Raw genomic sequence first — 57,133 nt, 5'->3', positions numbered from 1 at the left:
TGCCAGAGCGCCTGGAAATCGGGATAGAGCAAGGCACGATTCACGCCCTGGTCGCCAAACCCCAGGACCACCGGGGTCAGTACCGCCTCTTCGTTCAACGTTTCTGCCATCTGTGCCGCGTGCTCTGTCGATCCCACATGAATACCGAGGCCAGCGCCGCGACCCCGCGACTGGCTCAGACGCCGGCGGGGCGAGGCGACCGGACGTGCATCCTACCCCTACCCGCGGACCACCAGGCAATCTTCCTGCAGCGGCGGACCGCGCGCCGTCAGGGAGCTAGCTCCGCCGCCGCGTCAGGACGGCAGCTTAGCCAATCCTGCCCGGGTGATTGGAAGAGAGACCGGACATTGGGACAGGGGTCGGTCTCGAAGGAATGTTATGCGGAGCGGATCACAGAAATCCATCCGCTTTGCAACGAAGAGTTACAGTTGGGCGGCAAGGCGGGTGGCCTGGTCGATGGCCCGCTTGGCATCCAGTTCGGCGGCGACATCCGCTCCGCCAACCCGGTGCACCGCGATGCCCACGGCGATCAGTTCGTTTTCCAGCTCGCGCAGGGATTCCTGGCCGGCGCAGAGCACCACGTTGTCGACCGCCAGCACCTGCTCGACGCCATCGGGCAGGCGCAGGTGCAGCCCGGCGTCGTCGATGCGCAGGTATTCCACTCCGCCGATCGCCTTGACGCCGCGCTGCTGCAACCGCGCGCGATGAATCCAGCCGGTGGTCTTGCCCAGGCCCTTGCCCGGCTTGCCCGGCTTGCGCTGCAACAGCCAGACATCGCGCGTGGGCGCCGGCGCAGCCACCGGGGCCAGTCCGCCCCGGGTACCGAAGCTTGGATCTATCCCCCATTCGGCGTAGAAGGCCGCCAGCGGCTCCGCTTCGCGATGGGGATGGGTGAGGAAATCCGCCACATCGAAGCCGATGCCGCCGGCGCCGATCAGGGCGACCCGCTGGCCCACGGCCTTGCGTTCCAGCAGGACGTCCAGATAGCCCAGCACCTTGGGGTGATCGACGCCGGGAATGGGAGGAACACGCGGGGTGACCCCGGTCGCCAGGATCACCGATGCGAAGCCCGCGGCCTGCAGCTCGGCGGCGCTCACGCGCTGGTTGAGGCGCACCTCTACGCCCAGGCGCTCCAGGCGGCGCCCGAAGTACCTCAGGGTCTCGCCGAACTCCTCCTTGCCGGGGATGCGCTTGGCGACGTTGAATTGGCCGCCGATACGGGCGCTGGCCTCGAACAGCACCACGCGATGGCCGCGCTCCGCCAGGGTGCAGGCGGCCGCCAGCCCGGCCGGCCCGGCGCCGACCACGGCGAAGGTCCGCGGCTGGACGGCGGGCAGGATCTGCAGCTCGGTCTCGTGGCAGGCCCGCGGATTGACCAGGCAACTGGTCAGCTTGCCGGCGAAGGTATGGTCCAGGCAGGCCTGGTTGCAGGCGATGCAGGTGTTGATCTCGTCGGCGCGCCCGGCCGCGGCCTTGGCGACGAAGTCGGGATCGGCCAGCAGCGGTCGCGCCATGGACACCAGATCGGCCTGGCCGGCGGCGAGGATGGCTTCGGCCACCTCGGGGGTATTGATGCGGTTGGTGGCGATCAGCGGCACCCCGACCCGCCCCTTGAGCTGCGCGGTGACCGCGGCGAAGGCACCGCGGGGGACCAGGGTGGCGATGGTGGGAATCCGTGCCTCGTGCCAGCCGATGCCGGTGTTGATCAGACTCACCCCGGCCGCTTCCAGCCAGAGTGCCAGCTGCAGGCACTCCTCGGGCGAGCTGCCCTGCTCTACCAGATCCAGCAGCGAAAGGCGGAAGACGATGAGGAAATCCCGCCCGGTGGCCGCGCGAATGCGCTCGACGATGGCCAGGGGCAGATGGCAGCGGCTGGCGAAATCGCCACCCCAGCGGTCCGTCCGGTGGTTGGTGCGGGCCGCGATGAACTGGTTGATGAAATAGCCTTCCGAGCCCATCACCTCGACGCCATCGTAGCCGGCCTGCTGCGCCAGCTGCGCACAGCGGACGAAGGCCTCGATCTGCGTCTCCACCTCGGCCTCCTCAAGTTCACGGGGGGTGAAGGGGTTGATCGGCGCCTGCAACGCCGAGGGCGCCACCAACTTCGGGTTGTAGGCGTAGCGACCGGCATGGAGGATCTGCAGGCAGATGCGGCCGCCCTCGGCATGCACCGCGGCGGTGATGGCGCGGTGCTGCTCGGCCTCCTCGGCCGTGGTCAGCTTGGCGGCGCCCTGGTAGACGGCGCCCTCTGCGTTGGGCGCGATCCCACCGGTGACGATCAGGCCCACGCCGCCGCGGGCCCGTTCGGCGAAGAACACCGCCATGCGCGCGAAGCCCCCCGGCCGCTCTTCTAGGCCGGTGTGCATGGACCCCATCACCACCCGGTTGCGCAAGGTGATCGCACCTACACGCAGGGGTTCGAGCAAATGCGGATAGGCTTTATCAGGGGTGGTATTGCTGGGGGCAAGCTCGATCATGGCGGTCTCCGGTGGCTGGCCTTTCTGGGAAGGCCTGGTGCCACGATAGGAGCAGCCCGCTCGGGTCTCAATCACCAAAAATGACAACCTCTTTACCCAAATGCACAGCCGCTACTTGGCAGTGGCCCTGCGGTCTCCTACCCTGGGCACCTTTATCCCGCCCGGCCGAGGGGGCCGGGACCGCTCTGGAGTGCTGATGCGCAAGCTCGTGTTCCTGGTGCTGATCGCCCTGTTCGCCGTGCTGGCGGGCTGGGTGGCCCAGCGGCCAGCCTTCCATTACCTGTCGGATCTGCGCAGCAGCCTGGCGGTGGACCTGACCACCACTCCCGCCGCGGCCACCACCGGCAACCTGCTGGGCATCGAGCCCGACTTGGTCGCCCTGGACTACGGCAATCCCGAGCGCCTGCGGCTCAAGCTCGATGCCGCCCTGGATAATGCCCGCCGCCTCGGCCTGCTCGGCAGCCAGACCATCGTGGTGCTCCCAGAACACCTGGGTACGCCGCTGGCGCTGATGGGCGAGAAGCCCGAGGTCTATGCCGCCGCCCGTTCCGCGGAGGCCATTCGATGGCTGGTGCTGGGTAATCCCCTGCGCGTCGCCCGGGCCTGGTTCCAGGCCGAGGGTAACCCGCGACTGGGCGACAGCCTGCTGCGCATGAAGGCCTGGGACATGGCCAGCGCCTACCAGCAACTCTGCGCCGGTCTCGCCCGCCGCTACCACGTCACCCTGGTCGCCGGCTCCATCGTCCTGCCCGGCCCGGCGCTGGTCGACGGCGAGTTGACGGTAGGCAGCGGCCCCTTGCGCAATGTCACCCTCGTCTTCGGCCCCGACGGCCAACCCCTAGGTCGACCGCTCATCCGGCCGCTGGCGAACGACGAGCGCGGCGACGACCTGACCCCGCCTTTGCTGCGTCTGCAGACGCCACTCGGCCGCCTGGGTGTGATCCAGGGCAGCGACTCCAGCCGGGCCGGGGTACTGGACGATCCGCAGGTGGACCTGCTGGCGATCCCCGCCCTCGTCTCCGGCGCCAATCCCGCACCCGCGCCCTTCGATCCGCAACGGCTGCGCGCCGCTGGGATCCGGGCGGCACTGGAGGTCCACCTGCGCGGACGGCTGTGGGAATGGCAGGCCAGCGGAGCCAGCCAGGCCTTCACCCCGGACGCGGCCTCGGCCACCGATCCCGCCCGGGCCGGCACCCAGCTGATCAATCTGCGCCTATGAGGGCGCCGGCGCTGCGCCTGGGCGACCTGTCCACCGGCTTCGTGCTGGCACTGGCCGCTGCCGTCGCGACGCGAGGGGCGGATGCCCAGGGCCTGCTCGACCGCTTCGGGCTGACGGCGGCGCGCCTGGCCGAGCCCGGTGGACGGCTGTCGATTCCTCACTACATGCGCCTCGGGCATGCCGCCCTGGAGCTGACCGGCGATGCCGCCCTGGGCCTGGCCATGGGCCAGGCGATGCGCCCGGCCTTTCTCGGCCTGGCGGGCGTCACCGTCGCCCAGGCGGCGGACGTGCGGCACGCCGCCGAGACGCTGCTCAGGCTGGAGCCGCTCTATGGTCGCAACTACCGTGGCCAGTCGCGCTACGTCGCCCAGGGACGCGATGCCTGGCTGCACTTCTATAGCATCAGCCCCTACAACGGCTACAACAGGTTCGTGGTGGACGTGGTGCTCAGCGCCTGGCTGGCGCTCTTGGGCGCCGTGGCCGGGCAACCGCTGCGACCTCGTCGTGTGCTCATCGAATACCCGGCGCCAGCCAACCCGGCCCCTTACGAGACCGTCTTCGGCTGCCCGGTGGAATTCGCCGCCAGCGAGAATGCCCTGCTGCTCGATGCCAGCACCCTCAGCCTGCCCGGCGCCGAGCATTGCCCGGCCACCTGGCGCCAGTTGCTGGCCCTGAGCGATGCCGAGCACGCCCGCCTGACCCGTACCCGCGGACTCACCGAGCGGGTGGTCGAGGTCATGGGGCCGCTGTTGCGCCACGGCGAGCCGACCCTGGAGCAGATCGCCGCCCGGCTGCGCCTGCCGCCCTGGACGCTCAGGCGCAAGCTGGCGGAAGAAGGCACCCAGTACCGGGCGCTGCTCAACCTGACCCGCCGCGACCTGGCCCTGGCCTATATCCGCGACACCGAGGCCAGCTTCGGCGAGATCGCCTACCTGCTGGGCTTCGCCTCGCCCGCCGCCTTCCAGCGCGCCTTCAAGCGCTGGACCGAGCAGACCCCGGGCGATTGGCGGCGCCTGCAGCGGCAGACGATCGCCGGCTAAAGGGAGCGTCGGCGCCGATCCCGGGTCCTAACTGGCTGATCCCTCGTCATGACCGATACCTGCCCATGCCGAAACTCCTGTTTTGCCTGCTGCTGCTCTTCGCCCTGCCCCTGCGCGCCGCGGAAACCGCCAATGGCGCGCCCGCCGGCCTCGACCCCCAACAGGCTCGCCAGGTCGCGGCCCTGCTCCAGGATCCGCAACGCCGCCAGGAACTGATCCTGACGCTTGAGGCCATCGCCAACCAGACGCCGAGCGCGAAGGCCGCGGCCCCGGCCACCGCGACCACCGCTGCGCCGGCAGCGACCCCGGCACCGGCCGCTACCGAGGAAAAGACGCTGGTGCCGCTGGAGGCCAACGGTCTCATCGCCCAGACGCTCAACCGCGTCGGGCGCTGGGCCGACAACCTGGGCGGCGAGCTGGTCCAGGTCCAGCGGGCGGTCACCAGCCTGCCGGACTGGTCCCGTGCCAGTTTCACCTCGGCCGAGGGTCGTCACGCCCTGCTGGAGGCCTTCCTCACCCTGGCCGTGCTGTTCACCGCCGGCCTGCTGGTCGAATGGCTGGTACACCGCCTGCTCGGGCGTCCGCGGCAGACGCTGCAGCGGCATGCCGATCACGCCGACAGCCTGGCGCGGCGCGAGGCGCAGCGGACGGCGGCGCGACAGTCCTCGGTGCCCTCCGAGGTCGTCGACGACAGTGCCGCCGCCACGCGCCCGGCGGAGCCCGCGGTGGCCCTGGTCCAGACCCAGCGCGACGGCGTCGATCGCCTGGAAGAGGTGCCCATCGCCCCATCCGACAGCGCCGCGCCCCCACCGAGCGAACCGGCGCCCGCGGCGACCACGCCCGCGCCGGCATCTGCCGAGCGCAGCAGACCGAGCGCCGAGGAGCACTGGACCACCCTGAGACACCTGCCCTTCGCCCTGGGACTGCTACTCCTGGAGCTGCTACCGCTGCTGGCCTTCTGGGCCACCGCGGCGCTGACCATCCACTACCTGGTGGGATCGAATGCCAACCAGCGCGAGCTGGTCGGCGGCTTCCTCGGCGCCTACCTCACCACCCGCCTCGCGCTGATCGTGATCCGCCTGCTGATCGATCCCGCGGCCCATGGTATCCGCCTGCTCAAGGTCAAGGCGTCGCTCGCCAATACCCTGCTGCGCTGGCTGCACGCCTTCGTCGCCCTGATCACCTTCGGCCTGGCACTGGCCCAGGCCGCGGACATCCTCGGCGCCAACGAAGCCGGCCGCGAGGCCATCGTCAAGCTGGTCTCGCTGCTCGCCCACCTGCTGGTGGTCGGCCTGATCTTCCATGTGCGGCGACCGGTCGCCGCACGCATCGCCGGCCGCCAGGACGGCAGTGGTGCCCTGGCCGTGCTGCGCGCCTGGCTGGGTCAGGTGTGGGCGGTGTTCGCCGCGGTCTTCGTCATGGGCGGCTGGACCATGTGGGCGCTGGACATCGAGAACGGCCTGCCGCGGCTGATGAACTTCGTCGCCCTCTCCGCCGGCATCGTCATCCTCGGGCGACTCGCCGCGGTGTTCCTGCTCGGCCTGCTGGGTCGGCTGTTCCAGCCGGTAGCCCGCGAGGGCGCCCCGGCCCCCGACCTGCACCTGCAGCGCTACTACCCCCTGGCACGCTGGCTGGTGGGGGTGATCGTCACCCTGGTTACCGCGCTGGCGCTGTTCCAGTCCTGGGGCTGGGACGTGCTCGACTGGTTCGCCACCGGCAGCATCGGGCGCAGCCTGCTGTCCGCCTTCCTCACCATCCTGGTCGCCGCAATCATCGCCGTCGCCATCTGGGAAGGTGCCAACGTCGCAGTGAACGGCCGCCTGACCCGCTGGACCGAACGCGGCGACACCGTCCGCGCCGCCCGCCTGCGCACCCTGTTGCCAATGCTGCGCACCGGGCTGTTCATCCTCGTCGCCCTGATCGTCGGCCTCACCGCCCTGAGCGAGCTGGGCATCAACACCACGCCACTGCTGGCCAGTGCCAGCATCATCGGCGTAGCCCTGGGTTTCGGTTCGCAGAAGCTGGTGCAGGACTTCATCACCGGCATCTTCCTGCTGCTGGAGAACGCCATGCAGGTGGGGGACTGGGTCACCGTGGCCGGGGTCTCCGGCACCGTGGAATACCTGTCGATCCGCACCGTCCGGCTGCGCGCCGGCGACGGCTCCCTGCACATCGTGCCCTTCAGCTCGGTATCGGCGGTCAACAACATCAACCGCGGGATCGGCAACGCCGCCCTGCGCATCAGCGTGGGCTTCGGCGAAGACATCGAACGCGCCATCGCCGAACTCAAGGACATCGGGGCCGGCATGCGGGCCGACGAGGCCTTCAAGGACCTCATCCTCGCCGACCTGGAGATCTGGGGAGTGGATGCGGTGGACGGCTCCATGGTCACCCTGGCCGGCCAGATGAGGTGCATCGACAAGGGCCGCTGGGGCGTCCAGCGCGAACTCAATCGCCGCATCCTCGAGCGCTTCCGCGAACGCGGCATCGAGATCGCCAATCCGCGCGCCAGCCTCTTGGTGCCGAGCGAGACCGGTGTGGTACCGTCCGCGCCCATCCAGCCACGCCCCGCGGAGTAATCGCCGTGCAGTATCGCCAAGATGCCTTCAATGGCCTGATCATCGACGCCGCCTCGCTGCCCTCCTCGCGCGACGCCTTCGCGCCCGCCCTGGCGGAGCTGCTCGACCAGGCTCGCCGTGAGGGCCGCAACCTGATCTGGCTGACCCTGCCCCTGGCCCTCGGCGAGCTGGTCGGCGTCGCCACTGCCGCCGGCTTCGTCTTCCACAACTGCCTCGAACAGGAATTGACCCTGGTCTGGCGCGGCACGCCCACGGCCTTCGCGCCCTTCGTCCCGACCCACAGCCTGGGCGTGGGCGGTCTGGTGCTCAACGAACGGGGCGAACTGCTGGCGATCCGCGAGCGCGGCAGCCAGGGCTACAAGCTGCCGGGCGGCCACGTCGAGCTGGGCGAGGACCTGGCGCCCGCGGTGATTCGTGAGGTCTGGGAGGAAACCGGCGTCCGCAGCGCCTTTCGCGCCATCGTCGGCATGGTGACCACCCACCCCTATCGCTTCGGCAAGTCCAATCTCTATGTGGTCTGCCGGCTCGATCCGTTGAGTGCGGAGATCGCCATCCAGGACCCCGAGGAGATCGAGGACGCCCGCTGGCTGGCACTGCCCGACTATCTGGCGGACGACGGCAACAGTGCCTTCAATCGCGAACTGGTGCGCAGCCTGGCCCGGAGCGAAGGCCTGGTCCCCAGCACCCTCAACAGCGAGCGTTATCCCAAGGCCGAGGTCTTTCTCGCTTAGAGCCCGTTCAAAGGCTGCTGCGCGTCGGCCAAATGGCGTTGGAAATGGTCCAGGTCGCCAGCCCGCCTGGGCGGCTCCGTCGCCATGCTCCTTTGCGCTCTCTAAACCCGAGCGCCGATCCGATCCGCTTCCTCAGCCATTTTCGCGGAGCCGCCTGGGCCTGGCTTGTCGCTGGCTTGCGCCTGGTCGAACAGGCTTTCAGGCGTCGAAGGACTGATCCATGCTCTCGGCCGGGTGGGCGTCCCGGGGCCGACCGACCGGCCGAGCGGGGATGCCCACCACCGTGGTGTGGGGGGCGACGGGATGCAGCACCACACTGTTGGCGCCGATCTTGGCGCCCTCGCCGATCTCCAGGTTGCCGAGGATCTTCACCCCGGCGCCGATCATCACGCCGCGGCGCACCTTGGGATGGCGATCGCCCTGCTCCTTGCCGGTACCCCCGAGGGTCACCTGCTGCAGGATGGACACCTCGTCTTCCACCACCGCCGTCTCACCGATGACGATACCGGTGCCATGGTCGAGCATGATGCCGCGACCCAGTCGCGCGGCGGGATGGATGTCGATGGCCAGCAGCCGGTTGCAGCGTGCCTGCAGGTGCAGCGCCAGCAGGCGTTCGTCGTTGCGCCAGAGGGCATGCCCCAGGCGATGGGCTTGCAAGGCGAGGAAGCCCTTGGAGAAGAGGAAGATCTCCAGCAGGCTGGCATAGGCGGGATCGCGCGCCAGCACCGCCTCCAGGTCCGCGCAGGCGGCCATCACCAGGGCCGGCAACTCGGCATGCAGCGCCGCGAAGCGCCAGGCCAGTTGCTCGGCCTGGTGCGGGTCTTCCGCCAGCGCATCGGCGCAGCGTCTGGCCAGGGCGCTGGCCAGGTCGTTCGGCTGCAGCAGCGCCCGCGCCAGACCGGCGGCCAGCGCCGGTGCCTCCCGCTGCCCGGCTTCGGCCTGGGCGCGCAGGAGTTGCCAGAGTTCGGGTGCGGAGCGAGCGGCCATGGCTAACAGGTTTCCTGAACGAGAGGGTCGTGCAGCTTAACGGGCGCAGCGGGCAACGTCTTGTACATCAGGGTGGTGCTGTCACGCCGGGTGGGCTGCAGGGCATCCAGGGCATAACCGGGAATCCGCCCCGCCACCGCGTAGCCCAGGGACAGATAGAGCGGCTCGGCATGGTCGTCGCTGCGGGTGTCGAGGGTCAGGAGTTCTCGCCCAAGGGCTCGCGCGGCGTCTTCCAGCGCCTGCATCAGGGCGCGAGCGAGGCCCAGGCGACGCTGCGCGGGATGCACCAGCAGCTTGGCCACTTCCGCTCGATGGGGCTGGTTGGCCGGGGTGTCGAGGACCAGTTGCACGCTGCCGACCACCCGCCCGGCCACCCTGGCCACGAACAGTAGCCGCGCACCCCGGGCCACGCCCGCTGCCACGCTGTCCGTCCAGAAGCGGCGACTGGCCGCTTCGGTCAGCGGCAGGATGAAGCCGATGCTGGCTCCCTGGCCCACGCAGGCGCCAAGCAACTCCTGGAAATCGTCCAGGTGCGCGATGAGACCTGCGGCGTCGAGCCGTTCGATACAAGGGGTGGAGACCATGGCCAGTCCTCAGATCATGAACAGGAGATAACGAGCGCCCGCAGGGCCGCTCAGGAAACGACTGCTGCCCCAGAGTCGATAGCGCAGGCAATCACCGGCGACCAGCTGGTAAGCCTGTTCCTCGACCCAAAGCTGGAGCGCTCCTTCGAGCAGCACCAGGTGATGCTCGAGGCCGGGTCGGGGCGAAGCCTCGTAGCGGAGGTCGACGCCCGGGCCCAATTCGCTCTCGATCACCTCTCCCGCCAGCGCCCGCGACGGCGGCGAAACCGAGCGCCGGGAAAACGCCTGGGCAGGATCACGCCAGACCTGCTGCACCGTGCGCTCCAGTTGCGCCGGAAAGCTGCTCTCGACGCTGTGCAGCAAGCGGGTGAGGGTCAGGCCATAGGCCGAACAGAGTTGACCCAGCACGGCGGTGGTCGGGCTGACCTCGGCATTCTCCAGGCGCGACAGGGTGGCGCGACTGACGCCGCTGCGCGTCGCCAACTGCTCCAGGGACCACGCCTGTTCCAGCCGTAGCGCCTTGAGCCTGAGGGCCAACTGGGTATCGAGCATGGTAGCCTCCCAAAAATGATATTTTCTCCCACATTTGAGAATTCGAGGCAAGCCTAGAATAGACTCGGGCGTCAAGAACCTGGCCTAGCTCCTGAGAAGAGAGACGCATGGGTATCGAAAAGAATGATGGCCGGACGTGGTCTTTCACTATTAACTTTATGTTTAATGGCTATCACCACAAACCTTATTGAAACAACCATTAACCTACGCCTCCGTTGAGCCAGCAAACAACTATTATCTTAAGCAGCAATATTCGGGCAAAGACCCTGAATAATGCATGGATAATTATCTCTCCTGGCGGCTCCTGTCCGACCGGTTCAACCACGGGTCCGACCACCGATTATTTTGGTAGATTCAGGCGAACGCCAAGGTGCAATTAGCGTCTGAATCCTTATCCCAGAAACCCACGCCAGGCGCGGGTTAAGCAAAATATTTCAAAAGATTTCAGATTTTTTGGTTTTGTTTCTTAGACAATCTTATATTTATTGCTCGAATTCCTTTACAGACCCTGTACAACCTTTCTTCCGACCGCTCTGGCGCCCACCTCACTTCCGCGCGAAGTTATATCGAAGTTTGACCTCGTCCAATTAAACTTCCCTCCATCGCATGCCCAGAACTGGTTTTATCAAGCCTGACTCTTACTTGTTGAATGGCTTAGCCTTTAGGGGGCGCAGCGCGTTCAACCCTTTAGTGAAGAGAGTGGAGAGGTCTTATGGCTAACAAGAGCAGCAATCCCGGTAACTTCGCCAACAACCGCGAGCGGGCGGCAGAAGCGGGACGCAAGGGCGGCCGCGCCAGCGGTGGGAATTTCGCCAACAATCCAACCCGCGCCTCCGAAGCCGGCCGCAAGGGTGGCCAGAACAGTCATGGTACGCGCCGATCCGAAGCGGCGAACGACGCTGCGACGACCTGAAGCGCACTGCTCTCTCCAAGCAGCCTTCCGAGCTAAGCGATCCTCGGCAGGCTGCCCCTCCCTCGCCAGCCGCACCGTTCAGCCAACCTTCGGCGCCGTTCCGCTCTCCCCAGTGAGTCGTGACTCACACAAATGCATGACCGTGCTACTTTTATTGGACAGCCAGAGTGGCCCCCGGGGCTCACTCCCCCGCCCTCGTCCGCCTGCGCCGGTGCCCATGCTCGATAACATCCGCATCCAGAACAAACTCTTCGCCGGCTTCGCCGCCATCATCGCCCTGGTCGTCGTGCTGCTCTGGCTGACCTACGGCGCCTTGCAGAGCCTGGTCGATGCCAATCGCTGGGACAGGCACACCGCCGAGGTGCTGCTGTCGGTGAGCGAATTGGACAACGATGTCCTCGAGACCCGCGCCAAGCTGCGCAACTACTGGCTCTTCAACACCCCGGCCAACCTCCAGGCGGTCCATCAGGCCTGGCCTGATCTCGAGGCATCGCTGAGGGTGCCCTTGCAGCTGACCGCCGATAACGCGGTCCAGCAGCAGCGTTTCGCCCGCCTGCAGGCGAGCCTGGCGGAATGGCGGCAGAACGCCTTCGACCCCCTGCTCAAGCTGCGCGAGACGACCTCGCTGAGCCCGGCGCAGTTGGCCAACGAGCCGCTGCTGAGCACGATGTCCGCCCAGGTCGACGGGCTGCGCCAGCAGATCCAGGCGATTGGCGACGAAGAGCGCCAGCTGGCCGCGCAACGGGCAGGGCATACCGACGTCGTCCGCAGCCAGCTGACCTGGACACTGCTGGCCGGTGGTACCCTCTGCGTGCTGCTCGCGGCCCTGATCGCCTGGGTGCTGTCCCGTACCCTGCTGCGTTCCATCAATGGCCTGACCGACACCGTCGCGCGGATTTCCGCTGGCGAGGCGGGCGCGCGGGTGCAGGTGCGCGGCCGTGACGAACTGGGCCAGGTCGGCGTGGCCTTCAATCAGATGGCCCAGCAGATCCAGGACGACCACGCCCGCGAACAGGCGCTGATGCAGCGCCTGCGCGACGACGTCGACGACCTGCTCGGGGTGGTCAACAAGGCCGCCGCCGGCGATCTCACCGGACGCACGGCGGTCGGCGGCGATGACGCCATCGGCCAACTGGCCCGCGGCCTGAGCAAGATGATCGAGGACCTGCGCGGCATGATCACCAAGGTCCAGCGCGCCGGGATACAGGTCACCTCCTCCACCACGGAAATCGCCGCCTCTTCCCGGCAGCAGGAAGCCACCAGCATCGAGCAGGCGCAGACCAGCGTCGAGGTCCTGAGCACCACCCGGGAAATCGCGGCCAACGCCAATGCCCTGCTCAAGACCATGGAAGAAGCCGTGCAGGTGGCGGACGAGACCACCCACGGCGCGGTGCAGGCGCGCACCAGCCTGGCGAGCATGGACGGCACCATGCAGCGCATGGTGGCAGCCACCGACTCCATCAACGCCAAGCTCGCCGCCCTGTCGGAGAAGTCCAGCCACATCAACAAGGTGCTGACCACCATCACCAAGGTGGCGGACCAGACCAATCTGCTGTCGCTCAATGCCGCCATCGAGGCGGAAAAGGCCGGCGAAGCCGGTCGCGGCTTCTCGGTGGTGGCCACCGAGATCCGCCGGCTGTCCGACCAGACCACCGCCGCCACCGACGACATCGAGCAGATGCTCAAGGACATGAACTCCGCGGTGTCCGCCAGCGTGATGGGCATGGACAAGTTCTCCGAGGAGATCCGCCGCAGCGTGCAGGAGGTGGGCAGCGTCAGCGACCAGCTGGCCGGGGTGATCGAAGACGTGCAGAAGCTCCCGGCGCGTTTCGACATCGTCCTGGAGGGCATGCAATCCCAGGCCGTGGGCGCCGTCCAGATCGCCGAGACCATCACCCAGCTCAACGACAGTACCCAGCAGACCACCGAGGCGCTGAAGGCCACCAGCGAGGCGGTCCAGTACCTGCAACAGGCGGCCCAGGACCTGCAAAGCAGCGTCGCTACCTTCGCGGTCAATCGTTGACGATGCAGATCCTGGTCTTTCACCTGGCCGGTCAGGCCGCGGCCCTGCCGACGGCAGCGATCCGCCAGGTGCTGCCCTATCTCGAACTCACCCGCTTTCCGGCGGCGCCTCCCGGGGTGGCCGGGCTGATGAACCTGCATGGGGTGGCCATCCCGGTGATCGATGTCACCGCCATGAGCGGTGGACCGGGCGCCCAGGCGCGGCAGGACACCCGCATCCTGCTGCTGGACTATCCCTTGCCCGGCGGCGCGAGCCGCGCGCTCGGGCTGGTGGTGGAAGGCGTCGCCGAAGTGCGCCGGGTGAGCGCCAGTACGCCGCGTCCGGCCGGTGTCCGCTTGCCCGGCTATCCCTGGCTCGGGGCGGTGCTGGAGTCGCCCGAAGGCCTCTGGCTCTGGCTGGAACCCCGCGACCTGCTCTCTCCCACGCTGGCCGCCGTGCTGTTCCAGGAGGCCGCGTGAAGCTCGATCCGCGCCTGGGCCCGCTGGTGCGCTCGCGTACCGGACTGGCCATCGCCGACGACATGCTCGGCCGGGCCATTCGCCAACGGCTGCGCGAACGCCAGGAAAGCGATGCCGAGGCCTACATGGCACGCATCCTCGACGACGAGGAGGAATTCGCCGACCTGCTGGACCTGCTGGTCATTCCCGAAACCTGGTTCTTTCGCGATCCCCAGGCGATCGCCCATGCGGCCCGCTTCGCCCAGGAACGCCACGCGCGGACCGGTTTTCCGGTGCGCCTGCTGAGCCTGCCCTGCTCCACCGGCGAGGAGCCCTACACCCTGGCCATGGCGCTGTTCGATACCGGGTTGCCAGCCCAGGCCTTCCAGGTCACTGCGGTCGACATCAATCCCCCTTCCCTGGAGCGCGCGCGACGCGGCCTCTATGGGCGCAATTCCTTCCGCGCCCGCGACCTGGGCTTTCGCGAGCGCTACTTCGCCGCTGACGGCGACCGGCATCGCCTGGCCGAATCGGTGCGCAACCAGGTGCGCTTTCGCCAGGGCAATATCCTGCAGCTCGGCAGCCTGCGCGACGGTGCCCCCTTCGACGTGGTGCTCTGCCGCAACCTGCTGATCTACTTCGATGACCAGACCCAGGGCCGGGCCCTGAGCCACCTGGCCGCGCTGATGCACGACGACGGCCTGCTCTGCGTCGGCAGCTCGGAGATGGTGAGCGCCATGCGCCACGGTTTCGCCAGCCTGGGTATCGCCCAGGCCTCGGCGCTGATCAAGCGCCAGGCCGGCTCGGCCGACATCGCCCGTACGCCGGCTCCGCCGCGGCGCAAGACCGCCGCGCGCCCGCCCGCCACCGTCACGCCGTTGCCGACCCGGTTGCGCGCCCGCACGCCGCCAACGCCCGTCCCTGTCACGCCAGCCACGCCCGACCGCCCACCCCTGGCGGAAGCCCAGCGCCTGGCCGATGCCGGGCGCGGCGCCGAGGCCGAGGCGCTGCTGCGCCTGCTGCTCGAACAGGACCGTAGCCAGGCGGGCGCCCACTTCCTGCTCGCCCTGATCCTGCCCGACGATCGCGCCGCCGAGGCCGAGCGGGCGCTGCGCCAGGCGCTCTACCTGGAGCCGGGGCACTACCCGGCGCTCTGTCGCCTGGCGCTGATCTGCGAAAGAGCCGGGCGACTCGACGAAGCCGGCCGCCTGCGTGAACGCGCCGCGCGCATCCAGACCCGCGGCGGTGCCGACGCATGAGCCTGACCCGCGACCTCGACGGCCTGGAGCGGGCCGCCTGGGCAGAACGCTACGCCCAACCCCTGGACGACCTCCAGGCCCGCTCGGCCAGTGCCCTGGTCTTTCGCCTGGGCGCCGAATGGCTGGGCCTGCCAGGCAGTTGCCTGGTCACGGCCAGCGAACCCACCACCGCCCACCGGGTACCCCATCGCCGTTCGCCGCTGCTGCGCGGCATCGTGCCGGTCCGCGGCCAGCTTCACCCCTGCATCGCCCTCGACCTGCTGCTGGCGGTGGCGCCGGCCAGCCAGACCCGCGGCTTTCCACGCCAGCTGCTGTTGCGCATCGGCCGTCGCGACTGGGCGGTGCAGGTCGACGAGGTGCTGGGCCTGCAACGCTACGCCCCGGGCGAAGTACAGCCCCCGCCGGCGACCCTGGGCGGCGCGCTGCTCAGCTACCTGGGCGGCGTCTACCAGGAAGGCCCGCACCAGGTCGGCCTGCTCGATCTGGCGCGGCTGGAGCGCGCCCTGGAAGAGGCCCTGCGATGAGCCAGCCACCGCGCGATGTGCGCGAGATGTCCCTCTATGATCTCTTCGCCAGCGAGGTGCAGAGCCATCTGCAGGCCCTCGACGCCGGCCTGCTGCGACTGGAGCGCGATCCCGCCGATGTCGGGGTGATCGAGCCCATGATGCGAGCGGCCCACTCCATCAAGGGGGCCGCACGGATCGTCGATCTGGACGGCCTGGTGGAACTGGCGCATGCCATGGAGGACTGTCTGGTCGCGGTACAGGCCGGCCGCCGGCAGCTCGGCGCCCAGGATCTCGACCGGCTGTTCCGCTGCGTCGACTTCCTCGGCGAGGTCAGTCGCCTGGACGAGGCCGCCGGCCAGCGCTGGCAAGCCGAGCAGCGCGATGCCCAGCGCGCCCTGGCCCAGGCGCTGAGCCTGGGCGAAGCCGCCCAGCCAGCGACCGCGCCGACCGCACCCTCGCCCACTATCCCGGCGGCACCTCCCGCCGTGGAGGAGCCTCCCGCCGACGCCGAGCGCAGCCGCGATCCCCTGCGCGTCGACAGCGGCCGCTTCAACCAGATCCTCGCCCTGACCAGCGAGGCGCGAGTCATGGGCCTGGGGCTGCACGGGCTGGTCCAAGGCTTCCAGGGCTATCGCGCGGAGCTACAGGGGCTGTTCGGCCAGACGCCCGCCGCCAGTAGCGAGTTGCGCCAGCGCCAGGAGAGCCTGCTCGACCGCTACCAGCAACGGCTGCAAGCCCTGGAAGCCTACGAACGCCGGCTGCTCGGGGTGTGCCAGGGCCTGCTGGACGAGGTGCTCGGCGTACGCATGCGGCCGCTGCGCGATGCCGTCCAGGGCTTTCCCCGCCTGGTGCGTGATCTGGCGCGGGGTCTGGACAAGGACGCCATCCTGCAGGTGGAGGGTGCCGATACCCTGATCGACCGCGAGGTGCTCGCCCGCCTGGAAAGCCCGCTCAACCACCTGTTGCGCAATGCTGTGGACCACGGCCTGGAAACCCCCGCCGAACGCCGGGCGCTGGGCAAGCCCGAGTCAGGCCAGATCCGCCTCGAAGCCCGCCACGTCGCCGGGCGTCTGCAGGTGAGCCTGCATGACGATGGCCGGGGATTGGACCTAGAGCGGATTCGCACCGCGGTCATCGCCCGTCGTCTGAGTCCCGCGCCGGTCGCCGCCAACCTCAGTCCTGAAGAATTGCTGGAATTCCTGCTGCTGCCCGGCTTCAGCCTCAAGGAAGCGGTGACCGAGCTGTCCGGTCGCGGCGTGGGCCTCGACGTAGTGGCCGATGCCATCCGCGCCCTGGATGGCGAAGTCCGTCTGGAAACCCGGCCCGGCGAGGGCTTCAGTACTCACCTGCTGGTTCCGGTCAGCCGCTCCATCGTGCGCGCCCTGATCGTCGACATCGCCGATGAGGCCTATGCCCTGCCGGTCACCCGCATCGAACGGGTGCTGCGCCTCGAGGCGAGCGAGGTCCATTCCCTCGAAGGCAAGGCCTTCTTCGTCCTCGGCGAGGATCGCCTGGGCCTGGTCGCCGCCCATCAACTGCTGGAACTGGAGGGCGCTCCGCCCAGCGGCGACCTGGCCGTGCTGGTGATCGGCGGCGGGGAGCGCCGCTATGGCCTGGTGGTGGACCGGTTGCGCGGGGAACAGGGCCTGGCGCTCAAGCCGCTGGACGAGATCTTCGGCAAGCTGCGCTCGGTCACCGCCGGCGCCCTGCTCGACGATGGCAGTCCGGTCCTGCTGCTGGACGTCGCCGACCTGCTCACCGGCATCGAGCGCCTGCTCGGCGAGGGGCGCCTGCGCCAGGTGCAAAGCGGCCAGGTGGCCGATACCCGCCGGGCCAAGCGCATCCTGGTGGTGGACGACTCCCTTACCGTGCGCGAGATGGAGCGCAAGCTGCTGGAAGGCCAGGGCTACCAGGTGGACGTCGCGGTGGATGGCATGGACGGCTGGAACGCCGTGCGCGCCGGCGAGTTCGACATGCTGCTGTCGGACATCGACATGCCGCGCATGAACGGCATCGAGCTGGTGGAACTGGTCCGCCGCGATCCCCGGCTGCATGCCCTGCCGGTGATGATCGTTTCCTACAAGGACCGCCCGGAAGATCGGCTCAAGGGCATGCAGGCCGGCGCCGACTATTATCTGACCAAGGGCAGCTTCCACGACGACGCCCTCATCACCGCCGTGCAGGACCTCATTGGAGCGCCATGAGAATCGCCATCGTCAACGACCTGCTGCTGGCCACCGAGGCCCTGCGCCGCCTGCTGGCCAGCGACGGACAGCATAGCGTCGCCTGGATCGCCCACGACGGCGAGGAAGCGGTGGCCCGCTGCGCCGAGGACCGCCCCGACCTGATCCTCATGGACCTGCAGATGCCCCGCCTGGACGGCATCGAGGCGACCCGGCGCATCATGGCGCAGTCACCCTGCGCCATCCTCATGGTGACCGCCACCCCCGACGACTGTGACGGCGTGTTCCGCGCCATGGGGGCCGGCGCCCTGGACGTCACCGCGACCCCGGCACTGAGCGGGGGCGCCGACGGCGGCGCCCTGCTGCGCAAGATCGCGCGCATCGAGCCGTTGGTCCGCCTGCCCGAACGCGCCGCCCGCGCGCCCTTGCCCACGCCGACGATGCCCACCGACGACACCCGCGCGACCAAGGAAGCCCTGGTGGCCATCGGCGCGTCTACCGGTGGCCCGGCGGCGCTGGTGAGTCTCTTCGACGGCTGGACACCGACCCCCCAGGCCAGCGTGGTGCTGGTCCAGCACATCGACCGGCGCTTCGCCCCCAGTTTCATCGGCTGGCTGGGCACCCAGATCGCCTGGCCGGTCACGGCGGCCCTGGCCGGTGCCCAGCCGGCGCCTGGCCAGGTCAGCGTCGCCCTGGGCGACGATCACCTGCAGCTCGACGGACGCGGGCGCTTCGCCTATACCGCCGATCCGGTCGATTACCCCTATCGTCCCTCGGTGGATGTTTTCTTCTCCAGCCTCGCCGGTAATCCGCAACGGGCAGGCAATGCACTTGGCATCCTGCTCACCGGCATGGGCCGCGACGGCGCCAATGGCCTGCTCGCCCTGCGCCAGAGTGGCTGCCCGACCCTGGCCCAGGACGAGGCCAGTTGTGCGGTATATGGCATGCCCGCCGCTGCGGTTAGAATGGGCGCCGCGGAACGCGTACTCAGCCCCGCGCAGATCGGTGCCTGGCTCCAGAGGCGCTTCGGCAATGGCGCGCGGAGCTCGACATGACAGGTCGCCAACAGGAGCGTTGGACGATGCAGCGGCAGGGATCCGCCAATTTGAGACGCGGGACGCCCGACTCCCGCCGGCACAAGGACTCGCAGTAATGGCCACGAACGAGGGCAGCGCCCTGGACAGCCTGACCGCACCCAAGGTGCGCCTGCTGCTGGTGGACGATCAGCTGATCATCATCGAAGCCTTGCGGCGGATGATCGCGGACCAGCCCGACATCGAGCTGCATTACTGCCTGGATGCCCACCAGGCGGTCACCATGGCCCAGCAACTCAAGCCGACCGTGGTGTTGCAGGACCTGATCATGCCCGAGATCGACGGCCTGGAGACGGTGCGCCGCTTCCGGGCAGAGCCGACCCTGCGCGACGTCCCCATCGTGGTGCTCTCCTCCAAGGAAGACCCCCAGGTCAAGGCGCAGAGCTTCGCCACCGGCGCCAACGACTACCTGGTCAAGCTCCCCGACAAGCTGGAGCTGCTGGCGCGGGTGCGCTATCACTCCGAGGCCTATGTCCTGCGTGCCCAGCGCGACGAGGCCTTCCGCTTCCTGCGCGAAAGCCAGCGACAGCTCGCCGAGGCCAACATCCAGCTGCAGAAGCTGGTGGCCATCGACAGCCTGACCGGCATCAACAACCGCCGGCATTTCGACCAGACCTACGAAGGCGAATGGCTGCGGGCCCGGCGCAATCGCCAGCCCCTGGCGTTGCTGCTGTGCGACGTCGACCACTTCAAGCGCTACAACGACACCTATGGCCACCTCAGTGGCGATCTCTGCCTGAAGAAGGTCGCCGCGGTCCTGACCGAGCAACTCAAGCGCCCGGCGGACTTGGTGGCCCGCTATGGCGGCGAGGAGTTCGCCATGGTGTTGCCGGAAACCGATGCCGAGGGCGCACTCAAGGTCGCCGAAGCCTGCCGCGCCGGCGTCGAGCGACTGCAGGTGGCCCATTCCGGCAGTGACCTGGGCTTCGTCACCATTTCCATCGGCGTCGGCAGCATCCAGCCGCAGAGCAACGACGACCATGAGGCCTTCATCGAATCCACCGACCAGGCGCTGTATCGCGCCAAGGCCGAGGGCCGCAACCGGGTCCACCTGCTGGTGGGCGGCATCAAGGGCGCCTGAGCCAGCGGCCGGCGCGGCTAGAAGCTGCGGCTGACCAGCCGGTTACGACCTTCTGCCTTGGCCTGGTAGAGCAACTGATCAGCGGCCTTGAGCAGGCCTTCCGCGGTCTGCTCGGGCGTCGGCTGGCAGCAGGCCAGGCCCATGCTCATGGTGAGCCAGAGGCGATCCTCCGCCAGGGGGTGGGCGATGCGTAGCTCGGCGATGCCCTGCCGGCAGCGCTCCAGCACCGCTTCCGCCGCGACCCGCGAGGCCCCCGGCAGCAGCAGCACGAACTCCTCGCCGCCATAACGTGCCAGACAGTCCCGCTCGCGGATGCGCTGTTCCAGCACCTGGGCCACCCGCGCCAGGGCCTGGTCGCCCGCGCCGTGGCCATGGGTATCGTTGTACTGCTTGAAATAGTCGATATCCAGCATGGCGATAGCGAGGGGGCCGCGCCGGGTCACCGCCAGCTGCCACTCGATGGCCAGTTGCTCGTCAAAACGCCGGCGATTGCCCACTGCGGTCAGCGGATCCATGTGCGCCAATTCTTCGAGGAGGCGCCGCTGCCGGGCCAGTTGCAGGTGCAACCGCACCCGTGCCAGCACCGCGAGCGGATTGAAGGGCTTCTGGATGAAGTCGCTGGCGCCCAGCTCGAAGCATTCGACCTCGCGGTGCAGGTCGTTGGCCGCGGTGATGAAGATCACCGGAATGGCACTGGTTTCGGCGCGACGCTTGAACAACTGGATCAGCTGCAGGCCGTCGATGCCGGGCATCACCACGTCCAGCAGGATGAGATCGGGGTGCTCGCGGGCGGCCTTGGTCAACGCCTGCACGCCGCTCTTGGCCAGCATGATGCGTGCCTCGTCGCGCAACAGATCGGCGAGCACCCGCAGGTTGCTCTTCTGATCATCGACGATGAGGATCAACGGCAGGTCGGGACGGCGCCCCTCCATCGGCAACTATCCCGACCGCGTTCCAGCCTGCCGTACCCGCCGCAACAAATCGGCGGTGGCATCGGCGGCATGCTCGAACTCGACGTCGTTCACCCACTCCCTGATCCGCACCACGTCGGCGCTGTGGGGGGTGCTGACGCAGGCACGCAGCAGGGTGTCGAGCACCTCCTCGGCGGCGAAATCCGACGTCTGCAGCAGTGCGACCAGGCGTTCGAGCAGGGCCTCCAGTTCTTCCACCGAGGTCTCCTCGCCACCAGCCCCGTCGGCCAGGATCTCATCGAGGGTCGCCAGGCAGCGTTCCGCCTCGGCGTGCAACCGCCGGACCTCATCGCCGATGGGCTGCGCCAGACGGATGCGGGTGGTCAATCGCTGGGCGGCCTCCTGCAGGCCGATGGCGCCGACGTAGGCCGCGGTGGCCTGCAGGCCATGGGCGCATTCGAACAGCGCGGTGACATCGTCGGCGGCGCGCCAGGCGGTGATCCGCCCTGGCAACTCGGCCTGCTGCACACGGAAATCCCGCATCAGTTGCTCATAGAGCTCGGCGCTGCCGCGCAGCAGGCGCAGCGCCGCCTCGGGCTCCAGCACGGCGCTGGCGCGCGCCCGCGCCAGCACCCCAATGTCCCTGACCTCCGGGACCTCCTCCACCGCCTTGCGCTCGGCGCGCTGCAGTTGCTCGATATTGGCCCAGGCCGCGATGATGCGGAACAGCTCGGCAGGATCGAGCGGCTTCACCAGATGGTCGTTCATGCCGGCATCCAGGCAACGCTCGCGATCGCCCGGCAGACCGTTGGCGGTCATGGCGATCACCGGCAGCTGGGCCAGCTCCGGCCGGGTACGCAATTCGCGAGTGGCCGTCAGGCCGTCCAGGCGTGGCATGTGCACGTCCATCAGCACCAGGTCGTAGCGCTCGCGTTCGAGCTGATCCAGGGCCGCCCGGCCGTCCTCGGCCACGTCGATGAGCACGCCGCTGCCCTGCAGGAAGCCGATGACCACCTGCCGGTTGATGGCATTGTCGTCCACCAGCAGCAGGCGAATGCCCTGCAGGTCCACCACACTCTGACCCACGGTCGGCGTTACCTCGGGCGCCAGGCCGAGGCCGGCCAGCAGCCGCTGCAACGCGGGACCGGTGACCGGCTTCTCCAGGAGTTCCAGCGCGCCGAGATCCTCGCCCAGGCTGCGGACTTCTTCCGCTTCGTAGGGCGAGGCCAGCAGCGTCAGCGCCAGTTCGGGCTCGCGCTCGCGCAGACTGCGCGCCAACGCCAGGCCATCCTCGGCACCCAGGCGCCAGTCGACGATGGCCAGTTCGAAGGCCTCCGTGGCCGTGGCCATGGCCGCCAGCGCCTGCCCGGTGGATTCCGCCTCCACCACCTGCATGCCCAGTTCGCGCAGGCGCTGGCCCAGGGTCCGCCGGGCCAGGCCATGGTCGTCCACCAGCAGCACCTGCCGCGGCGTCTGGCTGGGCGGCCGTTCCGCCTCGCCCACCACCGGCAACGTCAGCCGCAGGGTGAAGCAGGAGCCGCGGCCCGCCTCGCTGTGCACGTCCAGGGTGCCGCCCATGAGTTCGGTGAGCTGGCGCGAGATCGCCAGCCCCAGCCCGGTGCCGCCATAGCGACGGCTGATCGAGCCGTCCGCCTGGGTGAAGGGCTGGAAGAGTTGCGCCTGCTGCGCCTCGGTCAGGCCGATGCCGGTGTCTTCGACCGCCAGGCTGAACTGCGCCAGGCCACCCTCGCAGACCGCCCCGACGCGGATCAGCACATGGCCCCGCTCGGTGAACTTGACGGCGTTGCTCAGCAGATTGACCAGCACCTGCTGCAGGCGCAGCGGATCGCCTTCCAGGGCCAGGGGGATATCCGGTCCGCAATCCAGCACCAGTTCGACCCCCTTCTCATGGGCCTTGAGGGCGCAGAGGTTGAGGGTGCGTTCGAGGACCTTGGCCAGGTTGAAGCCGAGGCGTTCGAGCTGGGTCCCGCCGGCTTCGTTGCGCGAATAGTCGAGGACGTCGTTGATCACGCCCAGCAAGGTCTCGCCGGAATCGAGGATCTTGCCGACATGGCCGCGCTGTTCGCCGGACAGCCGGGTGCCCAGGGTCAGGCGGCTGAGGCCGATCACGGCATTGAGCGGCGTGCGGATCTCGTGGCTCATGGTCGCCAGGAACAGCGACTTGGCCGCTGCCGCTTCCTCGGCGCGAATGCGCGCCTGGTCCAGCTCGCGGGTGCGTTCACCGACGCGCTGCTCCAGGGTTTCGTAGATCTGCGCGTGCTCCAGGGAAATGGCCGCCTGGGTGGCCAGGATGTTCAGCACCTGCAGCCGCCCCGGGGTGAAGGCCTGGGCCAGCAGGTTGTTCTCCAGATAGAGGATGCCGATCAGGCGCCCCTGCCGTAGCACCGGCAGGCAGCACACGGAGCGCGGACGCCGTGCCCGGATGTAGGCATCGCGGACGAAGCGGCCGGCGCGGGCGGCGTCGTCGAGAATCACCGCTTCACGGTGGCGGATGACATGGGCTACCAGGGTCAGGGGCACCAGGCCTTCGCCGGCCTCCTGCTCGTTCATGGCCAGCGGCAGGCCCTGCAATACCTGGGGCTCGACCGCGCCGCTGGAGACCGAGGCCTGCACCAGCCAGCGACCGCCTTCCGGCAGCAGCAACAGGCCATGCTGGGCACCGCCCTCCTCCAGGATGATGCGCATCATCCGCACCAGCAGCTGATCCAGCGCCAGTTCGTTGGAAATGGTCTGCAGCGACTTGAGCACCGACAGCCAATCCAGCCGCATCATCTCGCTGGTGGACTGGCCCTGGGTGCGCTGCACCGTCAGGGCGCTGGTCTCGGCCACGCGCAGCCAGTGCGGGAATTCGTTTTCCAGGGCCTGGGCCTTGGCCGTCGCGCCCCAGTGCAGGTAGCTGCGCTGGGCGTCCTGCAGATAGGTACGGGCGATCCGCGGGCGCTCCTGCTCCAGCCAGAATCGGCCATAGAGTTCTTCCGCCAGGGCCGCGCCCTGGCGGAAGCCATGCTGCCGCGCCGACCCCAGGGCCTGCTCGTAGAGATCCATGGCGGCCGCGACGCGACCCTCGCGGCGGGCCAGTTCGGCATCCACCAGGTCGCGCTTGTGGGCGAAGTTCTCCGGGCACTGCGCGGCCCAGCCGGCCAGGCGCTCGCGGGCGGTCTGCACCTTGGCCAGCGGCTCGCCGGTCAGTTCGCCCTCGGCGAGTAGGATCAGCGCCTGGTAGAAGGCATGTTCGGCGATGCTGAACCAGCCGAAGGTCGCGGCCAGCGACGCTTCCATGGCCTCGGCGTGTTGCCGGGCCTGGGGCAGCCGGCGGAACAGCAGGGCCGCCTGCATCTTGTTGAAGTCGTAGTAGTTCAGACAGAGGACATGGCCGCTGTCCCGCATCTGCCGCACCAGGGCCGCTTCGTCCTGGCCCTCCTCGTCCCAGGTCTCCTGGCTCGGCGTGAGGCCCTGCAACAGGCGCAGCGACTGGCGCAGGATGGTGAAGATCTCCAGGGTGTTGGGATCGCCGATGCCCAGCAGGATGCGCTCGATCTCGCCGGTCTCGGCGAGGATGTCGTCCAGCGACGCCCCGGCGTGCTGCAGGTGCTTGAGGATGTGAAAGGCGCTGTAGGCGGTGAAGATGATCTCGCCAGTGCGCTGGCCTGCCGCCAGGGCCTCGCGCAGCAGGGTGACGTTGTCGGCGATGGGGCTCGACCAGGGGCTGTTGGTCACCGCGAACATGGTGTAGACCTTGCACTTGAGCGGCAGATTGCCGGTGCGGTCGACCAGGTCGACGGCCAGGCGCCCGACCTGGTAGCCCAGTTCGTAGCGGCCGTGGAAGGCCGAGAGCAGCGAGCCATAGTTGGCGTAGCCGAAGGGCGAGAGATCGCCGTTGCCGTACTGGATCGACAGTTTGACGATGCGCATCACCGCCAGCAGGCTCATGGGCAGGTCGACGTTGATCGCCGGGCCCCAGAGCAGGCCGAGCAGGCGGATCAGCAGTTGCGCGCGCGGATCCTCCATGCGCGGCAGGTCGAGCAGCGCCGCCGGAGTCCGCCCGGCGAGCCAGGCCTCGACCTCCAGGCTATCGGCGCCGATCGCCTGGTTGATGTCTTCCGGCGCCTCCGGCCAGGGCTCGCCCAGCACCTGGATGCCGGCCTTGGCCACCGCGAGCGCCTCGGTGAAGCGGCCGAGGCCGCTGTAGAGGTCGATCTGCAGGGCGCGGACGCCAGCTTCCTCGAAGGTGGTACGGGCCCGCGGCAGCAGCAGCTCGCAGATCCGCAGGGCCTCGCTGGCATCGCCACAGAGATGGGCCACTTCGGCCCACTCTCGGTACAGCTGGAACAGCAGCACGTGGCGCCCGTCCCAGGCCGCCTCGTCGATCAGGCCCACGGCGGTGCGCAGAAAGTCCAGCGCCGCCGGATAGGCATTGGCCTGGCGTGCCTTGCGCGCGGCCTCCAGGTTGAGCTCCAGCAGCTGCAGGCGTTCGGCGGGCGTCTCGAGCAGATTCAGCGCCAGATTGAGATGATTCACCGCCTCCAGCCGTGCACCGCTGCCTTCGGCCAGATACAGCTGGCCGGCCCGCAGGTGGACCCGCTCGCGTTCGGCCGGTGCCAGCAGCGAATGGGCGGCGTGGCGCACCTGGTCGTGCAGGAAGCGGTAGCGGGTGGGCGTGGCCTCGCCCGCCTGCTCGCCCTCCGGCTCGGTGAGCAGGCCTTCCTGGACCAGCGCCTGGCAGCGCCGCCGCACGTCGGCGGGTGAGTCCGCCATCAGCTCGGCGAGGCGGTCGCTGGAGAAGCGGGTGCCCAGGCAGGCCGCCCATTGCAGCAGCTGCGAGGTCGGTGCCGGCAGGTCCTGCAGCTTGTCGACCATGAAGTCGACGACGTTGTCATAGACGTCCAGCGCCTGGATGCGCGCCAGCTCCCAGTGCCACTGGCCGCTCTCGCCGTCGAACTCCAGCAGGCCTTCCTGCTGCAGGCTGCGCAGCAGCTGTTCGATGAAGAAGGGGTTGCCGAGGGTCTTGTCCAGGCACAGCCCGGCCAGGGCCGCCTGGTCGGCGGCGGGCGCCGGCAGCAGTTCGGCGATCAGCCGCTCGATCTCGGCCCGCGACAGCGGCCCCAACGCCAGGGTGCGCACCAGCGCGGCGCCGAGCAAGCGATCCAGGCCGCTGCCGGCCAGCTGTTCTTCGCGGTGCGTCGCCACCAGCAGCACGGGGGCCTGTTCGACACGACCCAGCAGACGCTCGATCAAGCGCAGCGAAGCGGCGTCGGCCCACTGCAGGTCGTCCAGCCAGAGCAGCAGCGGCCGGCTGTCCGCGGCGAAGGCAAGCAACAGCGCGATCATGGCTTCGTCGAAGCGCTGCTCGGCCTGTAGCGGCGGCAACTCGGCCACCGGCGGCTGCGGCCCGAGCCAGCTGGCGAGTTCCGGCGAGACGTCGGTCAGGACCCCGGCGTTGCCGTCCAGCGCGCCGATCACCCGTTCGACGAAGGCCTCGCCCAGGGTCTGGCCGACCTCGACCAGCTCGCGCATCGCCTGGCGCAGCGCGCCATAGGGTACGCCGCTGCCGAGGGTCTCGAACTTGCCGTGGGCCATGATCACCCGCTCGCCCTGCCGGCGGACGAAGGCCTGGACCAGCGCCGACTTGCCCACCCCAGAGCTGCCCCGGACGAAGACGGCCTCGATCCGGCCGAGGGTGGCCCGGGCCAGCGCCTCTTCGAGCAGGCGCAAGGCACTGCCCCGGCCCTGCAGGGTACGCACCGGCATCAGGCGTGCCGGGGGGTCCTGCTCGCCCAGGACGAAGGGCGTCGAATCCCCGGCCTGGTAGGCCGCCTGGCAGCGCTGGAGATCGCGCAGGATGCCGAAGCAGCCCTGGTAGCGCTCTTCGGCGGCCTTGGCCATGAGTTTGTCCACCAGCGCCGCCAGCATCGACGGTACGGCCGGCACGCGCTCGACCAGGGACGGCGGGCGCATCGCCAGATGCGCGTGCATCAGCTCGAGCGGATCCTGGGCGCTGAAGGGCGGCTCGCCACAGAGCATCTCGTAGAAGGTCACGCCCAGGGCATAGAAGTCGCTGCGATAATCCTGGTGGCGACCCGTGCGACCGCTCTGCTCGGGCGCCAGGTAGGTGAGCGAGCCTTCGAGGCGCGCCTCGCCGCCATTGATGTCACCGAAGACGGTGGCGATCCCCAGGTCGGTGAGTCGCAGGCTGCCGGTGGTGCAGTTGCAGACGATGTTGCGCGGATTGAGATCGTTGTGGGCGATGCGCAACCGGTGCAGCCGTGCCAGGGCGCGCACGATGGCCGGGGCCCAGTCGAAGAAGGCGTCCAGTGCCAGGGGACCGGCGGCGAGCAATTCGCCCAGGTCGGTGCCGCCGATATCCTCCAGTACCAGCACCTGCCGCCCCTGGTGCTCGACCAGGTCCAGCGCGGCGCTCACCGCCCCGCTGGCACTGGCGCGGCGGGTCAGTTCGAATTCCTGGCGCAGGCCGGCCAGGGCCTGGGGCGTGGGATAGTCGGCGGCCAGCAGCTTGAGGATCACCGGCTGGCCATCCGCCAGGCGCGTTCCGCGATAGATCAAGGCATGGCGGCTTTCGCTCACCTGCGTCTTGCTGCTGTAGCCAGGAATCCTCAACACCGCGCTCGCCTCGATCCTCGGCTGACCGGGCACGCCGGACCAGCACCTCAACTATTTAGGTTGCCTTGCTAAAGTCTCAAGGGAACTTTTCGATAAAGTGATATTACCTTAGCCATCACTTGGCATTCGTCCACTCGCGCAAGAATTTGCACACTTCGGAGCTTTAGGCATGGAAGCTGTACCTCCTGTCCGCAAGATCGCCATCCTGGGCGGCGGCGTGTCCGCCATCACCGCCGCCTTTCGTCTGACCAGCTAGCCTGCCTGGCGGGAGCGCTACCAGATCACCCTCTACCAGCAGGGCTGGCGCCTGGGCGGCAAGGGCGCCAGCGGCCGCAATGCCGCCGACCACCAGCGCATCGAGGAACATGGCATCCACGTCTGGTTCGGCTTCTACTACAACGCCTTCCATAGCCTGCGACAGTGCTACGAAGAGCTGGGCCGCCCCGCAGGCGCACCGCTGGCGACCCTCGACGAAGCCTTCTTCCCCCATTCCCATACCGCCTTCGCCGACGACTTCCAGGGCCAGTGGACCACCTGGCCCATCGATACCCTGGCGCTGCCCGGCAAGCCCGGCGAAGGCTGGAATCCCAAACCCTTCATGACCGCCCTCGGCGATCTGCTGGAATGGCTGCTGCGCCTGGGTGAAGTGGACGCCAACCCGCCCGCGACCGCACCCGATGGACTGTTCGCCCGGCTGCGCGCGCACTGCCGCGAAGAACTGCAGGAACTGGCCCTCGACCAGGCGGAGCACCATCTGCGACAAGCCCGCGGCGCCCTGCCCGATGGCGTCGATCATCCCGTGCTGTTGTGGCTGCTGCGCGAGGCTCGCGAGCTGCTGGCCAAGGTGCTGCAGGGCCGCAGCCAGAGCAGCCTTGCCGCCCATCGGCTCTGGTTGCTGATGGACTTCGGTCTCACAGTGCTGATCGGCCTGCTCGCCGACGAGGTCTACGCCAAGGGCTTCGAAGCCCTCAACGCGGAAACCTTCCTGGCCTGGCTGACGCGCCATGGCGCCAGCGCCGCGACCCTCGACGGCGCGGTGGTCAAGTCCCTGCACGGCGGGATCTTCGCCTACCGCGACGGCGACCTGGCCCAACCGGACGTCGAAGCCGGCACGGTGCTGCGCGCCGCCCTGCTGGCCCTGACCACGGCCAAGGGCTCCTTCATCTGGCGCATGCAGGCTGGCATGGGCGACGTGGTCTTCGCGCCCTACTACGAGGTACTCGCCCGCCGCGGCGTGGATTTCCGCTTCTTCCACCAGGTCACCGGCATCGAAGCCGCCGACGACGGCCAGGGCCCGCGGGTGACGCGCCTGCAGATCCAGCGCCAGGTGCCGCTCAAGGGAGCGTCCTACCAACCGCTGGTGGACGTCGGGGGCCTGCCCTGCTGGCCATCGGCGCCGCTGTACGAGCAGATCAACGACCAGATCGCCAGGGACCTGCAGGACGGCGACATCAACCTGGAGTCCAGCTGGAGCGGCTGGCAGGGCGTGGAGCAGCTGGAGCTGCAGGTCGACCGTGACTTCGACGAGGTGGTCCTGGGGATCTCCGTGGCCGGCCTGGCCGCGCTCTCCCCCAGTCTGTGCGCCCTGGACCCGGCGTTCGCCCGCATGACCCAGGCGGTTGCCACCGTGGCCACCCAGGCGGTGCAGCTCTGGCAGGACCGTGACGTCTGGCAACTGGGCTGGACCGGCTCACCCCCGGGCGGCCAGGCACCGGAGCTGCTGGGCTTCGCCGCCCAGGCCATGGATTCCTGGGCCGACGTCAGCTACCTGGTGGACCGCGAGGACTGGTCCAGCGGGACGCCGCCGCGGGACATCAGCTACTTCTGTGGCGTGCTCGATGCACCCGCCGCGCCCCCCGTCGGCCACCGGGACAACTATCCCCAGGTACAGGCGGCGCGGGTGAGGACCGACTTCCTCGCCTTCATGAACGGCACGCTGCGCTACTATTGGCCGGAAGCGCTGGACGACCAGGGCTATCGCTGGGACTACCTGGCGGCGCCCGCCGAGGTCCAGGGTCCGGCGCGTTTCGACCACCAGTACTGGCGCGCCAACGTCGATCCCAGCGAGCGCTACGTGCAGAGCGTGGCCGGCAGCAGCCGTCATCGCCTGCCCACCGACGGCACGCTCTGTCGCAACCTCTATCTCACCGGCGACTGGATCAACAATGGGTTCAACATGGGCTGCGTGGAGTCGGCGACCCTATCCGGCCTGCAGACCGCTCGCGCCATCCTCGGCCACGACGAGGTCCTGCCCGGCGAGGACGCGTTCCAGTGAGGCCACCGCCTGGGCCGCTGCGCGTTCGGCGCGGCGCTCCCCGGCGGGCGGATAGGCCGGCTCGTCGCCGGCCAGATACTCCAGCAGCTCGGGCGCCTGGTTCCAGGCGGCGGCCTCGGCATACAGCCTGGGCAATTCGAGCCGGATCCAGCCGTCCATGAGCCGCACGCCCAATTCTTCGATACCCAGCCCATGACCTTCGATCACCGCGCGATCCGCTTCGCCGAGCGGATAGTGGGGCGGATAGAAGTCGGCCAGGCTGACCAGCAGCTTGACCGAGAAGCCGCGCGGATCGGCCAGCAGCGCGCCGAGCTCGGCGAACAGCGTCGCCTCTTCCACCAGCGCCTGGGCGAACATCAGCCGGTATAGGGTGATGTTGAGAAACAGCTGGCCTACCGCATTCTCGTCGCGGGCGTCCTGCTCGTGCCGGGCGAAACCGGCCAGGATGGAGGCGTTGTGCGCCCGGTACCAGTGGCGCGGTGAGGGGTCGGCAATGAAGGTCAGCCAGCAGCGCGTCGGATAGGGCGCCTGCTCACCCGACAGGCCGTGGCGCGCCAGGCACCCGGCCAATTCGGCCAGATAGATGAAGTGCAGGTTGACGTTGCGCCACCAGGGGCTGCCGCGCTGCGGATCCAGCACCCCGGCGCGGATCTCCCAGTCGAGGAAGGCCAGCTCCGAATCGCCGTAGCTGAGGCCGTCGTTGTCGGTATCCCCGAAGCGCTGGTAGAAGGCCTCGCGCACCGCGCGCCGCTGCGCGGGATAGGCTTCGATCCGGGCGCAGAGCGCCTGGGTATCGGCGACCGCCTCTTCGTAGGTGTACATGACTTCCCTGCCCTTGCTATCGCTGAAACGCGCCATCATGGCGCAATGGCATCATCCACTTCCACGCGCAACGGGCTGAGCGTGGCAGATGGCAGGTCGAGCGGCCGCCCCTCATGGCGCCACTCGCCCTTGAGCGGGTCGCCACTACGGGCGATGACCACCACCGGGCGCACCCGACGCTGGTCCGACAGCCGGTGCTGGGGCAGCATGGCGTCGCTGTCGTCCAGCCGTACGCGCTGCGGCAGGTCGGCGACGCTCAGGCGGCGTACCGCCAGCGGCGGACCGGCGTGATCCGCTGCCAGTGCCAGGACGAAGACGCTGTCCGCGGGCCGTACGCGCTGGGCCACGGCCGGCGCCAGGCTGACCTCCACTTCCAGCCCCGGTCCGACCACCGCCTGGCCGGCTGCCCGCGCGGCCGCCGTGGCCCGCGCCACGCCCTCGGCGAGTGCCTGGCGCAGCGGATCCGCGGGTGGCAGGACCGCCACCAGCCGTTGCCAATAGCCGGCTGCCGCCGCATAGCGCCCCTGCTCGTAGGCAGCCATGCCGACCAGGCCCAGGGTGGTCGGCTCGCCAGGGTTGGCGGCGAGCGCCTCGTCGGCCAGGGCCTGGGTCCCGGCATCCAGCCGGCGGCCCGCGGCGAAGAAGCGCGCCTGGGCCAGCTGGCCCAGCACCTCCGGTCGCCGCCCGTCGCGCTGGATCACCTGCTCGAAGGCCGCCACCGCGTCCTGGTAGCGCCCCAGCCCGGCATAGGCGCGGGCCAGCAGGTACCAGTTGTCGGTCGCCTGGGGCTGCAGGCGCACCGCCGCTTGCAGATCGGCCAGCAGCGCCTGGGGTGAGGACGGCGGCGCGGCGAGACGCTGACTAAGCTGCAACGCCGGCCCGGCGCCGAGGGCCAGGTAGAGCCCCAGCGCCAGCAGGGGCGCGGCCAGTGCGACCCCGATCCCCAGCCGGAGGCCCCGCCGCGAGGGCAGCTCGGCACCAGGCTGGCTGTCGGCAAGCAGGCTGCGCGCCGCTTCGGCCTCGGCCAACGCCAGGGCGGACGCGTCCAGCTCGCCCCGCTCGGCACGTCCGCGAGCATCGGCCAGGCGCTCCCGATAGCCCGCGCGATTGAGTACCGCGCGCTGATCAGCCGCGGTCCGTCCTCCACGCAGCAAGGGCACCAGCAGGATCAGCGCCGCCAGGATCAGCAGCAGCCCGGCCAGCCCCCAGAACGTCAGCATCAGGGCTCCTCCTCCGCCTGCAGCGCGGCCAGCCGCGCCCGTTCGGCTTCGCTCAGGCCCTGTTCCGGGCGGCGCCGACGGGTCAGGGCCACCAGCACCCCGGCGCCGCCCAGCAGGCCCACGCCCGGCAGCAGCCAGAGCAACAGGGTGCGCGCCTCAAAGGGCGGGCGATAGCGAATGAACTCGCCATAGCGCTGCTCCAGGTAGGCGATGATCTGTTCATCGCTTTGCCCGGCTGCCAGTTGCCGCTGGATCTCCCGGCGCAGATCGCCGGCGATGGGCGCATTGGAGTCGGCCAGGTCCTGGTTCTGGCATTTGGGACAGCGCAGCTCGCGGGTCAGGGCCTGGAAGCGGGCCCGCTCGGCGTCGTCGCGAAAGCCTTGGATGTCGATGGCCGCACCGGCCAGAGCCGACCACATCAACAGGGCGATGGCGAGCCACCGGGCCTTCATGGCGCGATCCCCAGGGCACGGTAGCGCGGCCCGAGCTCGTCATCCCAGACGCGCTGGTCGACCACGCCCACGTGGCGGTAGCGCACCACGCCCTGGGCATCGATCAGGAAGGTCTCCGGCGCCCCGTAGACGCCGAGATCCAAGCCCAGCCGGCCTTCCTCATCGCGGATATCGAGCTGGTAGGGATCGTGGAATTCCGCCAGCCAGCGGCGGGCGCTGGCGTTGTCGTCCTTGTAGTTGATCCCATGGATCAACACACCCTGCGCCTTGAGCCGATTCAGCACCGGATGCTCTTCGCGGCAGGCCACGCACCAGGTGCCCCAGACATTGACCAGCGCCGGCCGGCCGAGCAGGTCCTGGCGGGTGATCCGTCGCTCGTCCACGACGCCCGGCAGGGAAAAGGTGGGAAAGGGTTGCCCCACCAGCGCGGAGGGCAACACCTGGGGATCGCGATGGAGGCCGCGATAGAGCACGCCGGCCAGCAGGAGGAAGGCCAGCAACGGCAGGCAGAGCAACAGGCGACGGCGCATCTAGAGCGACTCCGTGGATGAGGAGAGCGACGCCCGCCGGCGTTGGCGATACCGCGGATCGGCCAGCGCCAGCAGCCCGCCCAGGGCGGTGAGCAGGCCGCCGAGCCAGATCAGCCGGACGAACGGCTTGATCTGCACCCGCACCGCCCAGGCCCCCGCGTCCAGGGGTTCGCCCAGGGCGACATAGAGATCGCGGGTCAGGCCGGCGTCGATGGCGGCCTCGGTCATCACCGCGCCACCGGCCAGATAGCGGCGCTTTTCCGGCGTCAGCAAGGCGACCACCCGGCCCGCACGCTCCACCTGCAGCAGGGCGCGCTCGGCGGTGAAGTTCGGCCCCTCGTAGTGCTGGGTGCCGGCGAAACCGAAGCGATAGCCAGCGAGTTCGACCTGTTCGCCCGGGGCCAGGCGCAGGTCGCGCTGCACGTCCAGTTGGCTGGCCAGCACCACGCCCAGGGCCAGTACCGCCAGGCCCAGATGCGCCAGCTGCATGCCCCAGTAGCTGCGCGGCTGGCCACGCAGACCACGGCGCCAGCCCAGCGCCGCGACCTTGCCCAGCACATCGCGCAAGGCGGTCAGCACGACCCAGGCCGCCAGTGCCAGCACCGCCAGGATCGTCGCCTTGGGCTGGTCCAGCCAGAACGCGGCGAGTCCGGCCAGGGCCGCGCAGGCCAGCAGGAGCGGCGCCAGCAGCCGAGCCAGCCAGCGACCCGGGCTGGTCTTCCACCGCACCAGCACCCCGACCCCAAGCGCCAGCATCAGCAGCGCCATCAGCGGCACGAACAGCAGGTCGAAATACGGCGGGCCGACCGACAGCTTGGCGCCGGTGAGGCTATCGATGATCAGGGGATAGAGGGTACCGAGCAGCACCGTGGCGGCGGCGGTCACCAGGATCAGGTTGTTGATCAGCAGCAGTGCCTCGCGCGAGGCCAGGCCAAAGGACGCCGCTCCACCCAGGGCCGGCGCGCGCCAGGCGAACAGCGCCAGGGAGCCCCCCACCACCAGCAGCAGGAAGGCCAGGATGAACACCCCGCGGGTCGGATCGCTGGCGAAGGCATGCACCGAGGTCAGCACGCCCGAGCGCACCAGGAAGGTACCCAGCAGGCTGAGGGAGAAGGCGGCGATGGCCAGCAGCACCGTCCAGCCCTTGAACAGGCCGCGCTTCTCGGTCACCGCCAGGGAGTGCAGCAGCGCCGTGCCTACTAGCCAAGGCATGAAGGAGGCGTTCTCCACCGGGTCCCAGAACCACCAGCCGCCCCAGCCCAGTTCGTAATAGGCCCACCAGGAGCCCAGCACGATGCCGCAGCCGAGAAAGGCCCAGGCCAGCAGCGTCCAGGGCCGCGCCCAGCGCGCCCAGGCGGCGTCCAGGCGCCCTTCCAGCAGCGCCGCCAGGGCGAAGGCGAAGGCCACCGAGAAGCCGACATAGCCCATGTAGAGCATGGGCGGATGGAGGATCAACCCCGGATCCTGCAGCAAGGGATTGAGATCGTTGCCTTCGCGCGGGAATTGCGGCAGCAGGCGGGCGAAGGGATTGGAGGTGGCGACCAGGAAGGTGAGGAAACCCAGGGCCACCAGCCCGAGGATGCCCAGCACCCGGGCGAGCAGCGCCTGGGGCAGTTGGCGGGAACGGACCGCCACCGCCAGGCTCCAGGCGGAGAGCGTCAAGGCCCAGAGCAGCAGCGAACCCTCGTGGGCGCCCCAGGTGGCGCTGACCTTGTAGTACCAGGGCAGGCGGCTGTTGGAATTGGCCGCCACGTAGGCCACCGAGAAGTCGTCCTGCAGGAAGGCCCAGACCAGGGCCGCGAAGGCCAGCACCAGGAACAGGAACTGGCCCAGGGCGGCCGGTCGCGCCACGCGCATCCAATCGGCCTGGCCGCGCCAGGCACCGAGCAAGGGCACCGTGCCCTGGACCAGGGCCATAACCAGCGCCAGCAGCAGGCAGAGCTGCCCCAGTTCGGCAATCATGGCGCCGGCCTCGCGCCGTCCAGGGGCCGCCCCGCCTGGCGCAGCGCCTGGCTCACCTCGGGCGGCATGTATTTCTCGTCATGCTTGGCGAGGATCTGGTCGGCCACCAGCCGGCCCTGGCCGTCCAGGCGGCCCAGCGCCACCACCCCCTGCCCCTCGCGGAACAGGTCCGGCAGGATGCCGGCGTAGCTGACCCGCACCTCCCGCTGGAAGTCGGTGATGACGAAGCTCACGGCGAGCGAATCCGCGGCGCGTACCAGGCTGCCCCTTTCCACCATGCCTCCGGCCCGGATGCGGGTATCCCGCGGCGCCTCCCCCTGGGCGATCTGGCTCGGGGTGTAGAAGAGGTTGATGTTCTGCTGCAAGGCGCTGAGGGCCAGCGCGGCGGCCCCGCCAACCCCGAGCAGCAGCAGCAGTATCCACAGCAACCGACGGCGCCGGACCGGATTCATGGCCGGCGCTCCCGCCGCCAGCGCTGGCGCAGCTCGCGCTCCAGGCGGCGCCGTGCCAGCCGGCCGTGCAGCAGCAGGCCGACCAGGATCGCCAGGGTCAGGCCGAAGGCCGGCCAGACATAGAGCCCGTAGCGCCCCATGCTCAGGGCCTGGGTCCAGTCCATCCCGCTCATGGCCGCTCCTCGCCCAATTCCGCCCGCACCCAGCGGCTGCGCCACTCGCGGCGCAGCAGTTCCAGGCGCATCCGCTGCAGCAACAGCGCGGCGAAGAACAGATAGAAGCCCAGCACCATGACCAGCAGCGGCAGCCACATGGCCGGCGGCATCGGCGGCCGTGCCACCAGGCTGAAGGTGGCCGGCTGGTGCAGGGTGCTCCACCACTCCACGGAATACTTGATGATCGGCAGGTTCACCGACCCGACCAGTGCCAGCAGGGCGCAGGCACGGCCCGCGCTGGCCGGCTGGACGATGGCCTGGCCCAGGGCGATGACGCCCAGATAAAGGAACAGCAGGACCAGCATCGAGGTGAGCCGCGCATCCCAGATCCACCAGGTGCCCCAGGTGGGTATGCCCCACAGCGAGCCGGTCACCAGGGCGATCACCGTCATCCAGGCACCGAGCGGTGCGGCCGCGCGCAGGGCCACGTCGGCCAGCTTGAGCCGCCAGACCAGGCCGATGGCGCCCGCGACCGCCAGCAGCAGATAGCAGGACTGCGCCAGGAAGGCGGCCGGCACATGCACATAGAGGATGCGGAAGCTGTCGCCCTGCTGGTAGTCCGGCGGCGCCAGGAACAGCCCCCAGGCCAGGCCGACGGCGAGCAGCAGCCCGCCCAGCGCCAGGCAAGGGCGCTGCAGGCGCCCGGCCAGGCGATAGAAGATGGCGGGCGAGCCCAGGCGATGCAGCCAGGTCCAGTTCATGTCGTTCTCGTCATTGGGCGGCCCCGATGCGCAGGCCGGCGGCTACCGCCAGGGGCGCCAGGGTCAGGGCCAGCAACGCCAGGCAGCCGAGCCAGAGCAGCAGCCCCGCCACCGGCAAGCCCTGGCTGGCCGCGTCCACGGCGCGGGTACCGAGGATGAGGATGGGGATCTGCAACGGCAGGTTGAGCAGCGCCAGCAGCAGGCCGCCGCGGGCGAGTCCTACGGTGAGGGCGGCGCCTATGGCCCCGAGCAGGGTCAGCGCCAGGCTGCCCAGCACCAGCGCCACCAGCATGGCCGGCAATGCCGCGGCGGGCAGCCCGAGCATGAGCGCCAGCACGGGCGTCAGGGCCACCAGCGCCAGGCCGGCGAAGCACCAGTGCACCAGCAGCTTGAGCAGTACCAGCAGCGCCAGCGGCTGGGGCGCCAGCAGCCAGTGCTCGAGGGAGCCATCCTGCCAGTCGCTGCGGAACAGCCCCTCCTGGCCCAGCAGCAGGGCCAGCAGCAGCGCGATCCACAGCAGGCCCGGGGCCAAGGTCGCCAGCTGGCGACTGTCCGCGCCCAGGGCCAGGGGAAACAGGGTGACCACCAGGGCGTGGAAGGCCAGCGGCGTCAGCCACTGCGCCGGCCGCCGGCAGGCCAGCCGCCATTCGCGGCCCAGGATGGCCAGGCAGGCCGCGCTCATCGGCCGCCATCCAGTTGCAGCCAGCGATGCCGCTCGGGTGCACGCTCCAACTCGCGATGGCTGGTCAGCACCACGGCGCCGCCTTGGGCGCAATGCGCCTGCAGCCGCTGCTCCAGATGCTGGCAGCTCACCGCATCGAGGGCAGTGAAGGGTTCATCCAACAGCCAGAGCCGCGGCGCGTCCGCCAGATAGAGGCGCGCCAGCGCGACCCGGCGGCGCTGCCCGGCGGAAAGCTGGGCGCAGCGTTCTTCCGCCCACTCGGCCAGGCCGACCGCGGCCAGGGCCTCGGCACAGGCCGCGGCCGTCGCCGGCCGCCCCAGGCTGGCCAGGGTATGGAGGTTCTCCCGGGCGGTCAGCCCATCGCTGATGCCCGGGGTGTGCCCGAGCCAGAGCAGCTCGCTCGCCGCCGGCCGGCGAACCTCACCGGCGTCGGCTGGCAGCAGTCCCGCCAGGATCCGCAGTAGGCTGGTCTTGCCGCTGCCGTTGAACCCGCCGATCTGCAGCAGCTCACCCGCCTGCACGCTCAGGCCCAGACCATCGAACAGCAGGCGGCCGCCCCGTTCGCAACGGAGCGCGACGGCGTCGAGCAGGGGCTGTTTCAAGACATGAGGTTCCACGGGCACTAAAGTCGATCCGGCAATGGCCGTTAACCCGGCACACGCCTCTAGAGGCGCGTCATTATACACAGGCGACTCTCCCGGACCTGCTCGATGACCTCCATCTCCGCGATCCAACCCAGCCCCGGCGTCACGCCCACCCTCCCCGTGCGGGCGGCGGCGGCGGCCGCGGATGCCGGCGCGCAGATCCTGCAGGCCCTGCAGTCCCTCGACGACCTCATTCCACCCGGCACCACGGCCACCGCCGAGGTGCTCGCCACCCGGACGGCCGGCCAGAGCTTCCAGTTCCTGCTGCAACTGCAGCTCGCCCAGGGCGGCAGCGTGCTGCTCACCACCCAGAGCCCGACCAATAGTCTGCCGGTGGGCAGCCAGCTGCTGGTGAGTACCCTGGGCTCCACCCAGTTGGCCGTGCTGTTGCAGAGCCTGGACGGCGAGGCGGCGCCCCCGCCGTTGCAGCAACTGGACCTGCGCCAGCTGCCGGTAGGCACCACCCTGCAACTGCGGGTGGTGAGCAACCAGCTGCAGCAGGGCGGGACCGCCCCCACCTACGCGGTGATCGCCAAGGCCCTGACCTCGAGCCTCGAAGGCCGGCAACTGCAGCTGGAGTCGCTGCGCCCGGTGCCGGTGGGCAGCCTGCTCACCGTGGTGATCAAGGACAGCCAGGAGGTCACGGTGCTGCCCATGGCGCAGCGCCTCGACCAGCTCGATATCGACCGCCAGCTGCAAGGCCAGGGGCAGCGGCAGCTGTCGATGAACGCCCTGCTGCAATGGCTGCAGGAGGCCCTGCCCGAACAGGAACTACCACCTGCGGTGAGCACCGCGCTCAAGGCGCTGCTGGGCAACCTGGCGGATAGCGAGGCGCTCACTACCCCGGAGGGCTGGACCCGCGCCCTCGCCCGCAGCGGACTGCAACTGGAGCAGCAACTGCTGGAGCGCAACGCACCCGACCTCCAGGAAGACTTCAAGGCCAATCTGCTGCGCCTGGTCGATCGCCTGCTGGCCAGCCTCCCGGACGATGCGCTACGCAATCCCCAGGTGGCGGCCCAAGCCGCCCAGCAGAACCTGCCCGATGCCCTGCGGCGCGCCCTGGGCGGCGCCGCCAACCCTGGTCGCCAGCCCACCGCCCTGGATTTCCCGCTGGGAGAACGCGACGGGCGCGGCCTCAGCGCGACCAATGCCGAACTCGACGAATTGCTGCAGCTGGCCACCGGGGTCATCGCCCGGCTGCAGACCCATCAGCTCGCCAGCCTGGCCCAGACCCAGGTCTTGCCGGATGGCTACTACCTCTCGACCTGGCAGACCGAGATCCCCTGGCGCGATGGCGAGCGGCTGGGCGCCGTGCAGGTTCGCTTCCAGGAAGAGCGTCCGCCGCCGGATCCCCAGGGCGAAGCCCGCGACAGCCTGTGGAAGGTGGAACTGGCCTTCGACCTGGCGCCGCTCGGCCCGTTGCAGGTGCGTGCCAAGCTAGCCAGCGGCCGCCTCTCCAGCGAATTCTGGGCGGAAAAAGGCGCCACCGCGCTGCTGATCGACACCGAGCTGCCCCATCTGCGCGAGCGCCTGCTGGCCGCCGGCTTCGTGGTCGGCGACCTCAGCAGCCGCCAGGGCCGCCCCGCGCGCCACCCCCGAACTTCCCTCGAACAACGCTGGATCGACGACACCGCATGAGCACGCCCGCCCCTCGCCAGGCCATCGCCCTGTCCTATGACGGCAGCAGCGCCCCCATCCTCTCCGCCAAGGGCGATGCCGAACTGGCCGAACTCATCCTGGCCACGGCGCGCGAGCACGAGGTACCCATCTACGAGAACGCCGACCTGGTGCGTATCCTGGCGCGCCTGGAGCTGGGCTCGGAGATTCCCGAGGCGCTCTATCGCACCCTGGCGGAAATCATCGCCTTCGCCTGGCACCTGAAGGGCAAATGCCCGGCGCACCTGGCCGACCAGCCGGATCATTCGCCGGGTTGGGAAAGGATGCCGTAGGCGACCGTTCCTAATCTAATCGCGGCCATGGGCCGCTCCTACGGGTACATGGCGCCCTGTAGGAGCGGCCACATCGGCGGACCGCCATGGCCGCGATAAAACCGCAAAACCTGCCTTACCCCCGCTGCAACGAATGCCCGACGGCGCCCTTCTCTTCCACCTTGGCGGCGTCCCAGAGGGCATCCAGCTCTTCCAGGCTGGCGTCCTGGGGCGTTCGTCCCTGAGCGCTCAAGGCTTCCTCGATATAGCGGAAGCGCCGCTCGAACTTGGCGTTGGCCTGGCGCAGGGCATCTTCGGCATCGACGTGCAGGTGGCGCGCCAGGTTGACCATCACGAACAGCAGATCACCCACCTCTTCCGCTACCTGGGCGGCCTGGCCGTTGGCCATGGCCTCGCGCACCTCGTCCAGTTCCTCCTGGATCTTGGCCACCACCGGCGTGGCATCGGCCCAGTCGAAACCGACCGTGGCGGCACGCTTCTGCAGCTTGGCCGCACGACTCAGCGCCGGCAGCGCGGCCGGTACGTCATCCAGCAACGACAGCTGCTCGGGCGCCGCCGACTTTTCCGCGCGCTCCTCGGCCTTGATCTCTTCCCAGCGCCGCTTGATGGTCGCCTCGTCGAGCCGCGGCAGGTCCAGCGGCCCGTGCAGATCGCCATCGGGAAAGACATGGGGATGGCGCCGCACCAGCTTGCGGGTGATGGCGTCCACTACCTGGGCGAAATCGAAGCGCCCCTCCTCGCGGCCCAGCTGGCTGTAGTACACCACCTGGAACAGCAGATCGCCCAGTTCGTCGCGCAGCTGCGGAAAATCCCGCTTGGCGATGGCGTCGGCCACCTCGTAGGCCTCTTCGAGGGTGTGCGGCACAATGCTGGCGTAGTCCTGGCGCAGGTCCCAGGGGCAGCCGTGCTGGGGATCGCGCAGCCGGGCCATGAGGTGCAGCAGGTCGTCAAGCTGGTACATGGATGAATCCTGTCACGGAAAAAGGCACGAGGCGCCAGAGGCGCCTCGTGGAGGTCGTCGTCACGCCACTCAGGCAGCGCGGTTACGCCGGGCTTCGATGATGTTGGGCAGCTGGGAGATGCGCCCGAGCAGCCGCCCCAGGGCGTCCAGACCGGGGATCTCGATGGTCAGCAGCATGTTGGCGGTGTTTTCCTCGCGATTGGAGCGGGTATTCACCGCCAGCACGTTGATCCGCTCGTTGAGCAGGATCTGCGAGACGTCGCGCAGCAGGCCGGACCGGTCGAAGGCCTTGATGAGGATGTCGACCGGATAGGTCTGCACCGGCACCGGACCCCAGCTCACCTGGATGGTCCGCTCCGGCTCGCGGCTGGCCAGCTGCAGGGCGTTGGCGCAATCCTGCCGGTGGATGGTCACGCCGCGACCGAGGGTGATGTAGCCGACGATGGCGTCGCCCGGCACCGGCTGGCAGCAACCGGCGATCTGGGTGAGCAGGTTGCCGACCCCCTGGATCTGCACATCGCCACGCTTGCCCGGCTTGTTGGTCGGCTTACGCGGGATGAGGTCGAGGGTATCGCTGCCCTTGTCCGGCTCCACCAGCTGCTGGGCGGCGTGCATCACGTGGGCCAGGCGCAGGTCGCCCGCCCCCAGGGCCGCGAGCATGTCCTCGGCGCCCTTGTAGTTGACCTTCTCGGCGAGCTTGTCGAAATCCACCGGCGGCAACGCCAGGCGCGACAGCTCGCGCTCGACCATGGCCTTGCCGGCGGCGACGTTCTGGTCGCGGGCCTGGAACTTGAACCAGTGGACGATCTTGGCCCGCGCCCGCGAGGTGTTGACGTAGCCGAGGTTCGGATTGAGCCAGTCGCGGCTGGGCGAGCCCTGCTTGCCGGTGATGATCTCCACCTGCTCGCCGGTCTGCAGCTGGTAGTTCAAGGGCACGATACGGCCGTTGATCTTGGCGCCGCGGCAGTTGTGGCCGATCTCGGTGTGCACCCGGTAGGCGAAGTCCAGCGGGGTCGCGCCCTTCGGCAGGTCGATGGCGTGGCCGTCGGGGGTGAAGACGTAGACCCGATCCGGCTCGATGTCGACCCGCAACTGATCGGCGAGACCGCCGATGTCGCCCAGCTCCTCGTGCCACTCCAGCACCTGGCGCAGCCAGGAAATCTTCTCTTCGTAGTGATTGGACGCCGACTTGACGTCGGTGCCCTTGTAGCGCCAGTGGGCGCAGACGCCCAGCTCGGCCTCCTCGTGCATGGCGTGGGTGCGGATCTGTACCTCCAGCACCTTGCCCTCCGGGCCGATCACCGCCGTGTGCAGGGACCGGTAGCCATTCTCCTTGGGATTGGCGATATAATCGTCGAACTCGCGGGGAATGTGCCGCCAGAGGGTATGCACGATACCCAGCGCGGTGTAGCAGTCGCGTACTTCGGGTACCAGCACCCGCACCGCCCGCACATCGTAGATCTGGCTGAATTCCAGTCCCTTGCGCTGCATCTTCCGCCAGATGGAATAGATGTGCTTGGCCCGGCCGCTGAGATCGGACTTGATGCCGGTGGCGGTGAGCTCGTCGCGCAGCTGGCGCATGACGTCGGCGATGTACTGCTCGCGATCCAGCCGGCGCTCGTGCAGCAGCGTGGCGATCTGCTTGTACTGCTGTGGCTCCAGGTAGCGGAAGGACAGGTCCTCCAGCTCCCACTTGATATGACCGATACCGAGGCGATGTGCCAAGGGCGCATAGATGTCGGCGACCTCGCGGGCCACCCGGTTGCGCCGCTCCTCGGTGGCGTTCTTCACCGCACGGATGGCGCAGGTGCGCTCGGCCAGCTTGATCAGGGCGACGCGCACGTCGTCGACCATGGCCACCAGCATGCGGCGCAGGTTGTCGACCTGGGTCTGGCTACCCAGCACCATGGACTTGCGCGGATTGAGGCTTTCGCTGATCGCCGCCATGCGCAGCACGCCTTCGATCAGCTTGGCCACCACCGGCCCGAAATGCTCGGCCGCGGACTCCAGGGTCGCCTTGCCCTCGCGCACCGCCCGGTAGACGATGGCGGCGATCAGGCTGTCCTGGTCCAGCTTGAGGTCGGCGAGGATCTCCGCCATCTCGAGGCCGGTGTGGAAGCTGGAGGTGCCTTCCGCCCAGGTGTGCTCGATCTGCCCGGAATTCTCTTCCGCCGTGCGGGCGAAGCCGCAGGCGTCCAGTAAGGCCTCGCGATCGAGATTGGGATCCACGCTCTGGATATGATCCAGCCAGGCGTGGAGGTTGATGCTGCCATCGACGTTGACTGGCTGATGCGCTCTGACCTGTACCATCTACCCCTTCCTCACGGCGCAGCGTTCTCGCCGGATTGGCTCGCACTGGCTGGCGAGCCGTCGTTACCCGGGCATCCCGCCCGCTTCGAACAACACCATGGCTTCCACATGGGCGGTCTGCGGGAACATGTCGAGAATGCCCGCGCGTGTCATGCGATAGCCCTGTCGCACCAGCTCACCCGCATCCCGTGCCAGGGTGGCGGGGTTGCAGGAGACATATACCAGTCGCCCCACCCCGAGCCCCTTGAGCTGCCGGACCACCTCCAGCGCGCCATCGCGCGGCGGATCCAGCAACGCCAGCGAATGGGCGCCCAGCTCGGTGGGCAGCGGGTTCGACAGGTCCACCTGTAGAAAGTGCGCGTTGCCGATGCCGTTGTCACGTGCATTTTGTATTGCCCGTGATGTCATCGCCGCTACCCCTTCGATGCCGGTGACCGTCCGTGCCTGACGCGCCAGCGGCAGGGCGAAGTTGCCCAGGCCGGAGAACAGGTCGAGGACGTGATCCTCGGCGGTCGCCGCCAGCCAGTCCAGCGCCTGGGCGACCATGGCCTCGTTGATGGGCGCGTTGACCTGGACGAAATCACCCGGCCGGTAGGCGAGCGTTAGCCCCCAGGGTGCCAGTCGATAGCCCAGTGTCGTGTCCGCGTGGTCCGGCTCGGGCTCGCCCTTGCCCTGCCACCAGAGCTGGACCTGGGCGGCCGCGCAGAAGGCGCGCAGCCGGTCCTGGTCCGCCGGTAGCAAGGCCTGGGTATGACGTACCAGCAGCGCCGTCGTCGTGCCCTGGAAGAGTTCGACGTGGCCGATGGCCTGGGGCCGCTCCAGGCCGCCCAGCAGATCCGGCAGCGCGCGCAGCAACAGCTGCAGCTCGGGCACCAGCACCAGGCACTCATCCGGGGTGACGATGTCCTGGCTGGACTCGGCGCGAAAGCCCACTTCCAGGCGGGCCTGGCGGTCGTCCCAGCGCACCGCGATGCGGGCACGCCGGCGATAACCGAATTCGGGGCCGACCAGCGGTGCGGCCCAGGCCAGCGGCTGGACGCCCGCCAGGCGCTGGAACTGTTCCGCCAGAGCCTGCTGCTTCAGGGTCAGCTGGTCGCCGTGGGGCAGGTGCTGCAGGGTGCATCCCCCGCAGCGATCGGCCACCGTGCAGGGCGGTGTACGCCGCAGCGGACTGGCCTCCAGCACCTTCAGGGTACGGGCCTCCACCACCTGGCTGCGGGCACCGAGGACCCGCGCCTCGACCCGCTCGCCGGGCAGCGCGCCGGCGACGAACCAGGTTCGCCCGCCCTCGTAGCCGATGCCGCGGCCATCGTTGGCCAGCCGCTCGATGCCCAGCACCTGGCGCTTGCCGGTCGGTACCGCGGCGGCACGGGCGCCCCCGGCGGGTTGGAAGCGCAGCCCGCCGCCGCCTCGCTTAGCGCGCGTCATAGACGCCGGTCGACAGGTAGCGATCGCCACGGTCGCAGATGATGGCGACGATGACCGCATCCTCGACTTCCCGAGCGATGCGCAGGGCGCCGGCCACCGAGCCGCCGGAAGAGACGCCACAGAAGATGCCTTCTTCGCGCGCCAGGCGGCGCATGGTGTCCTCGGCTTCCTGCTGGGACATGTCGATGATGCGATCCACGCGGCTGGCCTCGTAGATCTTCGGCAGGTAGGCCTCCGGCCAACGGCGGATGCCGGGGATGGCCGCGCCCTCCTCCGGCTGCAGACCAACGATCTGCACCTTGGGATTCTGCTCCTTGAGGTAGCGCGAGGTGCCCATGATGGTCCCGGTGGTACCCATGGAGCTGACGAAATGGGTGATGCTGCCGTGGGTCTGGCGCCAGATTTCCGGCCCGGTACCCAGGTAGTGGGCCACGGGATTGTCGCCATTGCCGAACTGGTCGAGCACCTTGCCGCGGCCTTCGGCCTGCATCCGGGTCGCCAGGTCGCGCGCGCCTTCCATGCCCTCTTCCTTGCTGACCAGGATGAGTTCGGCGCCATAGGCGGTCATGGCCGCCTTACGTTCGGCGCTGGAGTTGTCGGGCATGATCAGGATCATGCGGTAGCCCATGATGGCGGCGGCCATGGCCAGGGCGATCCCGGTGTTGCCGGAGGTGGCCTCGATGAGGGTATCCCCGGGCTGGATGTCGCCCCGGGCCTCGGCCTGGCGGATCATCGACAGCGCCGGCCGGTCCTTCACCGAGCCCGCCGGGTTGTTGCCTTCCAGCTTGAGCAGCACGGTACTGCGGGTGTCGCCGGCCAGGCGCTGCAGGCGCACCAGCGGCGTGTTACCGATGCAATCGGCGATGGTGGGATAGTGCAGACTCATGGATCAGCTCGTTCCGCCAGGGGTGAAAGCCTTCCATGATACCCCCAAACCCGCGCTGACCCTACCCGTCCGGCGCCGCCCTAGGGTCGAGCCGGGGGGACGCCGTCGCTGGCGACCTCCAGGGCGGTGGGCAGACTCAGCGACAGGATGGCTTCCGGGCCCAGGTTGGGGCGCACCTGGGGGGTCACCTGCATACCTGGCAGACTGGCCAGGCGCTCGGCCAGGCGGGCGGGAGCATCGGCCGCCACCTTGCGGGTCAGGTCCTCGCTGCCGGAGAACAGCCAGAGCTGCACCGGACGCGCACCGCCGACCCCCTGGAACTCCTGGGCCCGCTTGAGAATATGGCCCTGCTGCCAGCCATAGGCCACGTCGCTCGCCACATAGCGCTGGAAGGCCTGGGGCTGGCGGTAGAGAGTGTCGAGCACGAACAGCCCACCGTAGCCATGCCCCCAGAGGGTCTGGCGATTGGGATCGACCGGTACGCTCTGGGTCAGCAGCGGCTTGATGCGCTGCTCGATCAGGTCGAGGAAGGCCCGCGAGCCACCGGCCGGCCAGTCCTTGCGCACGTCGTCTCGGCTGCGGCCGCCATTGGGCGCCGGGGTGTAGTCGTAGGTGCGCTCCTGCATGGCGTCGGCCGCATCGGCATAACCGATGGCCACCAGCACCGGCGGACTCTTCAGTTTATGCGGGGACAGCCAGACATCCTGGAGTTGCGCCAGGGCCGCATCGCCGTCGAGCAGGAACAGCGCGGGATAGCCCATCATCGGCGCCGGTTGCTTGGGAATGCCGATATAGACCCGATAGCGTCGCTTGCCGTCCGCCGAGTCGAGCAGGTGCGTCTCGAAGCTGTAATACATCGACCCCCGCTCCACCAGGGTGGTCTTCTTCGGCTCCTGGGCCTGGGTCGGCGCCATCCAGCCAGTGCCCAGCAACAGGGCCCCGGCCAGCATCAGACTGCAACTCTTCTTCAAAGGATCTCCTCGAACGAACCGCACCGGAGCGACCGGCAGTCCCTACCAGACCACCTTCCGGGACGATGGTTGTGCACCCCGGACTAGCGCCGTGGCATCGTTCGCGAATTTTCGCGGATCGGCGAAACAGGGGGTGCGACCCCTTTCGCAAAGACTCTCTTTACATTTGGTAAAGGAGTTAGACTCGCCAATTTCCCTGGGGGACGAGTAGTGCTGGACGAATTGGGACTCAAGGGGCGCATCCTGCTGTTAAGCGTCCTCCCGACCTGCTGCATGGCGGCCCTGCTGGGGGTCTACTTCAGCTGGGTTCAGCTGTCGGACATGCGCAGCCAGTTGATCGAGCACGGCCAGCTGGTGGCCCAGCAGATGGCCCCGCTGATCGCCCCGGCCATGCGTACCGGCGACAACGAACAGCTCAACCGCATCGCCCAGCGCGCCCTGGACCAGGCCGACGTGCGCGCCATCAGCTTCCTCGACGCCGACGGTAACGTCCTCGCCCATGCCGGTCCCTCGATGACCATGGAGCTCAGCGGCGGCGACTTCCAGACCATCAGCATGAGATCCGGGCTGGATATCACCCACTTCAATCTGCCGGTGCAGACCCACGACCTGCGCCTGACCCGCAGCGACGGCAGCCCGGCGACGCCCCAGACCCTGGGCTGGATCCAGCTGGAACTCTCGCACCACGCCACCCTGCTGCGTGGCTACCGCAACCTGGTCGCCGGGCTGCTGCTGATCCTGCTCGGCCTGGCCTTCACCGCCTTCGTCGCGGTGCGCATGGGCCGGCGCATCAACCGGCCGCTGCAGGTGATCGCCCAGGGCGTCGGCCAATTGCAGGAAGGCCGCCTGGAAACGCGACTGCCCACCCAGCTCGGCAGCCCCGAATTCGACGAACTAGCGACCGGCATCAATCGCATGGCCGAAGCCATGGAAAACGCCCAGTTCGAGATGCAGAACAACATCGACCAGGCCACCGAAGACGTGCGCCAGAATCTGGAAACCATCGAGATCCAGAACATCGAACTCGACCTGGCCCGCAAGGCGGCCCTGGAAGCCAGCCGCATCAAGTCGGAATTCCTGGCCAACATGAGCCACGAGATCCGCACTCCGCTCAACGGCATCATCGGCTTCACCAACCTGATGCAGAAGAGCGAGCTGACCCCGCGCCAGCAGGATTACCTGAGCACCATCCAGAATTCCGCGGAGAGCCTGCTGGGCATCATCAACGAGATCCTCGACTTCTCGAAGATCGAAGCCGGCAAGCTGGTGCTCGAGAACCTGCCGTTCAACCTGCGCGACATGATCCAGGACACCCTGACCATCCTGGCGCCCTCGGCCCACGAGAAGCACCTGGAGCTGGTCTGCCTGGTGTATCGCGACACCCCGACCCATCTGGTCGGCGATCCCCAGCGGCTGCGCCAGGTCCTCACCAACCTGGTGAGCAACGCCATCAAGTTCACGCACTCGGGCACCATCGCCGTGCGCGCCATGGTCGAGGAAGAGACCGACGACCATGCCCAGCTGCGCATCAGCGTCCAGGACACCGGCGTCGGCCTGACCGAAGAAGACCGGCAGATGCTGTTCCAGGCCTTTTCCCAGGCCGACAACTCCCTGACTCGCCAGGCCGGCGGTACCGGCCTCGGCCTGGTGATCTCCAAGCGCCTGATCGAACAGATGGGCGGCGAGATCGGCCTGGAGAGCATTCCGGGCGAGGGCTCGGAATTCTGGATCACCCTCAACTTGCCCAAGGCCCACGGCAGCGTGGAGAACCACAAGCGTATCGCCCTGGCCGGCCGTCGCGTCGGCCTGATGGAGCCGCACCCCCTCACCCGCCAGGCCATGCAGCACCAACTCGAGGAATGCGGCCTGAGCGTCGAGCTGTTCGAGACCCTCGAACAGCTCAGCGAGGCCGTCGCCCATCCCGCCTCCGGCAAGTTGCCGGTGAGCCTGGCGGTGCTGGGCGTGAGTGCCCGCAGCATCCCGCCGGACCTGCTCACCGAACGCATCTGGGAGCTGGGCCGCCAGGACTGCAATACCCTGGTCTATTGCCCGACCACCGACCAGGCGGTCTTCCATGCCTCGCTGCCCGACGTCCATTGCCAGCTGCACGCCAAGCCGGCCTGCAGCCGCAAGCTGGAACAGGCGGTGGCCGAGCTGCTCAACCAGCGACCGCAACGCAACGAAAGCGGCGGCCTGGGCATCACCGACCGCCCGCCCCGGCTGCTCTGCGTGGACGACAACCCGGCCAACCTGCTGCTGGTGGAGACCCTGCTGACCGACCTGGGCGCCCAGGTCACCGCCGTGGACAGTGGCTATGCCGCCGTGGAGGCGGTCCAGCAGGAACGCTTCGACCTGGTGTTCATGGACGTGCAGATGCCCGGCATGGACGGTCGCCAGGCGACCGAGGCGATCCGCGACTGGGAAACCAGCGAAGGCGGCACGCCGGTGCCCATCGTCGCCCTCACCGCCCACGCCATGGCCAACGAGAAACGTGCCCTGCTGCAGAGCGGTATGGACGATTACCTGACCAAGCCCATCAGCGACCGGCAACTGGCGCAGGTCATCCTCAAGTGGACCGGGCTGCGCCTGCTGCACAGCTCGGCGCCCGAGGTCGCCAGCCTCAACAGCGGCGGCCAGGACATTTCCACCCTGCCGGTGATGGACCAGGACGAGGGACTGCGCCTCGCGGCCAACAAGCCGGACCTGGCCAAGGACCTGCTGAGCATGCTGCTCGCCTCTCTGGCCGCGGACCGCCAGGCCATCCGCCAGGCCCGCGAGGACGGCGACCGCATCGCGCTCATCGAACGGGTCCACCGCCTGCACGGCGCCACCCGCTATTGCGGCGTGCCCCAGCTGCGCGCCGCCTGCCAGCACAGCGAGACCCTGCTCAAGCAGGGCGCGCCCACCTCCAGCCCCGCGCTGGACGAACTGGACGCGGCCATCGTCAACCTGTCCACCCAGGCCAAGAGCCCGCTCTGAGCGGGCACTAGTCCTCGAACAGCCTGAGCTGCAGCGCCGCTTCGCGCAGGTCGGTCAGGCGCACGCCTACGCCGAGCAAGCGCACCGGCCGGTTGCCGCGGCGATAGGCCTGCTCCAGCAGGCGTCGATAGCTGTCGAGGTCACGCCCGGCGCCCTGCTGCTCCAGGGTCGTCTGGGTGAAGTCGTGGAACTTGACCTTGATGAAGGGCCGCTCCGGGCGATAGCGATCGGCCAGGCGGGTCAGCCGCTCCTCGAGCTTGGCCAGCAACTCGGGCAACTCCTTCACGCAGGCCGCCGCGTCGGGCAGGTCGCGATCATAGGTGCGCTCGACACTGGCCGACTGCCGCTGGCTGTCCACCTTGACCTGACGCTCGTCGATCCCCTGGGCCAGCGACCAGAGCCGCTCGCCGAAGCTGCCGAATTCGCGTAGCAGGTCGAAACGCGACCAGGCCTGCAGATCACTGCAGCGCACGATCCCGCGCCGCTTGAGCTTGTCCGCGGTGACCTTACCCACCCCGTGCAGCTTGGCCACCGGCAGCTCGGCGACGAAATCGGCGACCTCGTGAGGGGCGATGACGAAGAGGCCATTGGGCTTCTTCCAGTCGCTGGCGATCTTGGCGAGGAATTTGTTCGGCGCTACCCCGGCGGACACGGTGATATTCAGCTCCTCCCAGACCCGGCGGCGGATATCCCGGGCGATCAGGGTGGCGCTGCCGTTGAACAGCTCGCAGCGGGTAACGTCCAGGTAGGCCTCGTCCAGGGACAGCGGCTCGATCAGCTCGGTGTAGTCCTGGAAGATCCCGTGGATCTGCCGCGACACTTCCTTATAGACATCGAAGCGTGGCTTGACGAACACCAGGTCGGGGCAAAGCTTCTGCGCCTGGTGCGACGACATCGCGGAGCGCACGCCGAAGGCCCGTGCCTCGTAGTTGCAGGTGGCGACCACCCCGCGCCGGTCGGGAGTGCCCCCTACCGCCAGCGGCTTGCCACCCAGGCGCGGGTCATCGCGCATCTCGATGGACGCATAGAAGCAGTCGCAGTCGACATGGATGATCTTGCGCTGCGGCTGGGGCGGCAGCTGGGCGGGAGAGGTATCCGGAGCCATGGAAGAGGATGCCGGGCCGGGCATTGTGGCTGATTATCCGTACAGTAAGCCAAGCTCACCCGGATTTGTCCACGGCGGGCGACGAATCGAACGCTAGCCGACGTCCTGCAACAGTCGTTGCCGATAGACGACCTCTTCGCGCAACTCATCGACCACGGCCTTGAGGTCGTGGGCGTGATGCAGCTGGTCATAATAGAGGTCGCGCTCCGCGATCACCCCGTCCGCCGTGGTGACCATCAACCGCGCGAAATGCTCGCTGCGCTCGAGGAACTCGATGCGGCCCAGGCCCTGGAGGTGATGAAGCAAGGTTTCCAGCAGGAGATTCATGGCGACCCCTCGGACTTTCCTGGTCAAACGGCTCAGTCGCGCTGCCCATCGTCGAAAGGAGCACTCTCGTCGCCGGCGATGACGCTCAGATCCTCTGGTTGGCCGGATCGAACATGGCGGGAGGTGTTATCCAGCAGCTCCTGCGCGGCAGCGCGGAGCGTCTTCATGTCGTCGACGAGCAATTCGACTTTCTGCACGACCTTAAGTGCCATCTCGGTGGCACCGTTGGCGCTGCTACCGGTCAACGCCAGCGAAAGATTGCACAACTGGGCGACGAGCGCCGCTACATCCTGTTCCATCACGCGCATGATGCGCTGATCCAGACCGTTCGAATCCTGGTGCATGGGAGTTCTCCGTAACGCACCAAGGATAGCACATGGCCATTATTCGCTCAGCAGCGAAGCGGCGTTTTGCTATCACCTTCTCATTTGGCTGCAAGCGGCTCCCGTCGGGTCCGGGGACTCTTTTCCTGGACCTTGGGTCGACAGATGACGTACATCCAGGAGACTACTCATGAAACGCCCTCTACTCGTGTCCACCGCCCTCATCGCCAGCCTCCTGCTCGGCGGCTGCTTTGATCGCGACCAGTCGGATCAGCAGAATCGCTCCAGCGGGGAAAAGGCCTCGGTGCAGATGCAGAAAAGCGACGGGGACAAATGACCTCGCCCCGGCCTCGCCAAATAAGCCTTTGAAGAATATTAAATTTTTTCTTGACGAATTTTTTCTTGGCCCTATACTGAGCCCCATCGGACGCGGGATGGAGCAGTCTGGTAGCTCGTCGGGCTCATAACCCGAAGGTCGTTGGTTCAAATCCAGCTCCCGCAACCAAATTCGAAAAAACCACTCTCTTGAGTGGTTTTTTTTTGCTTGGAATTTGGCCCCGGGCTGGTCCCAAGCGGTGCGAACTCTGTAGCTATAACGGCTACAAAGATTGGTATAGAGCTTTTTTATCTGTACAAGGCTTGGCAAACCGCGCGCGACCAGTAATCTGACGCGCGTTTCCTGTTCAGAGGAGTTTGCATGACTGCACCTGATCCAGCCAAAGAGGTCTCCTCGAAGCCGGTGTCCCCCGCGGAGCATCCCGTTACCCCCCCTCCGGCGCTGCCCTGGCGCCTGCTGGAGCGGCTGACGGCCTATCGGCAACCCATCGAGCTGGGCGTGACCCTGGTGCTGTTCGCTGCCGCCCTGGTGGTCTGCTGGCACCTGCTGAGCAGCATCGACGGTGAAGCCCTCCACGATGCCCTGCACGACATCCCGCATTCCTCCCTGATCGGCGCGCTCCTGGCAGCCGCGGCTGGCTTCGCCATCTTGCTCGGCTACGAGTGGTCGGCGATGCGCTTCGCCGACGTCAAGCTGCCGACACGGGCCTGGACCCTCGGCGGCTTCACCGCCTTCGCCATCGGCAACGCGGTGGGCCTGTCCATGCTGTCCGGTGGCTCGGTTCGTTATCGCCTCTATGCGCGCCAGGGCCTCAGCGCGCTGGAAGTGGCGCAGATGACGGTGTTCTCCAGCCTGGCCCTGGGCACCGCCCTGCCGCCACTGGCCGCCATCGCCGCCCTGACCAACCTGCCCGCCTCCACCCAGGCGCTGCGGGTGCCGGAGGCGGTGATCGTCACCGTGGCCGGGCTGATCCTGGCTGGCTACGCGGTGGGCATCCTGATGCTGCGCCGCTGGCGGGCGCCCGAGCAGCCCTGTGCCCACGCCCTGCATTTCCGCCTTGGCAAGCGCGTCCTGCGCCTGCCGACCCTGCGCCTGTCGGCCCTGCAACTGGCCATTACCATCCTCGACGTCATCGCCGCCTCGATGGTGCTCTACCTGCTGCTGCCGACCGCCCCGCCGTTCGGCGCCTTCCTGCTCGTCTACCTGCTGGCCCTGGCCGCCGGTGTGCTCAGCCATGTACCGGGTGGCGTAGGCGTCTTCGAAGCGGTACTGCTGGCGGCCTTCGCCAACGAACTGGGCGCGGCCCAGTTGGCGGCGGCGCTGGTGGTGTACCGGTTGTTCTATGTGCTGCTGCCCTTCGTCATCGCCTGCCTGGTGCTGCTGTTCAGCGAGGGCCGGCGCCTGCTGTCGAACAGCCCGGCGGTGCGCGTCGCCTCGGGCCTGGCGGCGCCCATCCTGGCCATCCTGGTTTTTTTTTCTGGGGTGGTGCTGCTTTTTTCTGGGGTCACCCCTGAAATAGACACCCGCCTGGAGGGCATGGATTTCCTGCTGCCCCAGCGGTTGATCGATGCCTCCCACCTGGGCGCGAGCCTGATCGGCGTCGTCTGTCTATTGCTGGCGCAGGGATTGCGTCGGCGCCTGTCCGCGGCTTGGGCGGTGACCTTGGTCTTGCTGTTGCTGGGTTCCCTGCTGTCCCTGTTGAAAGGTTTCGACTGGGAGGAAGCCTCCATCCTGGCCATGACGGCGGCCTTGCTCGCCACCTTCCGCAAGTCCTTCTACCGCCGCAGCCGGCTGATGGAGCAACCCTTCTCGCCGCTGTACGTGACCGCCAGCATCTGCGTGGTCGCGGCGTCGGTCTGGCTGCTGCTGTTCGCCTACCAGGACGTACCCTACGAGACCCGCCTCTGGTGGCAGTTCGCCCTGGACGCCGATGCTCCCCGCGGCCTGCGGGCCGCCCTCGGCAGCTCGGTGCTGTTGTTGATCATCGCCCTGGGCTGGCTGCTGCGTGCGGCGCCGCCCGCCATCGAGGCGCCCGATGCGGCGGAGCTCGAACGCGCCTTCGCCATCGTGCGCAAATCCAGCCAGCCGGATGGCGGCCTGGTGATGACCGGCGACAAGGCGCTGCTTTTCCACGAAAGCGATGCTGCCTTCCTGATGTACGGCCGGCGGGGTCGCAGCCTGATCGCCCTGTTCGACCCCATCGGGCGAGCGCAGCCGCGCGCCGAGCTGATCTGGAAATTCCGCGACCTCTGCGACCTGCACCATGCGCGCCCGGTGTTCTACCAGGTCCGTGCCGAGAACCTGCCGTTCTACATGGACATCGGCCTGACCGCGCTCAAGCTCGGTGAAGAGGCCCGTGTCGACCTCCACGCCTTCGACCTGGACAGCAAGGGCAAGAAGGACCTGCGCTATACCTGGAACCGCGGCCAGCGCGACGGCCTGGCCATCGAGTTCCATGCGCCCGGCGAAGCGCCCCTGGACGAGCTGAGGGCCATCTCCGACGTCTGGCTGGAGAGCAAGCAGGTGCGCGAGAAAGGCTTTTCCCTGGGCCGCTTCGACGAGGCCTACCTTAGCCACTTCCGTATCGCCGTGGTGCGTTTCCAGGGTAAGGCGGTGGCCTTCGCCAACCTGCTGGAGACCGAGCGGCCGGACCTGGCCAGCATCGATCTGATGCGGGTCACCGCCGATGCCCCCAAGCAGACCATGGAATTCCTCATGCTCGGGCTGATCCTGCACTTCAAGGCCGCCGGCTTCGCGCGCTTCTCCCTGGGCATGGTGCCCCTGGCGGGATTGCATCCCCGCCGTGGCGCGCCCATCACCCAGCGCCTGGGCGCCATGGTGTTCAGGCGGGGGGAACAGTTCTATAACTTCCAGGGGTTGCGTCGCTTCAAGGACAAGTTCGATCCGGAGTGGGAGCCGCGCTACATGGCCGTGCCCGCCGGCCTGGACCCCCTGGTCGCCTTCGCCGATACCGCTGCCCTAATCGCCGGGGGTTATACCGGCCTGGTCAAACGTTGAGACTTCTATGCTGAAACGTGCACTCGCGGTACTGCTCGTCATCCTGCTGATCGCCGGGGGCCTGGGCTGGTGGTGGCTCCATCGTTGGCCAGCGGCGCCCCAGGTCAGGGTACAGGCCCAGCCGGACGGTCGCCTGCTGACCATGGCGGCGCCCAAGGGAGAGCCCCATGCCCGCGTGGTGCTGGCCACCCCGCCGGACCTGCAGCTGGCCGATGCCGACCTGCTGAGCCTGGCCACCAACACCGGCGCCGAAATCGTCCAGTACGAGGTCAAGGTGCTCAACAGCTGTCAGGCGCAGAGCGACGACTTCGCCAGCGCGGCCAAGGAATTGAGCGCCGCCCCGACCTTTGTCGGCGGCATCGGCCCGGGCGCCGCCCGGGCCTGGCGCTGGCTGGCCACCCAGAGCGGCGACAAGGTCGCCGCCCTCAGCGTCGGCTTCAACCTGGACACCCTCGACTGCCCCGATCCGCTGCCGGCCAAGGCCGCCGCCGGTCAGTGGCATATCGCCTGGAATGACCATCCCACCGACGAGTCGGCCATCTTCGTGCGCCAGCAGAGCAACGCCGACCTGACCATCGCCGACTACGGCACCGCCCTGCCAGTGGTCCTGCGCGAACAGCTCAAGACGCGGTTGCTCGGCCAGCACAATGACATCCCGACCATCGAGATGCCCGCCGACCCGGACGTCAAGCCGGGCCATCCGGACGTCGTCACCATCTTCTACTCGGGTGACGGTGGCTGGCGCGATATCGACCGTCTCTCGGCCCAGGCCATGAACGAGGAAGGCTATCCGGTCGTCGGCGTCGACTCCCTGCGCTACTTCTGGCAGCACAAGAGCCCTGAGCAGGTCGCCGCCGACCTGGCCGCCCTGATGCAGGAATATCGCGAGAAGTGGAACGCCAAGCACTTCGTGCTGGCCGGCTATTCCTTCGGCGCCGACATCCTGCCGGCGGTGTACAACCGCCTGCCCAAGGCCGACCAGGACCAGGTGTCCTCGCTGCTGCTGCTCGCCTTCAGCCGCAAGAGCAACTTCGAGATCGCCGTGGAAGGCTGGCTCGGCAAGCCGGGCGACGAGGCCGATACCCTGCCGGAAACCAGCAAGATTCCCGCTGCCAAGCTGTTCTGCGTCTATGGCGAGGAAGAGAAGGACGAGAGCGGCTGCACCCAGCCGGGCCAGCCGGGCGAGAAGCTGGGCCGTCCGGGCGGTCACCACTTCGACGAGAACTACGACAAGCTGGCCGACTTCATGGTCAAGGCCATCGAGGCCCGTACGCCGCAATAGCGTGCAGCGTCCGGGCCCGCGGGGCCCGGACGAACGGCTGGAACAAGGGTGCTGTCTCCGGCGGTCTATGGCTGCATAGCCACGGAGACCCTGTCATGAGTACACCGCTATCCGCCGATGCCGCCAGCAAGATCCTGGTGGATGCCTTCCAACCCCTTGGCTGCCTGGTGTCCTCCGGCGCCGACGGCCACGACCTCGCCCTGGGCGTGGTCGACGCCAAGGGCCGGACGCTCTACACCGAGGACCAGCTGAGCGAGGCGGACTACAGCGATCCGCTGCGCCTGGCGGGCTACATAGGCACCGTGCGCAGCGAACTGGAAGGTCGCGGCCATAGCCTCGACAGCTGGCAGATGCCCTTCATCACCGATCCCGACGCCCTGCCGCCAGCGGTGTTCAACTAGCCCAGAAAAAAGGCCCCTGCAGGGGCCTTTTTTCTGGGCGGGACGGATCAGATCTCGACCTGGGTCCCCAACTCGATCACCCGGTTCACCGGCAGCTTGAAGAATCTCAGGTTGCCGTTGGCGTTCTTCATCAGGAACACGAAGAGGTTTTCCCGCCAGGGCGCCATGCCGAGGCGCTTGGAGGCGATCACCGTCTCCCGGCTGAGGAAATAGGTGGTGCGCATCGGGGTGAAATCCAGATCCGCATGCGGGCAGTGGCTCAGCGCCAGAGGAATGTCGGGCTCGTCCATGAAGCCGTAGTGCAGCACCACGCGATAGAAGCCATCGCCGAAGTCCTCGACCTCCATCCGTTCCCCGCGTGACACCCGCGGCCGGTCCTCGTACCGCACCGTGAGCAGTACCACCTGCTCGTGCAGCACCTGGTTGTGCAGCAGGTTGTGCAGCATGGCGTGGGGCACCACGTCGGTCCGTGCGGTGAGGAATACCGCCGTGCCCTTGGCGCGGAACGGCGGCTGCGCGCGAATGCTGCTGATGAAGATCGGCAGCGGCAGCGCGCCGTCGTCCAGGCGGTCGACCACCAACTGGCGACCGCGCTTCCAGGTCGTGAGCAGGGTGAAGATGATGATACCGGCGATCACCGGGAAGGAGCCGCCGGAGAAGATCTTGGGCGCGTTGGCGGAGAAATACAGGAGGTCCACCAGCAGGAAGCCGATCAGCAGCGGGACCATGGCCCACCGCGGCCACTTCCACAGCAGCAGGATCACCGCCGACACCAGGCAACTGGTGATCAACATGGTACCGGTCACGGCCACGCCGTAGGCTTCGGCCAGGTTGGCGGAGGACTGGAAGGTGAGAATCAGGAAGATCACCCCCAGCATCAGCGTCCAGTTCATCAGCGGAATGTAGATCTGCCCCTGCTCCTGGCTGGAGGTGTGCTGGATCTGCATGCGCGGGATATACCCCAGCTGGATGGCCTGCTGCGTCATGGAGAAGGCCCCGGTGATCACCGCCTGGGAGGCGATCACGGTGGCCAGGGTCGCCAGGCCGATCATCGGCAGCAGCAACCATTCCGGCGCCAGCAGGTAGAAGGGATTGCGGACGGCGGACGGGTCGGCGAGCAGCAGCGCGCCCTGGCCGAAGTAGTTGAGTACCAGCCCCGGCAGCACCAGCAGCAACCAGGCGCGGGCGATGGGCTTGCGGCCGAAGTGGCCCATGTCGGCATAGAGGGCTTCGGCACCGGTCAGGGCCAGGACCGCCGCGCCCAGGACGATGAAGCCCTTGGCCGGATTGGCGGCGAAGAACTCTACCGCCCAGTAGGGATTGAAGGCCTTGAGCACCTCGGGCTGCTGGACGATGCCATAGACCCCGAGGGCGCCGAGCGAGGTGAACCAGAGCACCATCACCGGGCCGAAGAACTTGCCGATGGTCGCGGTACCGCGCTTCTGGATGGCGAAGATGCCCACCAGGATGATCAGGGCGATGGGCACCACCCAGGCGTCCAGTCCATCGAACGCCAGTTCCAGGCCCTCCACGGCCGAGAGCACCGACACCGCCGGGGTGATCATGCTGTCGCCATAGAACAGTGCCGCGCCGAACAGCCCGAGCAGCACCAGGGTCGTGGCCAGGCGCGGCGAGCCTTGAGCCGCGCGGCGAGCCAGGGCGGTGAGCGCCATGATGCCGCCCTCC

Annotated in this window: 46 protein-coding genes, 1 tRNA gene and 1 pseudogene (2 of these 48 running past the window's edge); 21 read left to right on the top strand and 27 right to left on the bottom strand. The window is 68.4% G+C overall.

What is annotated here, in order from left to right; all coding sequences use genetic code 11:
* A protein-coding gene (locus ACYJP6_RS19780) for a chromosome partitioning protein ParA (RefSeq protein WP_459477091.1) crosses the window boundary here: on the bottom strand, positions 1-110 show its 5' portion. The gene continues 1,204 nt to the left of window position 1, outside the view; the window shows 110 of its 1,314 coding nt (coding positions 1-110); it begins with the start codon at positions 108-110; its stop codon lies beyond the left edge, outside the window.
* Positions 111-422: 312 nt separating this feature from the next.
* Complete coding sequence (locus ACYJP6_RS19775) at positions 423-2,477, bottom strand: oxidoreductase (protein ID WP_459477089.1); 2,055 nt, start codon at positions 2,475-2,477, stop codon at positions 423-425.
* A gap of 196 nt (positions 2,478-2,673) precedes the next feature.
* On the opposite strand from ACYJP6_RS19775, the gene ACYJP6_RS19770 reads away from it, so the two are divergent.
* The 4 genes from ACYJP6_RS19770 to ACYJP6_RS19755 all read left to right on the top strand — a co-directional run bounded on the left by ACYJP6_RS19770 (position 2,674) and on the right by ACYJP6_RS19755 (position 8,046).
* Entirely contained in the window at positions 2,674-3,696 is a 1,023-nt protein-coding gene (locus ACYJP6_RS19770; protein ID WP_459477087.1) for a carbon-nitrogen hydrolase family protein, read from the top strand.
* Complete coding sequence (locus ACYJP6_RS19765; RefSeq protein ID WP_459477085.1) at positions 3,693-4,736, top strand: AraC family transcriptional regulator; 1,044 nt, start codon at positions 3,693-3,695, stop codon at positions 4,734-4,736. Before ACYJP6_RS19770 ends, ACYJP6_RS19765 begins: the two co-directional genes overlap by 4 nt.
* 65 nt (positions 4,737-4,801) lie before the next feature.
* Positions 4,802-7,315 carry a mechanosensitive ion channel domain-containing protein gene (locus tag ACYJP6_RS19760; RefSeq protein WP_459477083.1) on the top strand — a complete coding sequence of 838 codons (2,514 nt, stop codon included), beginning with the start codon at positions 4,802-4,804 and terminating at the stop codon, positions 7,313-7,315.
* Between the two features lie 5 nt (positions 7,316-7,320).
* Positions 7,321-8,046 (top strand): NUDIX domain-containing protein, encoded by a 726-nt coding sequence (locus tag ACYJP6_RS19755; RefSeq protein WP_459477081.1) that lies wholly within the window; start codon positions 7,321-7,323, stop codon positions 8,044-8,046.
* A 198-nt stretch (positions 8,047-8,244) separates the two neighbouring features.
* Here the strand turns inward: ACYJP6_RS19755 and cysE are convergent, their stop codons facing one another.
* The 3 genes from cysE to ACYJP6_RS19740 are packed head-to-tail and all read right to left on the bottom strand — an operon-like array spanning position 8,245 to position 10,169.
* Complete coding sequence (gene cysE, locus ACYJP6_RS19750; protein WP_459477078.1) at positions 8,245-9,033, bottom strand: serine O-acetyltransferase; 789 nt, start codon at positions 9,031-9,033, stop codon at positions 8,245-8,247.
* 2 nt (positions 9,034-9,035) lie between these two features.
* Positions 9,036-9,617, bottom strand: coding sequence for a GNAT family N-acetyltransferase (locus ACYJP6_RS19745; RefSeq protein ID WP_459477075.1), 582 nt, complete (start codon positions 9,615-9,617; stop codon positions 9,036-9,038).
* 9 nt (positions 9,618-9,626) lie between these two features.
* Positions 9,627-10,169 carry a helix-turn-helix domain-containing protein gene (locus ACYJP6_RS19740; protein ID WP_459477073.1) on the bottom strand — a complete coding sequence of 181 codons (543 nt, stop codon included), beginning with the start codon at positions 10,167-10,169 and terminating at the stop codon, positions 9,627-9,629.
* Between the two features lie 736 nt (positions 10,170-10,905).
* Between ACYJP6_RS19740 and ACYJP6_RS19735 the strand changes: the two are divergent.
* From ACYJP6_RS19735 to ACYJP6_RS19700, 8 genes and pseudogenes are all read left to right on the top strand, one after another.
* Positions 10,906-11,082 (top strand): annotated as a pseudogene (locus ACYJP6_RS19735) (con-10 family general stress protein); the annotation flags it as partial.
* A gap of 217 nt (positions 11,083-11,299) precedes the next feature.
* Entirely contained in the window at positions 11,300-13,105 is a 1,806-nt protein-coding gene (locus ACYJP6_RS19730) for a methyl-accepting chemotaxis protein (protein WP_459477070.1), read from the top strand.
* A gap of 2 nt (positions 13,106-13,107) precedes the next feature.
* A complete protein-coding gene (locus ACYJP6_RS19725) occupies positions 13,108-13,563 on the top strand; it encodes a chemotaxis protein CheW (RefSeq protein WP_459477068.1) in 456 nt (151 codons plus the stop codon).
* Entirely contained in the window at positions 13,560-14,801 is a 1,242-nt protein-coding gene (locus ACYJP6_RS19720; protein WP_459477066.1) for a CheR family methyltransferase, read from the top strand. Before ACYJP6_RS19725 ends, ACYJP6_RS19720 begins: the two co-directional genes overlap by 4 nt.
* Positions 14,798-15,325 (top strand): chemotaxis protein CheW, encoded by a 528-nt coding sequence (locus ACYJP6_RS19715; protein ID WP_459477064.1) that lies wholly within the window; start codon positions 14,798-14,800, stop codon positions 15,323-15,325. The genes ACYJP6_RS19720 and ACYJP6_RS19715 overlap by 4 nt, the downstream gene beginning before the upstream one ends.
* A complete protein-coding gene (locus ACYJP6_RS19710; RefSeq protein WP_459477062.1) occupies positions 15,322-17,511 on the top strand; it encodes a hybrid sensor histidine kinase/response regulator in 2,190 nt (729 codons plus the stop codon). Before ACYJP6_RS19715 ends, ACYJP6_RS19710 begins: the two co-directional genes overlap by 4 nt.
* Positions 17,508-18,545 carry a chemotaxis-specific protein-glutamate methyltransferase CheB gene (gene cheB / locus ACYJP6_RS19705; protein WP_459477059.1) on the top strand — a complete coding sequence of 346 codons (1,038 nt, stop codon included), beginning with the start codon at positions 17,508-17,510 and terminating at the stop codon, positions 18,543-18,545. Before ACYJP6_RS19710 ends, cheB begins: the two co-directional genes overlap by 4 nt.
* 97 nt (positions 18,546-18,642) lie before the next feature.
* Positions 18,643-19,665 carry a GGDEF domain-containing response regulator gene (locus ACYJP6_RS19700; RefSeq protein WP_459477057.1) on the top strand — a complete coding sequence of 341 codons (1,023 nt, stop codon included), beginning with the start codon at positions 18,643-18,645 and terminating at the stop codon, positions 19,663-19,665.
* Between the two features lie 17 nt (positions 19,666-19,682).
* On the opposite strand, the gene ACYJP6_RS19695 is transcribed toward ACYJP6_RS19700, so the two are convergent.
* The 3 genes from ACYJP6_RS19695 to ACYJP6_RS19685 form a co-directional block, all read right to left on the bottom strand.
* On the bottom strand, positions 19,683-20,597 hold the full coding sequence (locus tag ACYJP6_RS19695; protein WP_459477055.1) for a diguanylate cyclase domain-containing protein: 915 nt from the start codon (positions 20,595-20,597) through the stop codon (positions 19,683-19,685).
* Positions 20,598-20,603: 6 nt separating this feature from the next.
* On the bottom strand, positions 20,604-27,179 hold the full coding sequence (locus tag ACYJP6_RS19690) for a response regulator (protein ID WP_459477052.1): 6,576 nt from the start codon (positions 27,177-27,179) through the stop codon (positions 20,604-20,606).
* A 199-nt stretch (positions 27,180-27,378) separates the two neighbouring features.
* Complete coding sequence (locus tag ACYJP6_RS19685) at positions 27,379-27,582, bottom strand: hypothetical protein (protein WP_459477049.1); 204 nt, start codon at positions 27,580-27,582, stop codon at positions 27,379-27,381.
* Positions 27,583-27,813: 231 nt separating this feature from the next.
* On the opposite strand from ACYJP6_RS19685, the gene ACYJP6_RS19680 reads away from it, so the two are divergent.
* Positions 27,814-29,490, top strand: a complete 1,677-nt coding sequence (locus ACYJP6_RS19680; RefSeq protein ID WP_459477047.1) for an FAD-dependent oxidoreductase — start codon at positions 27,814-27,816, stop codon at positions 29,488-29,490.
* Here ACYJP6_RS19680 and ACYJP6_RS19675 read toward each other — a convergent pair.
* Genes ACYJP6_RS19675 through ccmA form a run of 10 tightly spaced genes read right to left on the bottom strand, consistent with a single transcriptional unit; the run spans position 29,416 to position 37,128 of the window.
* Positions 29,416-30,312, bottom strand: coding sequence for a hypothetical protein (locus ACYJP6_RS19675; protein WP_459477045.1), 897 nt, complete (start codon positions 30,310-30,312; stop codon positions 29,416-29,418). The two genes, ACYJP6_RS19680 and ACYJP6_RS19675, sit on opposite strands and share 75 nt — an antisense overlap.
* 35 nt (positions 30,313-30,347) lie before the next feature.
* A complete protein-coding gene (gene ccmI / locus ACYJP6_RS19670) occupies positions 30,348-31,532 on the bottom strand; it encodes a c-type cytochrome biogenesis protein CcmI (RefSeq protein ID WP_459477042.1) in 1,185 nt (394 codons plus the stop codon).
* Entirely contained in the window at positions 31,532-31,984 is a 453-nt protein-coding gene (locus tag ACYJP6_RS19665) for a cytochrome c-type biogenesis protein (protein ID WP_459477040.1), read from the bottom strand. The genes ccmI and ACYJP6_RS19665 overlap by 1 nt, the downstream gene beginning before the upstream one ends.
* The gene (locus tag ACYJP6_RS19660; protein WP_459477038.1) at positions 31,981-32,514 is read right to left on the bottom strand and encodes a DsbE family thiol:disulfide interchange protein; all 534 of its coding nucleotides are present in this window, start codon (positions 32,512-32,514) and stop codon (positions 31,981-31,983) included. Before ACYJP6_RS19660 ends, ACYJP6_RS19665 begins: the two co-directional genes overlap by 4 nt.
* Entirely contained in the window at positions 32,515-34,476 is a 1,962-nt protein-coding gene (locus ACYJP6_RS19655) for a heme lyase CcmF/NrfE family subunit (RefSeq protein ID WP_459477036.1), read from the bottom strand. It abuts the gene before it with no gap.
* Positions 34,473-34,928 (bottom strand): cytochrome c maturation protein CcmE, encoded by a 456-nt coding sequence (gene ccmE, locus ACYJP6_RS19650; protein ID WP_459477033.1) that lies wholly within the window; start codon positions 34,926-34,928, stop codon positions 34,473-34,475. The genes ACYJP6_RS19655 and ccmE overlap by 4 nt, the downstream gene beginning before the upstream one ends.
* Positions 34,925-35,101 carry a heme exporter protein CcmD gene (gene ccmD / locus ACYJP6_RS19645; protein WP_459477031.1) on the bottom strand — a complete coding sequence of 59 codons (177 nt, stop codon included), beginning with the start codon at positions 35,099-35,101 and terminating at the stop codon, positions 34,925-34,927. Before ccmD ends, ccmE begins: the two co-directional genes overlap by 4 nt.
* Entirely contained in the window at positions 35,098-35,844 is a 747-nt protein-coding gene (locus ACYJP6_RS19640) for a heme ABC transporter permease (RefSeq protein ID WP_459477029.1), read from the bottom strand. Before ACYJP6_RS19640 ends, ccmD begins: the two co-directional genes overlap by 4 nt.
* 10 nt (positions 35,845-35,854) lie before the next feature.
* Entirely contained in the window at positions 35,855-36,526 is a 672-nt protein-coding gene (ccmB, locus tag ACYJP6_RS19635; protein ID WP_145009055.1) for a heme exporter protein CcmB, read from the bottom strand.
* Positions 36,523-37,128 (bottom strand): cytochrome c biogenesis heme-transporting ATPase CcmA, encoded by a 606-nt coding sequence (ccmA, locus tag ACYJP6_RS19630; RefSeq protein ID WP_459477027.1) that lies wholly within the window; start codon positions 37,126-37,128, stop codon positions 36,523-36,525. The genes ccmB and ccmA overlap by 4 nt, the downstream gene beginning before the upstream one ends.
* 108 nt (positions 37,129-37,236) lie before the next feature.
* Here ccmA and fliK point away from each other — a divergent pair, with 108 nt between their 5' ends.
* Together fliK and ACYJP6_RS19620 are read left to right on the top strand one after the other, a co-directional pair.
* Entirely contained in the window at positions 37,237-38,808 is a 1,572-nt protein-coding gene (gene fliK, locus ACYJP6_RS19625; protein ID WP_459477025.1) for a flagellar hook-length control protein FliK, read from the top strand.
* A complete protein-coding gene (locus tag ACYJP6_RS19620) occupies positions 38,805-39,119 on the top strand; it encodes an EscU/YscU/HrcU family type III secretion system export apparatus switch protein (protein ID WP_058785280.1) in 315 nt (104 codons plus the stop codon). The genes fliK and ACYJP6_RS19620 overlap by 4 nt, the downstream gene beginning before the upstream one ends.
* A gap of 115 nt (positions 39,120-39,234) precedes the next feature.
* Here the strand turns inward: ACYJP6_RS19620 and mazG are convergent, their stop codons facing one another.
* The 5 genes from mazG to ACYJP6_RS19595 form a co-directional block, all read right to left on the bottom strand.
* A complete protein-coding gene (mazG, locus tag ACYJP6_RS19615) occupies positions 39,235-40,080 on the bottom strand; it encodes a nucleoside triphosphate pyrophosphohydrolase (RefSeq protein WP_459477023.1) in 846 nt (281 codons plus the stop codon).
* Positions 40,081-40,149: 69 nt separating this feature from the next.
* Complete coding sequence (relA, locus tag ACYJP6_RS19610) at positions 40,150-42,390, bottom strand: GTP diphosphokinase (RefSeq protein ID WP_459477021.1); 2,241 nt, start codon at positions 42,388-42,390, stop codon at positions 40,150-40,152.
* A 63-nt stretch (positions 42,391-42,453) separates the two neighbouring features.
* Positions 42,454-43,818: a 23S rRNA (uracil(1939)-C(5))-methyltransferase RlmD gene (gene rlmD, locus ACYJP6_RS19605; RefSeq protein WP_459477018.1), complete on the bottom strand. Its 1,365-nt coding sequence runs from the start codon at positions 43,816-43,818 to the stop codon at positions 42,454-42,456.
* On the bottom strand, positions 43,805-44,704 hold the full coding sequence (gene cysM, locus ACYJP6_RS19600; protein ID WP_459477016.1) for a cysteine synthase CysM: 900 nt from the start codon (positions 44,702-44,704) through the stop codon (positions 43,805-43,807). The genes rlmD and cysM overlap by 14 nt, the downstream gene beginning before the upstream one ends.
* Before the next feature lie 80 nt (positions 44,705-44,784).
* Entirely contained in the window at positions 44,785-45,675 is an 891-nt protein-coding gene (locus ACYJP6_RS19595) for an alpha/beta hydrolase (protein WP_459477014.1), read from the bottom strand.
* A 210-nt stretch (positions 45,676-45,885) separates the two neighbouring features.
* On the opposite strand from ACYJP6_RS19595, the gene ACYJP6_RS19590 reads away from it, so the two are divergent.
* Entirely contained in the window at positions 45,886-48,654 is a 2,769-nt protein-coding gene (locus ACYJP6_RS19590) for an ATP-binding protein (protein ID WP_459477012.1), read from the top strand.
* Positions 48,655-48,661: 7 nt separating this feature from the next.
* Here ACYJP6_RS19590 and dinB read toward each other — a convergent pair whose 3' ends face one another.
* From dinB to ACYJP6_RS19575, 3 genes are all read right to left on the bottom strand, one after another.
* Positions 48,662-49,759 (bottom strand): DNA polymerase IV, encoded by a 1,098-nt coding sequence (gene dinB / locus ACYJP6_RS19585; RefSeq protein ID WP_459477010.1) that lies wholly within the window; start codon positions 49,757-49,759, stop codon positions 48,662-48,664.
* Positions 49,760-49,852: 93 nt separating this feature from the next.
* Complete coding sequence (locus tag ACYJP6_RS19580; RefSeq protein WP_459477008.1) at positions 49,853-50,086, bottom strand: hypothetical protein; 234 nt, start codon at positions 50,084-50,086, stop codon at positions 49,853-49,855.
* Between the two features lie 32 nt (positions 50,087-50,118).
* The gene (locus tag ACYJP6_RS19575) at positions 50,119-50,430 is read right to left on the bottom strand and encodes a hypothetical protein (RefSeq protein ID WP_459477006.1); all 312 of its coding nucleotides are present in this window, start codon (positions 50,428-50,430) and stop codon (positions 50,119-50,121) included.
* A gap of 169 nt (positions 50,431-50,599) precedes the next feature.
* On the opposite strand from ACYJP6_RS19575, the gene ACYJP6_RS19570 reads away from it, so the two are divergent.
* The 5 genes from ACYJP6_RS19570 (at position 50,600) to ACYJP6_RS19550 (ending at position 55,447) form a co-directional block, all read left to right on the top strand.
* The gene (locus ACYJP6_RS19570; RefSeq protein WP_459477003.1) at positions 50,600-50,746 is read left to right on the top strand and encodes a hypothetical protein; all 147 of its coding nucleotides are present in this window, start codon (positions 50,600-50,602) and stop codon (positions 50,744-50,746) included.
* Positions 50,747-50,837: 91 nt separating this feature from the next.
* A tRNA-Met gene (locus ACYJP6_RS19565) sits at positions 50,838-50,914 on the top strand.
* Positions 50,915-51,106: 192 nt separating this feature from the next.
* Positions 51,107-53,764 (top strand): bifunctional lysylphosphatidylglycerol flippase/synthetase MprF, encoded by a 2,658-nt coding sequence (gene mprF / locus ACYJP6_RS19560; protein ID WP_459477001.1) that lies wholly within the window; start codon positions 51,107-51,109, stop codon positions 53,762-53,764.
* A 7-nt stretch (positions 53,765-53,771) separates the two neighbouring features.
* On the top strand, positions 53,772-55,046 hold the full coding sequence (locus ACYJP6_RS19555; protein ID WP_459476998.1) for a virulence factor family protein: 1,275 nt from the start codon (positions 53,772-53,774) through the stop codon (positions 55,044-55,046).
* A 95-nt stretch (positions 55,047-55,141) separates the two neighbouring features.
* A complete protein-coding gene (locus ACYJP6_RS19550) occupies positions 55,142-55,447 on the top strand; it encodes a hypothetical protein (RefSeq protein WP_459476996.1) in 306 nt (101 codons plus the stop codon).
* A gap of 47 nt (positions 55,448-55,494) precedes the next feature.
* On the opposite strand, the gene ACYJP6_RS19545 is transcribed toward ACYJP6_RS19550, so the two are convergent.
* Positions 55,495-57,133, bottom strand: the 3' portion of a protein-coding gene (locus tag ACYJP6_RS19545; protein ID WP_459477507.1) for a potassium transporter Kup. Its footprint extends 203 nt past the window's final position; the window shows 1,639 of its 1,842 coding nt (coding positions 204-1,842); its start codon lies beyond the right edge, outside the window; its stop codon occupies positions 55,495-55,497.

The sequence above is a fragment of the Pseudomonas sp. No.117 genome (genome assembly GCF_054558395.1).
This window is presented reverse-complemented; position numbering and strand designations above follow the sequence as displayed.

Excerpts from the sequence above, each read along its gene's own strand:
- ACYJP6_RS19775 (WP_459477089.1), bottom strand. The coding sequence starts at position 2,477 with ATGATCGAGCTTGCCCCCAGCAATACCACCCCTGATAAAGCCTATCCG.
- ACYJP6_RS19770 (WP_459477087.1), top strand. The coding sequence starts at position 2,674 with ATGCGCAAGCTCGTGTTCCTGGTGCTGATCGCCCTGTTCGCCGTGCTG.
- ACYJP6_RS19765 (WP_459477085.1), top strand. The coding sequence starts at position 3,693 with ATGAGGGCGCCGGCGCTGCGCCTGGGCGACCTGTCCACCGGCTTCGTG.
- ACYJP6_RS19760 (WP_459477083.1), top strand. The coding sequence starts at position 4,802 with ATGCCGAAACTCCTGTTTTGCCTGCTGCTGCTCTTCGCCCTGCCCCTG.
- cysE (WP_459477078.1), bottom strand. The coding sequence starts at position 9,033 with ATGGCCGCTCGCTCCGCACCCGAACTCTGGCAACTCCTGCGCGCCCAG.
- ACYJP6_RS19745 (WP_459477075.1), bottom strand. The coding sequence starts at position 9,617 with ATGGTCTCCACCCCTTGTATCGAACGGCTCGACGCCGCAGGTCTCATC.
- ACYJP6_RS19740 (WP_459477073.1), bottom strand. The coding sequence starts at position 10,169 with ATGCTCGATACCCAGTTGGCCCTCAGGCTCAAGGCGCTACGGCTGGAA.
- ACYJP6_RS19730 (WP_459477070.1), top strand. The coding sequence starts at position 11,300 with ATGCTCGATAACATCCGCATCCAGAACAAACTCTTCGCCGGCTTCGCC.
- ACYJP6_RS19725 (WP_459477068.1), top strand. The coding sequence starts at position 13,108 with ATGCAGATCCTGGTCTTTCACCTGGCCGGTCAGGCCGCGGCCCTGCCG.
- ACYJP6_RS19715 (WP_459477064.1), top strand. The coding sequence starts at position 14,798 with ATGAGCCTGACCCGCGACCTCGACGGCCTGGAGCGGGCCGCCTGGGCA.
- ACYJP6_RS19710 (WP_459477062.1), top strand. The coding sequence starts at position 15,322 with ATGAGCCAGCCACCGCGCGATGTGCGCGAGATGTCCCTCTATGATCTC.
- cheB (WP_459477059.1), top strand. The coding sequence starts at position 17,508 with ATGAGAATCGCCATCGTCAACGACCTGCTGCTGGCCACCGAGGCCCTG.
- ACYJP6_RS19700 (WP_459477057.1), top strand. The coding sequence starts at position 18,643 with ATGGCCACGAACGAGGGCAGCGCCCTGGACAGCCTGACCGCACCCAAG.
- ACYJP6_RS19695 (WP_459477055.1), bottom strand. The coding sequence starts at position 20,597 with ATGGAGGGGCGCCGTCCCGACCTGCCGTTGATCCTCATCGTCGATGAT.
- ACYJP6_RS19685 (WP_459477049.1), bottom strand. The coding sequence starts at position 27,582 with ATGTTCCTCGATGCGCTGGTGGTCGGCGGCATTGCGGCCGCTGGCGCC.
- ACYJP6_RS19680 (WP_459477047.1), top strand. The coding sequence starts at position 27,814 with ATGACCGCCCTCGGCGATCTGCTGGAATGGCTGCTGCGCCTGGGTGAA.
- ACYJP6_RS19675 (WP_459477045.1), bottom strand. The coding sequence starts at position 30,312 with ATGTACACCTACGAAGAGGCGGTCGCCGATACCCAGGCGCTCTGCGCC.
- ccmI (WP_459477042.1), bottom strand. The coding sequence starts at position 31,532 with ATGCTGACGTTCTGGGGGCTGGCCGGGCTGCTGCTGATCCTGGCGGCG.
- ACYJP6_RS19665 (WP_459477040.1), bottom strand. The coding sequence starts at position 31,984 with ATGAAGGCCCGGTGGCTCGCCATCGCCCTGTTGATGTGGTCGGCTCTG.
- ACYJP6_RS19660 (WP_459477038.1), bottom strand. The coding sequence starts at position 32,514 with ATGCGCCGTCGCCTGTTGCTCTGCCTGCCGTTGCTGGCCTTCCTCCTG.
- ACYJP6_RS19655 (WP_459477036.1), bottom strand. The coding sequence starts at position 34,476 with ATGATTGCCGAACTGGGGCAGCTCTGCCTGCTGCTGGCGCTGGTTATG.
- ccmE (WP_459477033.1), bottom strand. The coding sequence starts at position 34,928 with ATGAATCCGGTCCGGCGCCGTCGGTTGCTGTGGATACTGCTGCTGCTG.
- ccmD (WP_459477031.1), bottom strand. The coding sequence starts at position 35,101 with ATGAGCGGGATGGACTGGACCCAGGCCCTGAGCATGGGGCGCTACGGG.
- ACYJP6_RS19640 (WP_459477029.1), bottom strand. The coding sequence starts at position 35,844 with ATGAACTGGACCTGGCTGCATCGCCTGGGCTCGCCCGCCATCTTCTAT.
- ccmB (WP_145009055.1), bottom strand. The coding sequence starts at position 36,526 with ATGAGCGCGGCCTGCCTGGCCATCCTGGGCCGCGAATGGCGGCTGGCC.
- fliK (WP_459477025.1), top strand. The coding sequence starts at position 37,237 with ATGACCTCCATCTCCGCGATCCAACCCAGCCCCGGCGTCACGCCCACC.
- ACYJP6_RS19620 (WP_058785280.1), top strand. The coding sequence starts at position 38,805 with ATGAGCACGCCCGCCCCTCGCCAGGCCATCGCCCTGTCCTATGACGGC.
- mazG (WP_459477023.1), bottom strand. The coding sequence starts at position 40,080 with ATGTACCAGCTTGACGACCTGCTGCACCTCATGGCCCGGCTGCGCGAT.
- relA (WP_459477021.1), bottom strand. The coding sequence starts at position 42,390 with ATGGTACAGGTCAGAGCGCATCAGCCAGTCAACGTCGATGGCAGCATC.
- rlmD (WP_459477018.1), bottom strand. The coding sequence starts at position 43,818 with ATGACGCGCGCTAAGCGAGGCGGCGGCGGGCTGCGCTTCCAACCCGCC.
- cysM (WP_459477016.1), bottom strand. The coding sequence starts at position 44,704 with ATGAGTCTGCACTATCCCACCATCGCCGATTGCATCGGTAACACGCCG.
- dinB (WP_459477010.1), bottom strand. The coding sequence starts at position 49,759 with ATGGCTCCGGATACCTCTCCCGCCCAGCTGCCGCCCCAGCCGCAGCGC.
- ACYJP6_RS19580 (WP_459477008.1), bottom strand. The coding sequence starts at position 50,086 with ATGAATCTCCTGCTGGAAACCTTGCTTCATCACCTCCAGGGCCTGGGC.
- ACYJP6_RS19575 (WP_459477006.1), bottom strand. The coding sequence starts at position 50,430 with ATGCACCAGGATTCGAACGGTCTGGATCAGCGCATCATGCGCGTGATG.
- ACYJP6_RS19570 (WP_459477003.1), top strand. The coding sequence starts at position 50,600 with ATGAAACGCCCTCTACTCGTGTCCACCGCCCTCATCGCCAGCCTCCTG.
- mprF (WP_459477001.1), top strand. The coding sequence starts at position 51,107 with ATGACTGCACCTGATCCAGCCAAAGAGGTCTCCTCGAAGCCGGTGTCC.
- ACYJP6_RS19555 (WP_459476998.1), top strand. The coding sequence starts at position 53,772 with ATGCTGAAACGTGCACTCGCGGTACTGCTCGTCATCCTGCTGATCGCC.
- ACYJP6_RS19550 (WP_459476996.1), top strand. The coding sequence starts at position 55,142 with ATGAGTACACCGCTATCCGCCGATGCCGCCAGCAAGATCCTGGTGGAT.